This window comes from Nocardioides lianchengensis (genome assembly GCF_900101465.1).
GTDB classification, from domain to species: Bacteria; Actinomycetota; Actinomycetes; order Propionibacteriales; family Nocardioidaceae; genus Nocardioides; species Nocardioides lianchengensis.
Genome location: NZ_FMZM01000007.1, coordinates 274,261 through 327,654 on the forward strand (window position 1 = coordinate 274,261; position 53,394 = coordinate 327,654).

Annotated in this window: 61 protein-coding genes (1 of these 61 only partly in view); 17 read left to right on the forward strand and 44 right to left on the reverse strand. The window is 72.2% G+C overall.

Features of this window, described 5'->3' with window-relative positions; all coding sequences use genetic code 11:
- Window positions 1-99: 99 nt before the first annotated feature.
- Entirely contained in the window at window positions 100-1,218 is a 1,119-nt protein-coding gene (serC, locus tag BLT76_RS14535; protein ID WP_090857317.1) for a phosphoserine transaminase, read from the reverse strand.
- Between the two features lie 113 nt (window positions 1,219-1,331).
- On the opposite strand from serC, the gene BLT76_RS14540 reads away from it, so the two are divergent.
- From BLT76_RS14540 to BLT76_RS14550, 3 genes are read left to right on the forward strand one after another with little or no spacing between them, the layout of a single operon-like run.
- Window positions 1,332-1,814 (forward strand): GNAT family N-acetyltransferase, encoded by a 483-nt coding sequence (locus BLT76_RS14540; protein WP_244509414.1) that lies wholly within the window; start codon window positions 1,332-1,334, stop codon window positions 1,812-1,814.
- Window positions 1,814-2,407 (forward strand): ASCH domain-containing protein, encoded by a 594-nt coding sequence (locus BLT76_RS14545; RefSeq protein ID WP_090857319.1) that lies wholly within the window; start codon window positions 1,814-1,816, stop codon window positions 2,405-2,407. The genes BLT76_RS14540 and BLT76_RS14545 overlap by 1 nt, the downstream gene beginning before the upstream one ends.
- A 37-nt stretch (window positions 2,408-2,444) precedes the next feature.
- A complete protein-coding gene (locus tag BLT76_RS14550; RefSeq protein ID WP_139175538.1) occupies window positions 2,445-3,002 on the forward strand; it encodes a VldE C-terminal domain-containing protein in 558 nt (185 codons plus the stop codon).
- Between the two features lie 15 nt (window positions 3,003-3,017).
- Here the strand turns inward: BLT76_RS14550 and BLT76_RS14555 are convergent, their stop codons facing one another.
- Complete coding sequence (locus BLT76_RS14555; RefSeq protein WP_090857326.1) at window positions 3,018-4,121, reverse strand: citrate synthase 2; 1,104 nt, start codon at window positions 4,119-4,121, stop codon at window positions 3,018-3,020.
- A 75-nt stretch (window positions 4,122-4,196) separates the two neighbouring features.
- Here BLT76_RS14555 and pdxH point away from each other — a divergent pair, with 75 nt between their 5' ends.
- On the forward strand, window positions 4,197-4,859 hold the full coding sequence (gene pdxH / locus BLT76_RS14560) for a pyridoxamine 5'-phosphate oxidase (protein WP_090857329.1): 663 nt from the start codon (window positions 4,197-4,199) through the stop codon (window positions 4,857-4,859).
- A gap of 3 nt (window positions 4,860-4,862) precedes the next feature.
- Here pdxH and BLT76_RS14565 read toward each other — a convergent pair whose 3' ends face one another.
- A complete protein-coding gene (locus tag BLT76_RS14565; RefSeq protein WP_090857332.1) occupies window positions 4,863-6,254 on the reverse strand; it encodes an aminotransferase-like domain-containing protein in 1,392 nt (463 codons plus the stop codon).
- Here BLT76_RS14565 and BLT76_RS14570 point away from each other — a divergent pair.
- Window positions 6,253-7,188: a DMT family transporter gene (locus BLT76_RS14570; RefSeq protein ID WP_090857335.1), complete on the forward strand. Its 936-nt coding sequence runs from the start codon at window positions 6,253-6,255 to the stop codon at window positions 7,186-7,188. The genes BLT76_RS14565 and BLT76_RS14570 overlap by 2 nt on opposite strands.
- On the opposite strand, the gene BLT76_RS14575 is transcribed toward BLT76_RS14570, so the two are convergent.
- The gene (locus BLT76_RS14575; RefSeq protein ID WP_090857338.1) at window positions 7,175-7,879 is read right to left on the reverse strand and encodes a hypothetical protein; all 705 of its coding nucleotides are present in this window, start codon (window positions 7,877-7,879) and stop codon (window positions 7,175-7,177) included. The two genes, BLT76_RS14570 and BLT76_RS14575, sit on opposite strands and share 14 nt — an antisense overlap.
- A 74-nt stretch (window positions 7,880-7,953) precedes the next feature.
- Here BLT76_RS14575 and BLT76_RS14580 point away from each other — a divergent pair, with 74 nt between their 5' ends.
- From BLT76_RS14580 to BLT76_RS14590, 3 genes are read left to right on the forward strand one after another with little or no spacing between them, the layout of a single operon-like run.
- Window positions 7,954-8,565 (forward strand): TetR/AcrR family transcriptional regulator, encoded by a 612-nt coding sequence (locus BLT76_RS14580; protein WP_170867073.1) that lies wholly within the window; start codon window positions 7,954-7,956, stop codon window positions 8,563-8,565.
- A 1-nt stretch (window position 8,566) separates the two neighbouring features.
- Window positions 8,567-10,303 (forward strand): ABC transporter ATP-binding protein, encoded by a 1,737-nt coding sequence (locus BLT76_RS14585; protein ID WP_090857344.1) that lies wholly within the window; start codon window positions 8,567-8,569, stop codon window positions 10,301-10,303.
- Complete coding sequence (locus BLT76_RS14590; RefSeq protein ID WP_090857347.1) at window positions 10,300-12,234, forward strand: ABC transporter ATP-binding protein; 1,935 nt, start codon at window positions 10,300-10,302, stop codon at window positions 12,232-12,234. Before BLT76_RS14585 ends, BLT76_RS14590 begins: the two co-directional genes overlap by 4 nt.
- Window positions 12,235-12,516: 282 nt before the next feature.
- Here BLT76_RS14590 and BLT76_RS14595 read toward each other — a convergent pair whose 3' ends face one another.
- The 35 genes from BLT76_RS14595 to BLT76_RS14765 all read right to left on the reverse strand — a co-directional run bounded on the left by BLT76_RS14595 (window position 12,517) and on the right by BLT76_RS14765 (window position 40,636).
- Entirely contained in the window at window positions 12,517-13,281 is a 765-nt protein-coding gene (locus tag BLT76_RS14595; protein ID WP_090857350.1) for a class I SAM-dependent methyltransferase, read from the reverse strand.
- 10 nt (window positions 13,282-13,291) lie between these two features.
- Window positions 13,292-13,561: a hypothetical protein gene (locus BLT76_RS14600; protein ID WP_139175540.1), complete on the reverse strand. Its 270-nt coding sequence runs from the start codon at window positions 13,559-13,561 to the stop codon at window positions 13,292-13,294.
- Complete coding sequence (flhA, locus tag BLT76_RS14605) at window positions 13,558-15,624, reverse strand: flagellar biosynthesis protein FlhA (protein ID WP_090857356.1); 2,067 nt, start codon at window positions 15,622-15,624, stop codon at window positions 13,558-13,560. Before flhA ends, BLT76_RS14600 begins: the two co-directional genes overlap by 4 nt.
- Before the next feature lie 78 nt (window positions 15,625-15,702).
- Window positions 15,703-16,863 (reverse strand): EscU/YscU/HrcU family type III secretion system export apparatus switch protein, encoded by a 1,161-nt coding sequence (locus tag BLT76_RS14610; protein WP_090857359.1) that lies wholly within the window; start codon window positions 16,861-16,863, stop codon window positions 15,703-15,705.
- A 6-nt stretch (window positions 16,864-16,869) separates the two neighbouring features.
- On the reverse strand, window positions 16,870-17,637 hold the full coding sequence (locus BLT76_RS14615; RefSeq protein ID WP_090857362.1) for a flagellar biosynthetic protein FliR: 768 nt from the start codon (window positions 17,635-17,637) through the stop codon (window positions 16,870-16,872).
- A 25-nt stretch (window positions 17,638-17,662) separates the two neighbouring features.
- Complete coding sequence (gene fliQ / locus BLT76_RS14620; protein ID WP_090857364.1) at window positions 17,663-17,932, reverse strand: flagellar biosynthesis protein FliQ; 270 nt, start codon at window positions 17,930-17,932, stop codon at window positions 17,663-17,665.
- 9 nt (window positions 17,933-17,941) lie between these two features.
- Window positions 17,942-18,829, reverse strand: a complete 888-nt coding sequence (gene fliP, locus BLT76_RS14625; protein WP_244509415.1) for a flagellar type III secretion system pore protein FliP — start codon at window positions 18,827-18,829, stop codon at window positions 17,942-17,944.
- A complete protein-coding gene (locus BLT76_RS14630) occupies window positions 18,826-19,527 on the reverse strand; it encodes a flagellar biosynthetic protein FliO (RefSeq protein ID WP_170867074.1) in 702 nt (233 codons plus the stop codon). Before BLT76_RS14630 ends, fliP begins: the two co-directional genes overlap by 4 nt.
- A gap of 6 nt (window positions 19,528-19,533) precedes the next feature.
- Window positions 19,534-20,484 carry a flagellar motor switch protein FliN gene (gene fliN / locus BLT76_RS14635; protein WP_090857369.1) on the reverse strand — a complete coding sequence of 317 codons (951 nt, stop codon included), beginning with the start codon at window positions 20,482-20,484 and terminating at the stop codon, window positions 19,534-19,536.
- A 5-nt stretch (window positions 20,485-20,489) separates the two neighbouring features.
- Window positions 20,490-21,452, reverse strand: a complete 963-nt coding sequence (locus BLT76_RS14640) for a flagellar motor switch protein FliM (RefSeq protein ID WP_090857372.1) — start codon at window positions 21,450-21,452, stop codon at window positions 20,490-20,492.
- A gap of 80 nt (window positions 21,453-21,532) precedes the next feature.
- Entirely contained in the window at window positions 21,533-21,976 is a 444-nt protein-coding gene (locus BLT76_RS14645; protein WP_090857375.1) for a flagellar basal body-associated FliL family protein, read from the reverse strand.
- Window positions 21,976-22,968, reverse strand: coding sequence for a flagellar motor protein MotB (locus BLT76_RS14650; RefSeq protein ID WP_090857377.1), 993 nt, complete (start codon window positions 22,966-22,968; stop codon window positions 21,976-21,978). The genes BLT76_RS14645 and BLT76_RS14650 overlap by 1 nt, the downstream gene beginning before the upstream one ends.
- A gap of 1 nt (window position 22,969) precedes the next feature.
- The gene (locus BLT76_RS14655; RefSeq protein ID WP_090857380.1) at window positions 22,970-23,743 is read right to left on the reverse strand and encodes a motility protein A; all 774 of its coding nucleotides are present in this window, start codon (window positions 23,741-23,743) and stop codon (window positions 22,970-22,972) included.
- On the reverse strand, window positions 23,743-24,045 hold the full coding sequence (locus tag BLT76_RS14660; protein WP_090857383.1) for a flagellar FlbD family protein: 303 nt from the start codon (window positions 24,043-24,045) through the stop codon (window positions 23,743-23,745). Before BLT76_RS14660 ends, BLT76_RS14655 begins: the two co-directional genes overlap by 1 nt.
- A 146-nt stretch (window positions 24,046-24,191) precedes the next feature.
- The gene (locus BLT76_RS14665; protein WP_090857386.1) at window positions 24,192-25,046 is read right to left on the reverse strand and encodes a flagellar hook-basal body complex protein; all 855 of its coding nucleotides are present in this window, start codon (window positions 25,044-25,046) and stop codon (window positions 24,192-24,194) included.
- Window positions 25,047-25,099: 53 nt separating this feature from the next.
- Window positions 25,100-25,549: a flagellar hook capping FlgD N-terminal domain-containing protein gene (locus BLT76_RS14670; protein ID WP_090857390.1), complete on the reverse strand. Its 450-nt coding sequence runs from the start codon at window positions 25,547-25,549 to the stop codon at window positions 25,100-25,102.
- Window positions 25,550-25,601: 52 nt separating this feature from the next.
- Window positions 25,602-26,822: a flagellar hook-length control protein FliK gene (locus BLT76_RS14675; RefSeq protein ID WP_090857394.1), complete on the reverse strand. Its 1,221-nt coding sequence runs from the start codon at window positions 26,820-26,822 to the stop codon at window positions 25,602-25,604.
- Window positions 26,822-27,811 (reverse strand): transglycosylase SLT domain-containing protein, encoded by a 990-nt coding sequence (locus BLT76_RS14680; RefSeq protein ID WP_090857397.1) that lies wholly within the window; start codon window positions 27,809-27,811, stop codon window positions 26,822-26,824. The genes BLT76_RS14675 and BLT76_RS14680 overlap by 1 nt, the downstream gene beginning before the upstream one ends.
- Window positions 27,808-28,275, reverse strand: coding sequence for a flagellar FliJ family protein (locus BLT76_RS14685; RefSeq protein WP_170867075.1), 468 nt, complete (start codon window positions 28,273-28,275; stop codon window positions 27,808-27,810). Before BLT76_RS14685 ends, BLT76_RS14680 begins: the two co-directional genes overlap by 4 nt.
- Entirely contained in the window at window positions 28,272-29,609 is a 1,338-nt protein-coding gene (locus BLT76_RS14690) for a FliI/YscN family ATPase (protein ID WP_090857403.1), read from the reverse strand. The genes BLT76_RS14685 and BLT76_RS14690 overlap by 4 nt, the downstream gene beginning before the upstream one ends.
- Window positions 29,606-30,304: a FliH/SctL family protein gene (locus BLT76_RS14695; RefSeq protein ID WP_090857405.1), complete on the reverse strand. Its 699-nt coding sequence runs from the start codon at window positions 30,302-30,304 to the stop codon at window positions 29,606-29,608. Before BLT76_RS14695 ends, BLT76_RS14690 begins: the two co-directional genes overlap by 4 nt.
- A complete protein-coding gene (gene fliG / locus BLT76_RS14700) occupies window positions 30,288-31,304 on the reverse strand; it encodes a flagellar motor switch protein FliG (RefSeq protein WP_090857408.1) in 1,017 nt (338 codons plus the stop codon). Before fliG ends, BLT76_RS14695 begins: the two co-directional genes overlap by 17 nt.
- Complete coding sequence (fliF, locus tag BLT76_RS14705) at window positions 31,301-32,869, reverse strand: flagellar basal-body MS-ring/collar protein FliF (RefSeq protein WP_090857410.1); 1,569 nt, start codon at window positions 32,867-32,869, stop codon at window positions 31,301-31,303. Before fliF ends, fliG begins: the two co-directional genes overlap by 4 nt.
- Before the next feature lie 2 nt (window positions 32,870-32,871).
- Window positions 32,872-33,225 (reverse strand): flagellar hook-basal body complex protein FliE, encoded by a 354-nt coding sequence (gene fliE / locus BLT76_RS14710; protein ID WP_090857413.1) that lies wholly within the window; start codon window positions 33,223-33,225, stop codon window positions 32,872-32,874.
- On the reverse strand, window positions 33,225-33,617 hold the full coding sequence (locus tag BLT76_RS14715) for a flagellar basal body rod protein FlgC (RefSeq protein ID WP_090857416.1): 393 nt from the start codon (window positions 33,615-33,617) through the stop codon (window positions 33,225-33,227). The genes fliE and BLT76_RS14715 overlap by 1 nt, the downstream gene beginning before the upstream one ends.
- The gene (flgB, locus tag BLT76_RS14720; protein ID WP_090857419.1) at window positions 33,617-33,991 is read right to left on the reverse strand and encodes a flagellar basal body rod protein FlgB; all 375 of its coding nucleotides are present in this window, start codon (window positions 33,989-33,991) and stop codon (window positions 33,617-33,619) included. The genes BLT76_RS14715 and flgB overlap by 1 nt, the downstream gene beginning before the upstream one ends.
- Window positions 33,992-34,210: 219 nt before the next feature.
- Window positions 34,211-34,708: a hypothetical protein gene (locus tag BLT76_RS14725; protein ID WP_211752962.1), complete on the reverse strand. Its 498-nt coding sequence runs from the start codon at window positions 34,706-34,708 to the stop codon at window positions 34,211-34,213.
- Entirely contained in the window at window positions 34,705-35,073 is a 369-nt protein-coding gene (locus tag BLT76_RS14730) for a response regulator (protein ID WP_090857422.1), read from the reverse strand. The genes BLT76_RS14725 and BLT76_RS14730 overlap by 4 nt, the downstream gene beginning before the upstream one ends.
- A 24-nt stretch (window positions 35,074-35,097) precedes the next feature.
- Window positions 35,098-35,580, reverse strand: a complete 483-nt coding sequence (locus BLT76_RS14735; RefSeq protein ID WP_090857425.1) for a chemotaxis protein CheX — start codon at window positions 35,578-35,580, stop codon at window positions 35,098-35,100.
- Entirely contained in the window at window positions 35,577-35,960 is a 384-nt protein-coding gene (locus BLT76_RS14740) for a response regulator (protein WP_090857429.1), read from the reverse strand. Before BLT76_RS14740 ends, BLT76_RS14735 begins: the two co-directional genes overlap by 4 nt.
- A 205-nt stretch (window positions 35,961-36,165) precedes the next feature.
- Window positions 36,166-36,516: a hypothetical protein gene (locus BLT76_RS14745; RefSeq protein ID WP_090857432.1), complete on the reverse strand. Its 351-nt coding sequence runs from the start codon at window positions 36,514-36,516 to the stop codon at window positions 36,166-36,168.
- 1 nt (window position 36,517) lies between these two features.
- Window positions 36,518-36,904, reverse strand: coding sequence for a flagellar export chaperone FliS (gene fliS, locus BLT76_RS14750; RefSeq protein ID WP_090857589.1), 387 nt, complete (start codon window positions 36,902-36,904; stop codon window positions 36,518-36,520).
- Between the two features lie 74 nt (window positions 36,905-36,978).
- Window positions 36,979-38,331 carry a flagellar filament capping protein FliD gene (gene fliD, locus BLT76_RS14755; protein WP_090857436.1) on the reverse strand — a complete coding sequence of 451 codons (1,353 nt, stop codon included), beginning with the start codon at window positions 38,329-38,331 and terminating at the stop codon, window positions 36,979-36,981.
- A 73-nt stretch (window positions 38,332-38,404) separates the two neighbouring features.
- Window positions 38,405-39,598, reverse strand: a complete 1,194-nt coding sequence (locus BLT76_RS14760; protein ID WP_090857439.1) for a flagellin N-terminal helical domain-containing protein — start codon at window positions 39,596-39,598, stop codon at window positions 38,405-38,407.
- A 117-nt stretch (window positions 39,599-39,715) separates the two neighbouring features.
- On the reverse strand, window positions 39,716-40,636 hold the full coding sequence (locus BLT76_RS14765) for a sigma-70 family RNA polymerase sigma factor (RefSeq protein WP_090857442.1): 921 nt from the start codon (window positions 40,634-40,636) through the stop codon (window positions 39,716-39,718).
- 417 nt (window positions 40,637-41,053) lie between these two features.
- Between BLT76_RS14765 and flgN the strand changes: the two genes are divergently transcribed.
- The 7 genes from flgN (at window position 41,054) to BLT76_RS14800 (ending at window position 46,605) form a co-directional block, all read left to right on the forward strand.
- Window positions 41,054-41,530 (forward strand): flagellar export chaperone FlgN, encoded by a 477-nt coding sequence (flgN, locus tag BLT76_RS14770; protein ID WP_090857445.1) that lies wholly within the window; start codon window positions 41,054-41,056, stop codon window positions 41,528-41,530.
- Window positions 41,530-42,849, forward strand: coding sequence for a flagellar hook-associated protein FlgK (gene flgK, locus BLT76_RS14775; RefSeq protein ID WP_090857448.1), 1,320 nt, complete (start codon window positions 41,530-41,532; stop codon window positions 42,847-42,849). Before flgN ends, flgK begins: the two co-directional genes overlap by 1 nt.
- Window positions 42,849-43,742 carry a flagellar hook-associated protein FlgL gene (gene flgL / locus BLT76_RS14780; protein ID WP_090857451.1) on the forward strand — a complete coding sequence of 298 codons (894 nt, stop codon included), beginning with the start codon at window positions 42,849-42,851 and terminating at the stop codon, window positions 43,740-43,742. The genes flgK and flgL overlap by 1 nt, the downstream gene beginning before the upstream one ends.
- A gap of 20 nt (window positions 43,743-43,762) precedes the next feature.
- Window positions 43,763-44,164, forward strand: a complete 402-nt coding sequence (gene fliW / locus BLT76_RS14785; RefSeq protein ID WP_211752966.1) for a flagellar assembly protein FliW — start codon at window positions 43,763-43,765, stop codon at window positions 44,162-44,164.
- Window positions 44,165-44,174: 10 nt separating this feature from the next.
- Window positions 44,175-44,417: a carbon storage regulator CsrA gene (csrA, locus tag BLT76_RS26600; protein ID WP_090857458.1), complete on the forward strand. Its 243-nt coding sequence runs from the start codon at window positions 44,175-44,177 to the stop codon at window positions 44,415-44,417.
- 137 nt (window positions 44,418-44,554) lie between these two features.
- Entirely contained in the window at window positions 44,555-46,147 is a 1,593-nt protein-coding gene (locus tag BLT76_RS14795) for an MDR family MFS transporter (RefSeq protein WP_280139649.1), read from the forward strand.
- On the forward strand, window positions 46,144-46,605 hold the full coding sequence (locus BLT76_RS14800; protein WP_090857465.1) for a MarR family winged helix-turn-helix transcriptional regulator: 462 nt from the start codon (window positions 46,144-46,146) through the stop codon (window positions 46,603-46,605). The genes BLT76_RS14795 and BLT76_RS14800 overlap by 4 nt, the downstream gene beginning before the upstream one ends.
- Before the next feature lie 30 nt (window positions 46,606-46,635).
- On the opposite strand, the gene BLT76_RS14805 is transcribed toward BLT76_RS14800, so the two are convergent.
- The 3 genes from BLT76_RS14805 to BLT76_RS14815 are packed head-to-tail and all read right to left on the reverse strand — an operon-like array spanning window position 46,636 to window position 50,264.
- The gene (locus BLT76_RS14805) at window positions 46,636-48,213 is read right to left on the reverse strand and encodes a glycoside hydrolase family 13 protein (protein ID WP_090857468.1); all 1,578 of its coding nucleotides are present in this window, start codon (window positions 48,211-48,213) and stop codon (window positions 46,636-46,638) included.
- 24 nt (window positions 48,214-48,237) lie between these two features.
- Window positions 48,238-48,924: a hypothetical protein gene (locus BLT76_RS14810; RefSeq protein ID WP_211752968.1), complete on the reverse strand. Its 687-nt coding sequence runs from the start codon at window positions 48,922-48,924 to the stop codon at window positions 48,238-48,240.
- Entirely contained in the window at window positions 48,921-50,264 is a 1,344-nt protein-coding gene (locus tag BLT76_RS14815; protein WP_090857595.1) for a cryptochrome/photolyase family protein, read from the reverse strand. Before BLT76_RS14815 ends, BLT76_RS14810 begins: the two co-directional genes overlap by 4 nt.
- Before the next feature lie 60 nt (window positions 50,265-50,324).
- Here BLT76_RS14815 and BLT76_RS14820 point away from each other — a divergent pair, with 60 nt between their 5' ends.
- A complete protein-coding gene (locus BLT76_RS14820; RefSeq protein ID WP_090857470.1) occupies window positions 50,325-51,011 on the forward strand; it encodes an iron-dependent transcriptional repressor DtxR in 687 nt (228 codons plus the stop codon).
- A 133-nt stretch (window positions 51,012-51,144) separates the two neighbouring features.
- Here the strand turns inward: BLT76_RS14820 and BLT76_RS14825 are convergent, their stop codons facing one another.
- Together BLT76_RS14825 and BLT76_RS14830 are read right to left on the reverse strand one after the other, a co-directional pair.
- The gene (locus tag BLT76_RS14825) at window positions 51,145-51,963 is read right to left on the reverse strand and encodes an NAD-dependent protein deacetylase (protein ID WP_170867076.1); all 819 of its coding nucleotides are present in this window, start codon (window positions 51,961-51,963) and stop codon (window positions 51,145-51,147) included.
- Between the two features lie 25 nt (window positions 51,964-51,988).
- Complete coding sequence (locus BLT76_RS14830) at window positions 51,989-52,690, reverse strand: TetR/AcrR family transcriptional regulator (RefSeq protein ID WP_090857475.1); 702 nt, start codon at window positions 52,688-52,690, stop codon at window positions 51,989-51,991.
- Window positions 52,691-52,770: 80 nt separating this feature from the next.
- On the opposite strand from BLT76_RS14830, the gene BLT76_RS14835 reads away from it, so the two are divergent.
- A protein-coding gene (locus tag BLT76_RS14835; protein WP_090857478.1) for an NmrA family NAD(P)-binding protein crosses the window boundary here: on the forward strand, window positions 52,771-53,394 show its 5' portion. It continues 243 nt past the right edge of the window; the window shows 624 of its 867 coding nt (coding positions 1-624); it begins with the start codon at window positions 52,771-52,773; its stop codon lies beyond the right edge, outside the window.

Here is a 53,394-nt window from a genome sequence, read left to right on the forward strand (position 1 = left end):
GCGAGGGTGTCAGGTGGTCTCGATACGCCCACTCGTTCCTCGCGGGCTACTCGACCAGCGAGGGCGTGTGGTGGTCTCGATACGCGACCGGCGAGGGCGTCAGGAGTTCTCGACGACCCAGTCGATGCAGGCGGTGAGGGCCTCGACGTCGGCGGGGTCGACGGCGGGGTACATCGCGATCCGCAGCTGGTTGCGGCCGAGCTTGCGGTAGGGCTCGGTGTCGACGACGCCGTTGGCGCGCAGCACCTTGGCCACGGCCGCGGCGTCGACCTCGTCGGTGAAGTCGACGGTGCCGATGACCAGCGAGCGGTGGGCGGGGTTCTCGACGTACGGGAAGGTGTACGACGTCTTCTCGGCCCAGCCGTAGAGCGCGTCGGAGGAGCGGGTGGTGCGCTCGACCATGCCGGCGAGGCCGCCCTGGGCGTTCATCCAGTCCAGCTGCTCGGCCATCAGGAACAGCGTGGCGACCGACGGGGTGTTGTAGGTCTGGTTCTTGGAGGAGTTGTCGATCGCGGTCGGCAGGTCGAAGAAGGCCGGGACGTGCCGGTCGGACGCGGCGATCGAGGCGGCCCGCTCGAGGGCGGCCGGCGACATCAGCGCGATCCACAGGCCGCCGTCGGAGGCGAAGCACTTCTGCGGGGCGAAGTAGTAGGCGTCGACCTCGGCGAGGTCGACGGGCAGCCCGCCGGCGCCGGAGGTGGCGTCGACCAGGACCAGCGAGCCCTCGTCGGCGGCGGTCGGGCGGACGACCGGGGTCATCACGGCGGTGGAGGTCTCGTTGTGGGCCCAGGCGTAGACGTCGACGCCGGCCTCGGCCTCGGCGACCGGCGCGGAGCCCGGGTCGGCCTTGATGACGGTGGGGGCGTCCAGCCAGGGGGCGTCGGCCGCGGCCTTGGCGAACTTCGAGGAGAACTCGCCGAAGGAGAGGTGCTGGCTCTTCTTCTCGATCAGGCCGTACGTCGCGATGTCCCAGAACGCCGTCGCGCCGCCGTTGCCGAGCACGACCTCGTAGCCCTCGGGCAGGGAGAACAGCTGGGCGAGGCCCTCGCGGACCCGGCCGACGGTGTTCTTCACCGGCGCCTGGCGGTGGGACGTGCCCATCAGCGAGGAGCCGGTCGCGGCGAGCGCGTCGAGGTGGCTGGTCTGGATCTTCGACGGTCCGGCACCGAAGCGGCCGTCGGCGGGGAGCAGGTCGGCGGGGATCTGCAGGTCGGTCATGAGCTGCCTTCCGAAGGGCGAGGAGTGTGACTTCCCTGACCACGCTGTCAGCCCCGCCATTGTTGCAGCCGCGTTGCGGCGAGATAAATCGCCGGATCGTGGATCATGGACCCGTGCAGGTGCAGGAGCTCCGGATCGTCCCGGTCGAGTACGGCCACCCCGACGCGATGCGGCTGATCGACGAGGTGCAGGCCGAGTACGTCGTCCGCTACGGCGGCCCCGACGAGACCCCGCTGGACCCGCTGATGTTCGTCCCGCCCGCCGGCAGCTTCTTCGTGGGCTACCGGGGCGATGACGCGGTCGCGACCGCCGCGTGGCGCAGCAGCGGCATCTCCGCGCTCGGCACCGACCGGACCGCCGAGATCAAGCGCATGTACGTCGTCCCCCGCGCCCAGCGGGCCGGGCACGCGCGCCGGATGCTCGCCCACCTGGAGGCCACCGCCCGCGACGCCGGGTTCGAGGCGATGATCCTGGAGACCGGCGACAAGCAGCCCGAGGCGATCACCCTCTACACCTCCGCGGGCTACGAGCCGATCCCGTCGTTCGGGCACTACCAGGATTCCCCCGAGAACCGCTGCTTCGGCCGGCTGCTCTGATGCTGCTGCCCCCCAAGGTGGCCCACGGCGTCGCCGACGGCTCGGTGACGCTGGCCTTCCGCCGCTGGGCGAAGCCGGGGGTGAAGGTCGGCTCGCAGTTCCGCACGGTGGCGGGGGTCATCCGGGTCGACGGGGTCGAGGCGGTCGACGCCGAGGCGATCAGCGACGCGGACGCCGTCGCGGCAGGCTGGCCGGACGCCGCCCGGCTCCGTCGCCAGCTGGACAAGGTCGAGGGCGGGCTGCCGACGTACCGCGTGCTGCTGGCGTACGCCGGCCCGGACCCCCGGGTCGCCCTGCGCGAGAGCGCCGAGCTCAGCGACGACGACGTGCGCGCCATCGACGTACGGCTGGAGCGGCTGGACCGGGCCAGCAGCCACGGGCCGTGGACGATGCCGACCCTCGCCCTGATCGGTCGGCGACCGCACGTGCGCGCGCCGGACCTGGCCGCCGAGATGGGGCGCGAGCGCGATCCGTTCAAGATCGACGTGCGCAAGCTGAAGAACCTCGGGCTCACCCAGAGCTTCGACGTCGGCTACGACCTGTCGCCGCGCGGTCGCGCCTACCTGGCGCGGACCACCCGCGCCGTCGACTGACCTCAGGTCGGCCGCGGGGCGGTCGATGGTCGAACCCGTGCGCCGTACCGTCTGCCTCCTCGTCCTGCTGGCGACCCTGCTGACCGCGGCCCCGGCCGGCGCGGCGGCGCCGATCGAGGACTACGCGCCGTACCAGCCTCAGACCCGCTGCGCGCCGAAGGCCAAGCCCGGCACCGTGGTGCTCGGCCGCTGGCTCGTCCGGAGGTACGGCGGCGCGTACGGCGGGGTGTCGCGCGCCTGCACGAAGGGCTCGACGTCGGAGCACGCCGAGGGGCGGGCCTTCGACTGGACCCTCGACGTGCGGCGCGGTCGCGACCGGCGCGCGGCGCGGCGGATGATGCGCGACCTGTTCGCCACCGACCGGGCCGGCAACGCCGACGCCCGCGCCCGGCGGATGGGCGTCATGTACGTCATCTGGGACGACCGGATCTACTCCGCCTGGAACGGCTTCGCGCCCGAGCGCTACCTCAGCTCGTCCTGCCGCACCGTGCGGCGCTGCTCGACGACGCTGCGGCACCGCGACCACGTGCACCTCTCGCTCACCCGCGCCGCCGCGCGCGGCCGGACGTCGTGGTTCGAGGGGCGCCTGGACTAGCCGGTCAGGGCCGGATCAGCCGTGCCACTCCGCCTGCCAGCCGTCGACCTCGTCGGCCTTGCGGGCGGCGGGGCCGGTGTAGATGGCCGAGGGACGGATCAGCCGGCCGGTGGTCTTCTGCTCCAGGATGTGCGCGGACCAGCCGCCGGTGCGGGCACAGGTGAACATCGAGGTGAACATGTGGGCCGGGACCTCGGCGAAGTCGAGGACGATCGCGGCCCAGAACTCGACGTTGGTCTCCAGCACCCGGTCGGGGCGGCGCTCGCGCAGCTCCTTCAGGGCCGCCTGCTCGAGGGCCTCGGCGACGGCGTACCGCGGGGCGTCGAGCTCCTTCGCCGTACGGCGGAGCACGCGGGCGCGCGGGTCCTCGGCGCGGTAGACGCGGTGGCCGAAGCCCATCAGCCGCTCGCCGGAGTCGAGCAGGCCCTTGACGTAGGCGGTGGCGTCGCCGGACTTCTCGACCTCCTCGATCATGGTGAGCACGCGGGCCGGCGCACCGCCGTGCAGCGGGCCGCTCATCGCGCCGATGGCGCCGGAGAAGGCGGCCGCGACGTCGGCGCCGGTGGAGGTGATGACGCGGGCCGTGAAGGTGGAGGCGTTCATGCCGTGCTCGGCCGCGGAGGACCAGTAGGCGTCGATCGCGTGGGCGTGCTTGGGGTCGGCCTCGCCCTTCCAGCGGATCAGGAACTTCTCGGCGAGGGTCCTCCCCTCGTCGACGGCCTTCTGGGGGACCACGGGCTGGTTCAGGCCGCGGGCCGACTGGGCGGCGTACGAGAGCACCATGACCGCGAGCCGACCGATGTCCTCGCGGGCCTGCTCGTCGCTGATGTCGTAGGTCTGGCCGAAACCGAAGGCCGGCGCGAGCATCGCGACCGCGGCCTGGACGTCGACGCGCACGTCGCCGGTGTGGACCGGGAGGTTGTAGGGCTCCGCGGGGGCGAGACCGGGGGAGTACTTGCCGTCGATCAGCAGGCCCCAGACGTTCTCGAACGGGACCCGGCCGACGATGTCCTCGATGTCCACGCCGCGGTAGCGCAGCGCCGAACCCTCCTTGTCGGGCTCCGCGATCTGCGTCTCGAAGGCGACGACGCCCTCCAGCCCGTGGTGTACCTCGGTCATCGGCGCGACTCCTTCGTCTCGTGGGCGCAGGCGGCAGCGCCCCCGGCATTGTGTACCCATCCCTAGGCTGGCGGTATGGCCGACCCCACACCGGACACCGGACTGGACCTGCGGGCGCTGCGGCACGAGTACGCCGCCGCCGGGCTGGAGGAGAGCGACCTCGCGCCGGACCCGATCACCATGTTCCGCCGCTGGTTCGACGAGGCGCAGGCCGCCGGCGTGCACGAGCCGAATGCCCTCGTGGTGGCGACCGCCGACGCCGACGGCGTCCCGTCCTCGCGGATGGTGCTGCTGAAGGGGCTCTCGGACGCGGGCTTCGTCTTCTTCACCAACACCCGCTCGCGCAAGGGCTCCGAGCTGGCCGAGAACCCGCGCTGCGCGCTGCTCTTCCCGTGGCACCCGCTCGAGCGGCAGGTCCGCGTCGACGGGGTCGCGTCGCCCCTCCCGGCCGCGGACGTCGCCGACTACTTCGCCGTCCGGCCGCGCGGCTCCCAGCTCGGCGCCTGGGCGTCCCACCAGTCGCGGGTGGTGGCCGACCGCGAGGAGCTCGCGGCGTCGTACGCCGAGGTCGAGGCGCGCTACGACGGCGCCGACGTCCCCGTCCCGGAGGAGTGGGGCGGCTACCTCGTCCGCCCGGAGGCGGTCGAGTTCTGGCAGGGCCGTCCCGGCCGGATGCACGACCGGCTGGTCTACCGGCGCGCGGGTGAGGGCTGGACGACCGAGCGGCTGGCTCCCTAGGGACTACCCCACCAGCACGGTGGCCAGCCGACGGACCCCCTCGACGAGGAGGGGGACCGGCGTCTCACCGTAGGTCAGGCGCAGGTACGACGCGTCGGGCTCGGTCGGGAACCATGCCGAGCCGGCGGAGACCAGCACTCCGGCGCCGCGGGCACGGGCGGCCAGGTCGACGTCGTCGACCCCGTCGGGGAGCCGGACCCACAGGTGCATGCCGCCGCCCGGGACCGTGTCGACCGAGGCGCCGGCCAGCCGGGCGCGAACCTCGGAGAGCAAGGTGTCTCGGCGGGCGCCGAGCTCGCGAGCGACGGTACGGCGGTGCCGGCCGGCGGCCGGCGAGGACAGGAAGTCGACCGCGGCCTCCTGCAGCGGGCGGGAGACGTAGAAGTCGTCGAGGGTCTTGGCGGCGCGCAGCCGGTTGAGGGCGGGGCCGCGGGCGACCAGTGCGGCCACCCGGAGGGCGGGTGCGACCGGCTTCGACAGCGAGCGGACGTGGACGACGTGGCCGTCGACGTCCTGGGACACCAGCGTCGAGGGGGCGGGTCCATCGATGGTCAGGTCGCGGGCGTAGTCGTCCTCCAGCACGAACGCGCCGTACGAGCGGGCGAGCGCGAGCAGCTCCCGGCGACGGCCGGCGGCCAGGGTGCTGCCGGTCGGGTTGGCGTGCAGCGGCTGGACGACGACCAGCCGCGCGCCGCTGGACGCCAGCACCCGGTCCAGGACGTCGGTGCGCAGTCCGTCGGCGTCGGTCGGCACCGGGTGCACCTCGAGCGCGTGGCTGCGGGCGATGGAGATGAACCCGGCGTACGTCGGGGTCTCCAGCACCACCGCGTCGCCCGGCCGGGTGAGGGCGCGGATGGCGATCGACAGTGCGCTCTGTCCTCCGGAGGTGATCAGCACGTCGGCGGCGTCGACGCCCCCGATCTCGCGGGCGAAGAGCTGCCGCAGCGACTCGATACCCTCGACGGGCGCCCGCCCCCAGGCGCCGGTCCGGCGCACCGCGCGGGCCAGCGCGGCGCTGAGCGGCTTCTCGGGCACGAGCGTCTGGTCGAGGTAGCCGCCGGCGAGCCTGACCACCCCGGCCCCGGGTTCGGCGTGCAGGGCGAGGGTGCGGGAGGCGTCGGGCGGTGCGTGCCCGCCGAGGGCCACGTGCTGCCAGCCGAGGTCGGCCGAGCGCGTGGTCGGCGGGGCCGCCGCGACGAAGGTCCCAGCGCCCGGGCGGACGTCGACCAGGCCCTCGCCGTTCAGCTGGCGCACGGCCTGCTGCACGGTGAGCGGGGAGACCTGGAAGTGACGCTGCAGTTCGCGGACCGACGGCAGTCGCGCGCCGACCGGGCCGGCAGCGACGAGGTCGCGGAGCGCGGACAGCAGGGCGCCGCGACTGTTATCGTCATTCATGGAAGATCAGAGTAGCGTTATCAGGCTGGCCGCACGACCGGGTAACGCTCCACCGCAAGCGGCGTCCCGTGGCTGGTTCCTGGGGCTGGTCGGCGTGGTGGGCTTCAGTTTCTCGCTGCCGGCGAATGTCTGGGCCGTCGCCGGGGCCGACCCGTGGACCATCACGGTGTGGCGCTCGCTCGCCGCCGGGATCCTGGCCCTGGCGATCCTGCGCGCGGCGCGCGCACCGCGTCCGGACCGGCGGGCGCTGCCGGCGCTGGCGGTCGGCGGACTCATGGTCGGCCTGGCCTTCCAGCTGCTTTCCTCGGCCGCGGTCACCTCCATCGACCCCGGCCGGGGTGCGGTGATCCTCGGCCTGCTGCCCGCCTGCACCGCGGTCGTCGCGGCGGTGCTCGGTGACGAGCGGCTGCCCGGGTCGTTCTGGCTTGCGAGCGGCACCGGGGTCGCGGTGCTGACGGCGTACCTGCTCTCGCGGCCGGGGGCGGGCGGCGACGGGTTCGGGACCGGCGACCTGGAGATGCTGGGCGCGGTGGTCTGTGCGTCGGTCGGCTACGCGATCGGCGCCGATCAGGCTCGCACGCTCGGCGGCCCGCAGAGCATCTGCTGGAGCCTGGTCGTGCTGCTGCCGCTGACCCTCCCGCTCGGCGTGGTCTCGCTGTTCGTGAGCGAGGTGAGCTGGTCGCCCACGGTGCTCGGCGGGTTCGCCTACCTGGTGCTGGTCTCGCAGCTGCTCGGGTTCTTCGCCTGGTACGCCGGCCTCGCGCGCGGAGGCACCGCGAGGGTCAGCCAGGTCCAGCAGCTGCAGCCGCTGCTCACCATCGCCTGGTCGGCCTTGCTGTTCGCCGGCGAGATCGACGCCCGGACCGTCGCGGTCGGCGTCGCGGTGGGGCTGCTGGTCTGGCTGGCCCAGCGGGCGCGGCTCACTCGTCGCTGATGACCGGGGCCGGCTGCGTGCCCCAGACAGCGGCGTCGAGCTGGAAGTCGTAGTCGGTCCACGTGGGCGAGTCGAGGTCGAGCTGCTGGATCTCGATCGCCGCGAACCGAGGCTCGGCGAGGTCCATCGCCCGCTCGAGCTGGGCGCGGAGCGCCGCCTCGCCGGGTCCGGTGACGACCGGCGCCTCGACGTCGACGAAGACGCGGGCGTCGGTGGCACCCGGCATGGTGCGCCACTCGGTGACGGTGATCGTGGCCGTGTCGTCCATCTGGTCGGCGGGCAGGTCCTCCGCCACCGCCATCTCGCCGCGAGAGCTCTCACGGCACACCTGGAGGACGGTGCGCTCACCGGCCTCCCCGACGCCGGGACGGCAGGCCTCCCGCTTCCCGTCGGGCAGCGTGTAGACGTCGGGCGCGGGCTCGCCGCTGCGGACCCCGGTGCGTCGGGTGACAGCCACCTCGCCGTACGCGGCGACCCGCAGCGAGCCGGTCGTCCACAGTGGTCCGACGGAGTCCTCGAAGGTCCGCAGGTCGGCGAGGCGGGCGTCCCAGACCGCACGGTTGGCCCGCACCTGGTCGGCGATCTCGCGGTCCTCGCCGTCGCCGGCCCACAGCACGGCCAGCACGGTCGTTGCGACGGCGAGGGCGACTGAGGTGACGAGCGCGGTGACCAGGAGGAGGTGGCGGCGCATGCCTCGCTCCCTTCCCTGGGGGGTATCCGAGAACCCGCTTGTGAGTGAGCACTCACTCACTTAGGCTTCACGACGTGAACGAGGACCTGCGCGGACCGCGCACCGCCCGGACCCGGGCCCGGCCGCTCTCGCCGGACGAACGGCGGGAGGTGATCCTCTCGGCGACCGTGCCGCTGCTGCACGTCCACGGCCGGGCGGTGACGAGCCGGCTGATCGCCGAGGCCGCGGGGATCGCGGAGGGCACCATCTTCCGGGTCTTCGCGACCAAGGAGGAGCTGGTCGACGCCGCCATCGCGCGGGCCTTCGATCCCGGCAACGTGGTGGCCCGGATCGAGGAGATCGACGGCCAGCTACCGCTGGAGGACCGGCTCGTGCGGCTGGTCTCGATCCTCCAGCAGCGCTTCCGCGCCACCTTCGGGCTGATGCAGAAGGTCGGCCTGGTCGGCCCGCCCGACCACCTGCACGACTCCGCCCAGGCCGACGCCTGGCGGGCCCGGCTCGAAGGGCTGCTCGTCGGCGTGGTCGGGGCCGACGCGGCGCGACTCGCCGTACCCGTCGAGGAGTTCGTGCACGTGCTGCGCCTGCTCACCTTCGCCGGCAGCCACCAGAAGGTCGCCGACGGGCGACTGCTCACCCCCGACCAGATCGTCGACGTCGTGCTCCACGGCACCCTGAGGAAGGACTGACATGCTCGTCCGGCTGCTCCGCACGCGGCTCGCGCCGTACCGCACCTGGCTCACCGCCGTCGTGCTGCTCCAGCTCGTCGGCGTGCTGGCGATGCTCTACCTGCCCAGCCTCAACGCCCGGATCATCGACGAGGGGATCGTCACCGGGGACACCGCCACCATCTGGCGCCTGGGCGGGCTGATGCTCGCCGTCTCGGTGGTGCAGATCCTCTGCTCCGTCGGGGCGTCCTGGTACGGCGCCCGCACGGCGACGTCCTTCGGGCGCGACGTCCGGCGCGACCTGTTCCAGCGGGTCGGGACGTTCTCGGCCCGCGAGGTCCAGGACTTCGGGGCGCCGTCGCTGATCACCCGCACCACCAACGACGTCCAGCAGGTGCAGATGCTGGTCGTGATGACCTGCCTGATCGCGGTGTCCGCGCCGATCATGATGGTCGGCGGCGTGGTGATGGCGCTGCGCGAGGACGTCGGGCTGGGCTGGATCCTCGCGGTCGTGGTGCCGGCGCTCTTCGTGAGCGTCGGCTTCGTGATCTCGCGGATGGTGCCGAGCTTCCGGGTCATGCAGGAGCGCATCGACGAGGTCAACCGGGTGCTCCGCGAGCAGATCAGCGGCATCCGCGTGGTCCGGGCCTTCGTCCGCGAGCCGCACGAGCGGGAGCGCTTCGGCGCGGCCAACGACCGGCTCACCGACGTGGCCGTGACGGCCGGTCGCTGGATGGCCACGATGTTCCCGCTGGCCATGCTCGTCGTGAACGTGTCCAGCGTCGCCGTCATCTGGTTCGGCGGCCACCGGGTCGACAGCGGCCAGATGCAGGTCGGCGCGCTGACCGCCTTCCTCTCCTACCTGATGCAGATCCTGATGTCGGTGATGATGGGGACGTTCATGCTCATGCAGGTCCCGCGCTCGGCGGTCTGCGGAGAGCGGATCGCCGAGGTGCTCGACACCGAGACGTCCGTGCGGCCGCCGGCCCGGCCGGTCACCCCCGACCCGGCCGACCGGGGGCGGCTCGACCTCGACGAGGTCACCTTCGCCTACCCGGGCGCGGCCGACCCGGTGCTGGACGGGATCTCGCTGTCGGCCCGGCCCGGCACCACGACGGCCGTCGTCGGCTCGACCGGTGCCGGCAAGACCACGCTGGTCAACCTGGTCCCGCGGCTCTTCGACGCGACCGGGGGCGTGGTCCGGGTCGGCGGCGTCGACGTGCGCGACCTCGACCCCGACGTGCTGTGGGGGGCGGTCGGCCTGGTGCCGCAGCAGGCTTACCTCTTCTCCGGCACCGTCCGCAGCAACCTCCAGCACGGCCGACCCGACGCGACCGAGGAGGACATGTGGGCGGCGCTCGAGGTCGCGCAGGCGCGCGACTTCGTGACGGCGCTGCCCGAGGGCCTCGACGCCCCGGTCGCGCAGGGCGGCACCAACCTGTCGGGCGGCCAGCGGCAGCGCCTGGCCATCGCCCGCGCCGTCGTACGACGTCCGGCGATCTACCTGTTCGACGACTCCTTCTCGGCCCTCGACCTGGCCACCGACGCCCGGCTCCGCGCCGCGCTGCGGCCGGTGACCACCGACGCGACCGTCGTGGTCGTCGCCCAGCGGATCTCCACGATCCGCGACGCCGACCTGATCGTGGTGCTGGAGGACGGCCGGGTGGTCGGCCGCGGCACCCACGACGAGCTGCTGGCCGACTGCGGGACCTACCAGGAGATCGTCGCCTCCCAGCTCACCACCGAGGACGCCGCATGACCACCCAGAAGCAGGAGTTCAAGGCCACCGAGCGGATCGAGGCGCCCCAGGGCGGCCCCGGCCGGGGTCCGATGGGAGGCGGTCAGGTCGGCCAGAAGGCGATGACCTTCGGGCCGTCCGCGCGCCGGCTGGTCGCCGGGATGCGGCCCGACCGCTGGGCGGCCTCGCTGGTGGTCGCCCTGGTCGTGGTGTCGGTCGTGCTGATGTCGATCGGCCCGCGACTGCTCGGGCACGCCACCGACCTGGTCTTCCGCGGGTTCGTCGGCGGCCGGCTGCCCGCGGGCACGCCCGACTCCGAGCTGCCCGAGGCGGTCCAGGGGCAGGGCGTCGTCCCCGGCGAGGGCGTCGACTTCGACGCCGTCGGTCGCTGGCTGCTGATCGTGCTGGCCGTCTACGTCGTCGCGTCGCTGCTGTCCTGGCTGGCCGGCTACGTCCTCAACAGCGTCGTCCAGCGCACCGTGCGGCGGATGCGTCAGGACGTCGAGGACAAGATCCACCGGCTGCCGCTCGGCTACTTCGACCGCTCGCCCCGCGGCGAGCTGCTCTCGCGCGTCACCAACGACATCGACAACGTCAGCCAGACCCTGCAGCAGACCATGAGCCAGCTGCTCCAGTCGGTGCTGACCGTGCTCGCGGTGCTGGCCATGATGCTGTGGATCTCGCCGCTGCTGGCCCTGGTCGCGCTGGTCAGCGTGCCGGTCTCGCTGCTGGTGACCCGGGCCATCATGAAGCAGTCGCAGGGCCAGTTCGTCGCGCAGTGGCGTCGTACCGGACAGCTCAACGCGCACATCGAGGAGTCCTTCTCCGGGCACGCGCTGGTGAAGGTGTTCGGCCGCACCCGCGAGGTCGAGGAGGCCTTCGAGCAGCACAACGAGGGCCTGTACGACGTCTCCTTCAAGGCACAGTTCATCAGCGGCCTGGTGATGCCGGCGATGATGTTCGTCGGCAACCTCAACTACGTCATGGTGGCCGTCGTGGGCGCCCTCCGGGTCTCCAGCGGCGCGCTGACGCTCGGGGAGGTGCAGGCCTTCGTGCAGTACACGCGGCAGTTCACCCAGCCGCTCACGACGGTGGCGTCGATGACCAACCTGCTGCAGTCCGGCGTGGCCTCGGCCGAGCGGGTCTTCGAGCTGCTCGACGCCGACGAGGAGCCGGTCGAGTCGGCGGACTCCGGGGTCCCGGCCGCGCGTCGGGGCGAGGTGGCCTTCGAGCGCGTCTCCTTCTCGTACGACGCCGAGCGCCCGCTCATCACCGACCTCTCGCTGGTGGCCCGGCCCGGCCAGACCGTGGCCATCGTCGGCCCGACGGGCGCGGGCAAGACGACCCTGGTCAACCTGGTGATGCGCTTCTACGACGTCGACGCCGGCCGGATCACGATCGACGGCGTCGACATCGCCGCCGTACCCCGGGCGCAGCTGCGGGGCCAGGTCGGGATGGTGCTGCAGGACACCTGGCTGTTCGAGGGCTCGATCCGCGACAACATCGCCTACGGCCGCCCCGGCGCCACCGAGGAGGAGGTGCTCGAGGCCGCGCGGGCGACGTTCGTGGACCGCTTCGTGCACTCGCTGCCCGACGGCTACGACACGGTCGTCGACGAGTCGGGGTCGAACCTGTCGGCGGGGGAGCGGCAGCTGGTCACCATCGCCCGGGCCTTCCTCACCGACCCCGCGCTGCTGATCCTCGACGAGGCCACCAGCTCGGTCGACACCCGCACCGAGCTGCTGCTGCAGCACGCGATGGCCGCGCTGCGCACCGACCGGACGTCGTTCGTCATCGCCCACCGGCTCTCCACCATCCGCGACGCCGACCTGATCCTGGTGATGGAGGACGGCGCCATCGTCGAGCAGGGCACGCACGTCGACCTGCTCGCTGCCGACGGGGCCTACGCCCGGCTGCACGCGTCGCAGTTCGCCGCGGCGGAGGCGGGGTAGGGCCCAGCTGTCCCGCGGGGCCGACCCCGCCGAAAAAGGCCTTGAGCGGCCTGAGCGGTCGACCTAGCCTTTTCGTACACGGGAAAGGAGGTGGTCCGAAGAATGAGTTCTTTTAGGACGCGTGAGGTGGCTGCCCGCTAGCAGCCCCAGCAGGACGACGGGGCGGAAGCGCCCCTGACGCTGCTGGCGAATACCAAGCAGCTACCCGACCCGCAGGCGAACCGGGACCACGTCCCCCGGTGCGGTCCGGACCCCGGTCCGGCACCACGCCTGCGGGTCGCTTCATGTCCGCACCGACCGCGCCAGGTGCAGCACGAGGTCGGCGTCGAGAGTCACCTCCGCCGGCAGCACCGCGCGGATCCGTTCGAGGACCGTCGCCAGGTCCGCCGCCGGGAGCTGTCGGTAGGCGGAGATCGTCGTGAGGTGGCCGACGTAGTCGTCGGCCGAGAGGGTCAGCCGGCGCACGATCCGCAGCTGGCGGACGTCGGTGAACAGCGGCGAGGCGACCAGCTCGGTGCCCGGCCACTGCAGGGCGCTGTCCGGGGGCGTGCCGTCGGGGGCGGCGATCCCGTCGTCGGGGAGCAGCGTCCCGCGGGTCGCGCGGACGACCGCGTCGACGTCGGGGTCGGCGAGCTCGACCGGGCCGCCGCAGGACGCGAGCACGCCGCCGGGGGCGAGCAGCGCCGCGACGCGGGGCCAGCGGCCGGTGGGTCGGGTCCAGTGCAGGGCGGCCGCGGCCAGGACCAGGTCGTGGGTGCGGTCGATCGGCAGCTCCTCGAAGGAGGCGTGCACGGTCGTGACGGTGCCCGGGACGTGCCGGCGCAGCTCGGCGAGCATCGCGGCGTCCGGGTCGGTGGCGGTCACCGCGACGCCGCGGGCCGCGAGGACGCGGGTGGCCTTCCCGGTGCCGGCCCCGATCTCGAGCGCGGTACGGACGGGGCGGGCGGCGTACGCCTCGATCTCGTCGACGAGGCGGTCGGGGTAGCCCGGCCGGAAGCGCTCGTAGGCCGCCGCCACCGCCCCGAAGCTCAGCGCGCGCTCGCCCACGACGTGGAGGCTACGCCGCCTGCGGCGCCTCTCCCGGTACGGCGTCACCGATCGCGGTGACGTCGGCGTCGCCCTCCTCGTCGGTCGCGACGACCGGCTTGGGCGGCTCGCCGACCATCATCGCGACGGCGGAGATCGCGACCCAGGCGAGCACCAGGGCGACGGCGAACCGGCCGCCGGCCTCCTCGAGCGGCACGGTCCGGGTGACCAGACCCTGGTAGAGCGCGGGCGACGACGCGAGCACGGCGCCGAGCAGGACCGGAGCGGACAGCATCCTCATGCGGTGGCCTCCATCAACTGGTTATGGGCGGCGTCGGTGGACACGACGCCGGCGGAGCGGACCTGGGCGGTCCCGGTGAGCTCGGTGTAGGCGAGCACGGGCAGGCGGTCGACGGCCGTGTGCACGAGCCGTCGTACGGCGGTGCGCAGCTGGGGCGCGCACACCAGCACCGGCCGGATGCCGCGGTTCTCCGCGTCGACCATCAGCTGGGCGACGCTGCCGACCGCGGCCTGGGCGGTCAGCGGGTCGAGGACGATCATCGAGCCCTGGTCCGAGGGGCGCAGCGACTCGAGCATCCGCTGCTCGAACTGCGGCTCGAAGCTGATCACGTGCACGGTGCCGTCGGTGACGTGCGGGGCCACGATGGCCGGGCCGAGGGCGCCGCGGGCGGCCTCGACGAGCGAGTCGAGGTCCTTGGTGGCCTGGGCCCGCAGCGAGAGGGACTCGAAGATCCGGACCAGGTCGCGGATCGAGACGCCCTCGTCGAGAAGGGTCTGCAGGACCCGCTGCACCTCGCCCAGGCTGAGCATCGCCGGGGTGAGCTCCTCGACCACGTTGGGGTGGCTGCGCTTGACGACCTCGGTGAGCATCTTGACGTCCTCGCGGCCGAGCAGCCGGCCGGCGTGCGTCGAGACGACCTCGGCGAGGTGGGTGGTGATGACGGCCGCGCGGTCCACGACGGTGGCGCCGCTGAGCTCGGCCTGGCTGCGCAGCTCGCTGGGGATCCACTTGGCCTCGAGGCCGAAGACCGGCTCCCGGGTCGGCTCGCCGGGCAGCGAGCCGAGCATGTCCCCGATCGCCAGGACGCAGCCGTGCGGTGCCTCGCCACGGGCGACCTCGACGTCGAAGAGCTTGATGGCGTAGGTCCGGGCGGGCAGCTCGAGGTTGTCGCGGGTGCGCACCGGGGGGACGACGACGCCGATCTCGGCGGCGACCTTCCGGCGCAGTGCCTTGACCCGCTCCAGCAGGTCGCCGCCGCTGGTGGTGTCGACCAGGTCGATCAGGTCCGCGGAGAGCTCGAGGCCGAGCGGGTCGACCTGGATCTCGGCGGCCAGGCCCTCGGGCGAGTCGTCGGTGCGGGAGGTGACCTCGGCGACCGCGGCCTCGGCGGCGGACTTCGTCGGCTTCTCGGACTCGGCCCGTGTCGAGATCAGCAGCAGCACACCGCCGGTGAGGAGGAAGGGGATCTTGGGCAGGCCCGGGATCAGGCAGATCGTCATCGCGGCGAAGCCGGCCACCTGGAGGGGCAGCTTGCGGGCGGTCATCTGCCGGATGATGTCGGAGCCCATGTCGCCCTCGCCCGCGCTGCGGGTGACGATGAGGCCGGTGGCGACCGACATCAGCAGGGCCGGGATCTGCGAGACCAGGCCGTCGCCGACGGAGAGCAGGCTGTAGGTCGAGATCGCGTCGGCGGGGGACAGGCCCATCTGGGTCATGCCGATCGCGAAGCCGCCGAGCAGGTTGACCACCGTGATGATGATGGCCGCGATCGCGTCGCCCTTGACGAACTTGGACGCACCGTCCATCGCGCCGTAGAAGTCGGCCTCGGCGTGCACCTCGGCGCGCCGGCGGCGGGCCTCGTCCTCGTCGATCAGGCCGGAGTTCAGGTCGGCGTCGATGGCCATCTGCTTGCCGGGCATCGCGTCGAGGGTGAAGCGGGCGCCGACCTCGGCGACCCGCTCGGCGCCCTTGGTGATCACCATGAACTGGATGACCAGCAGGATCGCGAAGATGATCAGGCCGACGATGAGCGAGCCGCCGACCACGAAGTGGCCGAAGGTCTCGATCACCTTGCCGGCGTAGCCGTCGACCAGCACCAGCCGGGTGGCGCTCACGTTGAGCGCCAGGCGGAACAGGGTCATCACCAGCAGCACCGCGGGGAAGGACGCGAAGTCCAACGGCCGGACCACGAACATGGCGGTCAACAGCACCAGCAGGCCGCCGGTGATGTTGGCGGCGATCAGCAGGTCGAGCAGGACGGCCGGCAGCGGGACGACCAGCATCACCACGATCATGACGATGCCGACGGGTACGCCGAGCTGTGTGAGTCGCTTGAGGCCCATGGGGCGCGTCGTCTCCTGCGTTCGGATGCGGTCGCCGTCCCTGGCCCACGTGGTGACGCCGTCCTGGCGTCAGACGCCCTATCGGCCGCTGAGGGCCGGTGCTGAGGAGATCGCGGGAGTCGGCGTACGACGCTTGCGGTGGCCGGCCGGCGCGACCTGGGGAACCTCGACGCGGCGCGGGCTGTCGTGGCGGCCACCGGGGCGGCCGGAGTTGCGGCGGCCGATGACGAAGGCCAGCACCTGGGCGACCGCGGCGAACAGCTCGGCCGGGATCTGCTGGCCGACCTCGGTGGAGGAGTAGAGGGCACGGGCCAGTGGCACGTCCTGGACCAGCGGCACCCCGGCACCGGTAGCGGTCTCGCGGATCTTCGCGGCGATCGCGCCGGCGCCGCGGGCGACCACGATCGGGGCGTTCTTGTCCGGTTGGTAGCGCAGCGCCACGGCGACGTGGGTCGGGTTGACCAGCACCACGTCGGACTGCGGGACGTCGGCCATCATCCGGTTGCGCGCGGCGGCGAGCTGGCGGCCGCGGATGGCGCTCTTGATCAGCGGGTCGCCCTCGCTCTGCTTGTGCTCCTGCTTGATGTCGTGCTTGCTCATCCGGGTCTGCTTCCCGGTACGACGGCGCATGACGGCGTAGTCGACGGCGGCCATGACCACCCCCGCCACGGCGACGCTGCGCAGCAGCGAGACGGCGTGGTCCCCGGCGGCCTCGAACACCGTGCCGAAGGGCACCATGCCGCCGAGCAGCGGCATCATGCTGCGGACCGAGCCGTAGACCATCACGGCCACGATCGAGCACTTGACCAGCATCTTGATGCCCTCCCAGAGGGCGTGCGGGCCGAAGACGCGCTTGGCGCCCGAGAGCAGGTTGAGGTTCTTGGCCGAGGGCTTGGCCGCCTTGGTGGCGACGTAGAAGCCGCCCTGGGCGATGGTGCCGGCCACGCTGACCAGCAGCATCCCGACCGACAGGGCCATCACGGCGACGAAGACGTGCTTGCCGCCCTCGGCGAGCAGCCGCATCGCGTGCGGGATCGTGGGGTCCTCGAGGGTGCGCAGGCTGTGGGCGAGCAGCTCCTGCAGCGCCGTCAGCTCCCAGCCGACCAGCGTCGGGACGGCCAGGGAGGCGAGCAGCAGCGCCGACCAGGCACCCAGCTCCTGGGTCCGGGCGACCTGCCCCTCCTTGCGCGCCTCCTTCAGGCGCTTGGGAGTGGGCTTCTCGGTCTTCTCGTCGCTCATGGCCTGCTATCCCGTTCCGGCGAGGGCCGCCATGGCCTCGAGAGCCAGGTCGACGAGGTGGTCGGTGACGCCCGGGAGCACCGGGAAGGAGAGCCCGACGAGCAGCAGGGTCAGCCCGATCTTGGCCGGGAACATGACGTTCAGGGCGTTGAGGGCGGGCGCGACCTTGGTCATCAGGGCCAGGCCCAGGTCGGCGATGAAGAGCACCGCGATCATCGGCATCGCGATCTGCACCGCGGTCACGAAGAACACCTCGAAGGCCTTCGTGAACAGCGCGGCGCCGCCGTCGAGGTCGGGGGAGGTGCCGATCGGGAGCAGCCGGAAGGTGGTGAGCAGGCCACCGATGACCACCAGGTGGCCGCCGCTGGCGAAGAGCATCATCGTGGCGAGCATCTGGTGGAACTTGCCGAAGATGGTCGAGCTGTTCATCGACAGCGGGTCGAAGCCCTGGGCGAGGGCGAAGCCGCCGAAGACGTCGATCATGCTGCCCGCCGCCGCGATCGCCGTGAACAGCAGCATGGTCAGGAAGCCCATGGCCAGCCCGATCAGCACCTGGGTCAGCGCGGTCACGATCAGCGGGAAGGTCTCGACCGGGATCTCGGTCTGCGCCATCGCCGGGGCGACGGTGAGGGCCAGCCCGAGGCTGAGCACCACCTTGGCGCCGGCCGGGATGCCACGTGAGGCGAAGGGCGGCACCACGGCCACCCACGCGATGATGCGCAGCGACGCGAGAAGGAACGCGATCGCGGGCTCACCGGCCACCGAGACGGTCATGGGATCAGGTCTCCGGGTTCCCGGGTCAGCCGAGGAGCGAGGGGATGCGCTCGAAGAGCTGCTCGGTGAAGGTCATCAGGGTGTGCAGCATCCAGTTGCCGCTGAGCACGATGGCGCCGCCGACGGCGACCACCTTCGGGACGAAGGCGAGGGTGAACTCCTGGATCTGGGTCATCGACTGGAACAGCGAGACCAGGAAGCCGACCGCGAGGGCGGTGACCAGGATCGGGGCGGACAGCTTCAGCGCGACCATCATGGTCTGCATGGCGATGTCGATGATGTCGGTGTCGGACATGACGGATCCCTACTGGTAGCTGGCGACCAGGGACGTGATCACCAGTCCCCACCCGTTGACGAGGACGAAGAGCAGCAGCTTGAAGGGCAGGGAGACCATCACCGGCGGCATCATCATCATGCCGAGCGCCATCAGCGCCCCGCTCACGACCAGGTCGATGACCAGGAAGGGGATGAAGATGATGAAGCCGATGATGAAGGCCTGCTTCAGCTCGCTGAGGATGAAGGCCGGGACGAGCATCGTCATCGGGGTGTCGGCGCGCTCGGCCGGCAGGTCGCGCTCGGCGACGTTGGCGAGCAGTTCGATCTCCTCGTCGCCCGCCTGCTTCAGCATGAAGGTGCGCAGCGGCTCGATGCCGGAGTCCCAGGCCTGGGCGCTGGTCAGCTCGCCGTCCAGGTAGGGCTGCACGCCGACGTCGTTCATCTCGGAGAGCACCGGCGCCATGATGAACAGGCTCAGGAAGAGCGCCAGACCGGCGAGGACCTGGTTGTTCGGCGTCTGCTGGAGCCCGAGCGCGTTGCGGGTCAGGCCCAGCACCACCAGGATCTTGGTGAAGCAGGTGCAGGTCAGCAGCAGGGCCGGGGCCAGCGAGAGCAGGGTGAGGGTCAGCAGCAGGGTGATCGACGAGCTGGGCTTGTCGGTCAGCCCGTCCAGCTCGACGATGACCGAGTCGCCACCGGCGCTGTCCGGTCCGTCCGGACCGGCGGGTCCCTCCGGACCCTCCTCGACGGTGGCCAGGATCGCGCCGGCCGGCGCCGCGGCGACCGGCTGCACGACGGACTGAGCCACGGGCTGCGCGGCGGCCGCGGGCTGCGCGAGCACCCCGAGGCCCCCGATCACGAGCATGCCGAGGAGAGCGCCCAGGACGAGTCCGAGGCGCTGGAGCAGGCGGGTCACGAGGCGCGCCGGGAGACCGCACGCGCCGCGAGGCGCCAGGTGTCCGGGGAGAGCAGCGAGCCGGCGAGGGGGCTCTGGTCCTGCTCCTCCTGGAGCAGGACCTGGGCGGGGGAGAGCTGCGGAGCCGCGACGGCGGCCTTCAGCTCGGCCTCCAGCTCGGCCTCCAGGGTGGCGGCGAACGAGGCCACCTGGGCCTCCTCGACCGGCGCGAGGGCGGGCAGCGGAGCGGTGACGGCAGGAGCGACGTACACGGGGGTGGCGGTGGCCGCGGCGGCCAGGCCGCGCTTCTGGCCGCGCTTCTGGGCACCCTTGGGCTGCAGCCAGCGGGTGGGCTCGTCGACCTGGCCGGCCATCGAGCCCAGCAGGCTGTCCGGGGCCGCGAGGGCCACGGGGACGGGCGTCGCGACCGGAGCCACGGCGACCGGGGCCTCGGCGGCGGGCTCGGCCGGCGCCTCGACCTCGGCCGGATCGATCTCGGTGAGCATCTGGACCTGCTGGTCGGTGGTGCCGAGGAGCAGCATCCGGCCACCGACCGAGACCAGGGCGACGCCCGAGCTGCGGCTCAGCGACTGGCGGTGCAGGACCTGCAGGGGCGAGCCGGAGCGGCCCTTGAACCTCTTCCCGCCGAAGCGGACGCACAGCAGCAGCAGACCCACGACGACGGCCAGCGAGACGACCATCCGAACGGCGAGCTCCATCATGGGTCAGCTCGCCGCGCTCTCGTCGTTGATGATCTCGGTGACCCGCAGGCCGAAGTCCTCGTCCACGACGACGACCTCGCCGCGGGCGATCAGCCGGCCGTTGACCAGCAGGTCGGCGGGGCTGCCGGCGGCCCGGTCGAGCTCGAGGACGGCGCCGGGCGCCAGCGCGAGCAGCTCGCGGACGGGCATCCGGGTCCGGCCCAGCTCGACGGTGACCTCCATCTCGACGCCGTGCAGCATCTCGATGCCGCGGCCGCCGGCGATCGGCCGGAGCCGGGCGGTCGGGGGCAGCGCGAGGGCCGGGCGGCCGGGCGGGAGGGCGGTGGGCTCGTCGTACGCCTCGTGGTCCGCGGTGTCGTAGAGGGCGGCGTCGCCGAGGTCGGCCACCGGGCCGGCGGCGGCCGGCGCCTCGGAGGTGGCGGTGGTCGTGGCGACGGCCTCGGGGCTGTCCGAGGTCTCCGCCTCGACCGCGTCCACGACGTCGAGGACCTCGGACTCGGGCAGCTCGACACCCGCCGCGGCGGCCAGCACCGAGGTCGGGACCAGCAGCGCGCCGGAGATGGTCATCCCGATGAGCGGCACCGCCCACAGGTCGTCGCCGAGCTCGGCGTCGACGGTGTCGAGGGTGACCTGGCGGGCCTTGTTGACGCTGCAGCCGAGGACCTCGGCGGCGGCGTCGAGCGCCGGCTGGGCGGCGGCGGCCAGGTCGAGGGAGCCGAGCGGGGTGTCCTTCAGCGCGTCGACCAGGTCGCGGCCGACGAGGACGCCGATCATGCCGCGCAGCGGGCCGGTGAGCCCGGCGACCGCGGCGCCGGCGAACAGGTCGGTGATGTGCTCGGTGGCCGGCTGCGGATCACCCGGCGCCAGCTCGTCGGCGGCCGGCAGCAGCGGCGCGACGGCGTCCGCCGCAGCTGCGAGCAGGCTCGACAGGCGAGGGTCGAGGTCGGGGGTCATGGCAGTCACTTGCTCTCCTCAGGGGTCGCGACGATGAGGGCGGCGAGCCGGGGTCCCTGAGCCCCGGCCGTCGCGTGTGCGAAGACGGTGTCGTCGACGGTGACGTCGAGTGGTGCCGAGGCCGGGTGGGCCAGGCGCAGCACGTCGCCGAGCTGCAGCGTCGAGAGCGTGGCGGAGTCCAGCCCGGTGCTGCGGAAGCGGACGGAGACGTCCACCGGCACGGTCTGGAACTTGCCCTGGAGCATCCCGGCGGCGCGCTCGCGCTCGGCGCGCTCGCGGTTGGAGACGGGAGCGGGAGCGGCGGCGGCGGTGAGGTGCGGCAGCAGGCCGTTGAACGGCAGGCACACGGTCATCCGGTGGGCCCGGTCGGCGATGCGGAGCTCCAGGCGGACCACGACGACGATGTCGGCGGGGCCGGCGACCTGGGCGAACTGGGGGCTGTACTCGACGCCGGTGATCTCGGGCTCGACGGAGACGATGTCGGCCAGCGAGTAGCGCATCTCGCCGAGCAGCCGGGCGACGACGCCCTTGATGACGCCGCTCTCGATGTCGGTCAGCGGGCGCTCGGGCTGGCGGCCGGAGCCGGGGCCGCCGAGCATATGGTCGATGCAGGACATCACCGCGTTGAGCGGGATCTCCAGGACGCCGGAGCCGGGCATCGGCTCGTTGGTGAACAGCGTCATGTAGGTCATGCCGCCCAGCGAGTCGACGTACTCGTGGTAGGTCGACTGCTCGACCTTGGTGACCTCGACGTGGCAGACGCTGCGCAGCGCCGAGGTGAACACGGTCATCGCCTGGCGGGCGAAGGTGTCGAACCCCAGCTGCAGGATGCGCTGGTGCTCACGGGACAGCTGGACGGGTCGCTTGAAGTCGTAGGGGACAGGCTCGCTGGTCCGGGCACGACGTCGCGACCGGCTGGCCGGGCGCCCGGGGGAGCTGCCGGAGAACGTGGGGTTCGTCTGGCTCACGCTCGCTGCATCGGCGCAGCGTCAGGTGACCTGAGTGGATCCGAGGGGAAGACTTTTCCCGGCTCCCCGGCGGGCTCCGGTCACTGCGTGACGAACTCCGTGTAGTACACGTCCATGACGTCGCCGTGGTAGGCGTGCTCGATCTCCTTCAGCAGCTCCTCCTTGAGCAGGGCGAGGTTCTCCTTGTTGGCCAGCGCGCCGACCTTCTGGCCGGTGAAGGTCTCGATCGCCAGGTCGAGCGCCTTGCTCCCCTCGACCTCGTGGGCGACGGTGGTCGTCGCCTGCAGGGCGAGGCTCAGCCGCAGGTAGTGGCCCTCGGCCAGGTTGACCTGCACCGGCTCGAGGGCGACCACGTCGCCGGGCTCGGGTGCCGGCTCGGGACCCTTCGGCTTCAGGAAGAACCAGTACGCCGCGCCGGCGATCACCAGGACCAGCACGACCGCGATGATCAGCTTCTTCTTGCTCTTCTTCTCGGGGGCGGCTGCCCCGCCCTCCGTGCTCGGGGGCATCGTCGCGACGCTCATCAGTGCGCTCCTTCCGCGGTCGTCTCGTGGTCAGTGGTGGTGTCGTGCTCGTCGGGGGTGTCGGTCGTGTCGGTGGTGGGCTCGGTCTCGGCGGCCTCGGAGGCCTTCGCCGCCGCGGCCAGCTGCTGCTTCTCCTTCGCGACCTCGGCGAGCAGGGCTCGCGTCGAGGCCGACTCGCCGGAGACGAGCACGATGTCGACGCGCTTGTTGATCTCCTGCGAGCCGGGCTTGCGGGGATCGATCAGCGGACGCTCGTGCCCGTACGACGCCGCCGTCAGCCGCTCGCCGGGGATCCGCTGCTCCTCGCTGAGCCGCCGCAGCACGGTGATGGCGCGCGCCGAGGCGAGGTCCCAGTCGCTGGGGTAGTAGCGGGGCTTCCCCGACGCCTGGTTGGTGTGGCCGTCGATCTGCAGCGGGTCGGGGATCTCGCGCAGCACCGGGGCCAGGGTGTCGACGATCTCGCGGCCCCGCTCGGTGAGCGTCGCCAGGTCGGCGGCGAACACCACGTGCCGCGAGACCAGGCTGACGACCAGGCCGCGGTCGTCGTACGTCGCCTGGACGTCGTCCTGCAGGCCGTGCTTCTTCAGCGCCGCCTGCAGCCGCGAGTAGACGCCGTTGAGCCGGTCGACCTCCGCCTCGGCGTCGGCCCGGGCCCGCCCGGCGGCCATCGTGTTCTGGGTCCGCAGCGCGGCCTGGACCGCCTGGCTCTCCCGGTCGTTGAGCTCCTGGGTGGCCAGCTCCGGGGTGATCCCGCCCATCGGGGCGTTGGCCTCGGAGAGGACCGAGTCGTGGCCGGACAGGATCGACTTCTGGCCGAAGCCCTCGGCCAGGCCGCTCTTCAGGGCGTCGAACTTCGCTTGGTCGACCGTGCTCATCGCGTACATGACGATGAAGAGCGCCATGAGCACGGTGACCATGTCGGCGTACGAGACGAGCCAGCGCTCGTGGTTCTCGTGCTCCTCGTGCTCCTCGTGCTTCTTCCGCTTGCTCATCTCACGCCGCCTCCTCGGCGGGCTGCTGCCCGGCGGGGAGCAGGGAGGTCAGCTTCTGCGCGATGATCCGCGGGTTGGCGCCGGCCTGGATGGCCGCGACGCCCTCGATGATGACCTCCATCTGGGTCGCCTCGAGCTCGCTGATCCGCTTGAGCTTGCTCGAGATCGGCAGCCACATGACGTTGGCGGACAGCACGCCCCACAGGGTCGCGAGGAACGCGGCGGCGATCATGTGGCCGAGCTCGTCGGGCTTGTCGAGGTTGCCCAGCACGTGCACGAGGCTCATCACGGTGCCGACGATGCCGATCGTCGGCGCGTAGGCGCCGGCGTCGGCGAAGAACTTCGCGGACTGCTTGTCCGCCTTCTTCCGCGCGTGCACCTCGGCCTCGAGGATCTCGCGGACCTCCTCGGGGTCGGTGCCGTCGATGGCCATCGTGACGCCCTTGGCCAGGAACGGGTCGTCGAGCTCCTTGACCTGGTCCTCCAGCGCGAGCAGGCCCTCGCGGCGGGCCTTCTCCGCCAGGGAGACGATCGAGGGGACGACCTCGGCGGCCGACTTCGGGCCGCCGACGAAGGCGGACTTCGCGGAGACCACGGCCGCCTTGGCGTCGCCCAGGGTGCCGCTGGCGAGGGTGGCGAAGATGGTGCCGCCGAAGACCAGCAGCATGGGCGGGAGCAGGATCAGGTGGGACGGCGTACCGCCCTCGAGGATGTTGGAGAGGACGATGATGACCAGGGCGCCGACGATGCCGATCACGGTGGCGAAGTCCTTCATCAGCGGTTCACCTCCGAGCGGTGCTCATCGGGGGTGACGACGCTCAGGCTGGGGCGCTCGCGGGCCGGGGGCGGCGGCGGGGCGTGCACGGCCTCGGCGGCGATCTGCACGGCCTCGCTGAGGGCGATCACCTCGGCGCGGTGGCGGCGTACGGCGTCGACGACGTCGCGCATGTCCTCCGAGACGACGTACTTGGAGCCGTCGACCAACGTCACGATGGTGTCCGGAGCGCTGTCGATGCGCTCGATGAGGTCCGAGTTCAGAACGAACGGCGAACCCGAGAGACGGGTCAGCAAGATCATGGGGCACCATCCTTAGTGCGTGGGGGGCACGGCCATCCATGGCCGTACGAGGTTCATCGGCCGGGCCGCGCCCGACCTGAGACGTCCCCCGAGGTCCGAGATATCCGAGAGCCGGCCGCCCCCCGAGGGGCGGCCGGCGACCGCTATCAGCGCTTGATGTTGACGAGGTCCTCGAGCACGGAGTCCGAGGTCGTGATGACGCGCGAGCTGGCCTGGAAGCCGCGCTGCGCGAGGATCAGGTTGGTGAACTCGGCCGCGAGGTCGACGTTCGACATCTCCAGGGCGCCGGCGACGATCTTGCCGTTGCCGTTCTCGCCGGGTACGCCCAGCTGCGGGTCGCCGGAGTTGGCGGAGACGCGGAACGACGTCTCGCCGACCTTCTCCAGACCCATCGGGTTCGTGAAGTCGGCGACCGCGATGCGGGCCATGTCGCGCTGCACGCCGTCCGAGAAGACACCGCGCAGGATGCCGTCCGCGCCGATGCCGTACGACGTCAGCTCGACGCCGGCCGGCACGGCCGGGGTCAGGCTGGCGGTGTCCTGCGTGACGTCGACCAGGCCGCCGGTGGGCTCGCCGGCCGCGTCGAGGGCGTAGCCCTGGACCCGGTTGCCCGAGGGGGTGACCAGCGCGCCGCTCTCGTCGAAGTTGAAGGCGCCGGCGCGGGTGTAGAGGGTCTCCGCGCCCTGGCGGACGACGAAGAAGCCGTCGCCCTGCAGCATCAGGTCGGTGCCGCGGCCGGTGAGCTGGCTGGAGCCCTGGCCGAAGTTGGTGGCGATGCCGCCGACCTGGACGCCGAGCCCGACCTGCATCGGGTTGGTGCCACCGCGGGCGTCGCCGGCGGCGGAGGCGTTGGTCAGCATCTGGCTCAGGGTGTCCTGGAAGACGGTGGTGCTGGCCTTGTAGCCGGTGGTGTTGGCGTTGGCGATGTTGTTGCCGGTGACGTCGAGCATGGTCTGGTTCACGCGGAGGCCGCTGATGCCGGCGAAGAGCGAACGGAGCACAGGTCAGTCCTTAGGTGAGGTGGAGCGAGGGTGGGGTGCGGGAGAGTGGAGGATCAGGTGGCGGAGGTCGGGGTGGTCGACGCGGCGCCGCCCTTGACGGAGAGCACGTTCACGAGCGGCACCTGCTTGCCGTCGACGTCGAGCATCGGGCCGCTGACGTCGAAGGTGACGCCCTGGACCGTGCCGGTGACGTCCTTGCCGGCCGCGTCGGTGTAGCCGACCTGCTTGCCGACCAGGCTGCTGGCGCCGAAGGCCATCTGGGCGCCGAGGACGAGCGAGGTCTGGTCGGCGACCGCCTGCATCTTCTCGAGGGCCGTGAACTGCGCGTTCTGGGCGAGGAACTCGCCCGAGTCGGCGGGGTTCATCGGGTCCTGGTAGCGCAGCTGCGCGACCATGAGCTGCAGGAACATGTCCTTGTCGGTCGACGAGCTCGCGGCCGACTGGTTGGTGATCAGGTTGCTGAGGCCGGCGCTCGCGGCGGCCTGGGTGCTGTCGACGGGCATCGACGATTTCCCTTCTCGGGGTGGTGCGGGACGGGTGGTGGTCAGCAGGGCGTCAGAGGGCCAGGTCGAGTCCGGAGCGGGGCCGGGCCTCGCGGATCCGCTCGGACACCGCGAGCCGCTCGGCGTCGGCCCGGGCGCGGGACGACTCCCGCTCGCGGCCGTCGTACGACGCGGGCCGCTCGCCGTCGGCGTCCGTGCCGGCTCCCCGGTCGCCGCCGTACGGGCGGTCGCCGGAGGTGTCGGTGGTGGTGCCGGTGGTGAGGTCGGCCACGGCCACCCGGGCGTCGACGCTGCCGGACTGCTCGAGCAGGCGGCGCAGGTCGGGGGCCGCCTGGGCCAGCACCTCGCGGGCGTCGTGCTGGGCGGCGAGCCGGACCTGCACCTCGCCGTCGCGGACGGTCAGGGTGACCCGGACCTCGCCGAGGGTGCCGGGGTCGAGCCGCAGCGTGACCCGGTGGGTGCCGGGGCCGGACTGCGAGAGCCGGACGACCTCGGGGAAGACCTGGCCGGGCACCGCGTCGGCGGGCCGGGCCTCGCCGCGGGTGAGCGTGGGTGCGGGAGCCGTGGTGCCGGCCGTGGGAGCGAGGGCGACCGCGGCGGTCGCGTCCGCGGCCGGCGCACTCGGCGTCGGCGTCGGGCTCGCAGCGGTGCCGGTGGTCGCGGCCGCCGGGGCAGCGGGCTGCGGGGCGGAGCGGTCCGGGTCCGGGTCGCTGCTGCCGGCGTCGGCCGAGGTCGAGTGACCGGGCTCGACGACCGCCTCGCCCGGCAGGGCGACGTCGCCCGCCGGGGTGGCCCCCTCGACCCCTTCGACCGGGACGTCGGCGGTGGCGCCCGCCACGACGGGGACCGGCGTCGCGGACGCGGGCGCCAGCAGCGGCAGGGCCGCCAGCTGGGCCTGCGCGAGCAGGGCCGCGTCCACGACCGCCCCCGGGTCGGTGGCCGGCTCCGCCTCGTCCGCCGGTACGACGGCGCCGGGGTCTCCGGTGCGGGACCCGGCGGTGTCGTCTCCGGCGGCCCCCACGACCACCTGGGCGGAGTCGGTGGCCCCCACGACCACGTCCTCCTGGGAGACGATCACCTCGGGTCCCGCGCCGCAGACGCCGGCGGGCGTCGACGAGGCGAGGGCGAGGCCGGCAGGGCTGCCGGGGACCAGCGCGGCGAGCAGGTCGCCGAAGCCGGTGGCGTCGCCGGCGGTCGCGCCGCCGGCGGTCGGGCCGGTGGTCGCGCCCGCGGTGCGGGCGCCTCCGGCCGGGGTGGTGGTCATGGTGGACATCAGCTGCCTCCCACGTTCGCCAGGATCGAGCGCACGTAGTTCTGGGTCTCGGGGTACGGCGGGATGCCGTCGTAGCGGAGCACCGCGCCGGGACCGGCGTTGTAGCCAGCCAGGGCCAGGTCGGTGCGGCCGAAGCGGTCGAGCAGGTCGCTCAGCAGCCGGGCGGCGCCGTCGACGGCCTGCGCGGGGTCGAACGAGTCGGTGATGCCGAGCCCCTTGGCGGTGGCGGGCATCAGCTGCATCAGGCCCTGCGCGCCGGCCGGGGAGACGGCCTTGGGGTTGAAGCCCGACTCCTGCTTGGCCACGGCGGCGAGCAGGTCCGCCTGGACGCCGTACTTCTGCGCGGCGGCGGTGAACAGGTTCGCGTAGGGGACGTCGGGGGAGATCGCGCCGGCGCCGGTGGCGGCGGTGCGGGTCACGCCGGTGGCGCCGCCCTCGGGCAGCACCCGGCGGATCACGTCGGGGGTCGAGGGGACGTCGATGATCCGGACGTCGAGGCCGGTGCGGGGCGCCTCGATCATCTTGCCGTCGCCGATGTAGATGGCGATGTGGTCGACGCCGTTGTTGCGGCTGGAGTTGTCCCAGGCGATCAGGTCGCCGGGCTGCGCCTCGGCCATGCTGGCGACCGGACGGCCGGCCTCGGCCTGCTGGTAGGAGACGCGGGGCAGGTCGATGCCGAACTTCTCGTAGACCAGCTTGACCAGGCCCGAGCAGTCCATGCCGTCGGGGCTGGTGCCGCCCCAGACGTAGGGGACGCCGAGGTACTTCTTGGCCTCCGCGACGATGTCCTCACCGGTGGTGTCGGCGGTGCCGGCGGTGGTCGACGTGCCGGCGGTCGGCAGGGTGCTGCCGGTCGCCGAGGTGGCGGCGGTGGCGGTGGCCAGGGACCGCGAGAAGGCGGTGGCGCTCGTCGAGGACGTGCGCGGAGCCAGCAGCGCGAGCTGCGACTGGATCTGGGAGATGCGCGAGGTGATCTCGGTGACGCTCATGAGGCGGCCTCCTTCCGGGCGTTCTGGGTGTGCTGGGTCTTCGCGCGCAGCCACAGGCGGCCGGCGACGTCGTCGAGCTCGTGGGACTCCTTCTTCTCCACCTCGGCGCGGCGCTCGTCGGCGCGGCGCTCGAGGAGTCCCTCGACGGCGGAGAGTCGGGTCTTGTCGTGGTGCCAGTGCGAGCGGGCGCTGGCGCTGATCACGGCCGCCGCGTCGGCGGCCTCGCGGGCCTCCTTGGCCGCGCCGCGCAGCGCCTCCAGCGACTGCTGCAGGGCGACGAACTGGCGCATGTCGCCGGAGATGAAGGCCCCGTGGGTGCGCATCGCCTCCTCCAGGACGTCGAGGCGCGACTGCAGCGAGGCCTCCTCGCGCAGCGCCTGCTGGAGGCCGATCCGGCTGTCGCGCTCGCGGACGTCGCGCACCCGCGAGACGGCCCGCAGGCCCCGGTCGTGGCGGGCGCTCACGACGCCACCAGCCCGGCGAGGCGCGACCAGGTGTCCTCGGTCGACGTGGAGTCGTCCATGTCCTGGCGCAGGAAGTCGTCGATGTCGGTGCGCCGGGCGATGGCCGCGTCGGCGTCCGGGTCGCTGCCGGCGACGTACGCGCCGATCTCGACGAGCTCGCGGACGTTGCGGTGCGCGGCGAGCATCCGCCGCAGCAGGCCGGCGTCGCCGCGCTGCTGCGGAGTCGTCACCGCGGAGTTCACCCGCGAGATGGACTCCAGGACGTCGATGCTGGGGAAGTGGCCCGAGGTGGCCAGCCGCCGCGACAGCACGACGTGGCCGTCGAGGATGGAGCGGGCGGTGTCACCGATCGGGTCCTGCATGTCGTCGCCCTCGACGAGGACGGTGTAGAGCCCGGTGATCGAGCCGGTCGGTGAGGTGCCGGCCCGCTCGAGCAGGCGGGGGAGCAGAGCGAAGACGCTGGGCGGGTAGCCGCGGGTCGCGGGGGGCTCGCCGGCGGACAGGCCGATCTCGCGCTGCGCCATGGCGACGCGGGTGAGGCTGTCCATCATCAGCACGACGTGCTTGCCGGCGTCGCGGAAAGACTCGGCGATCCGGGTCGCGACGAACGCCGCGCGCAGCCGCTCCACGGGAGGCGCGTCGGAGGTGGCGACGACCACGACCGAGCGGGCCAGGCCCTCGGGGCCGAGGTCGTTCTCGAGGAACTCGCGCACCTCACGGCCGCGCTCGCCGACCAGGGCGAGGACGCAGACCTCGGCCTCGGTGCCGCGGGCGATCATGGAGAGCAGGCTGGACTTGCCGACGCCGGAGCCCGCCATGATGCCGATCCGCTGGCCGGTGCCGCAGGGCACCAGCGAGTCCAGGGCCCGGACGCCGAGGCCGAGCTGCTGGGTGATCCGGGGCCGGGTGAAGGCGTCGGGCGCGGAGTTCTCGACGACGACGTCGACCATCCCGGGCAGCGACTCGAGCGGGGCGCCGCCGTCGACCGGTCGGCCCAGGCCGTCCAGGACCCGGCCCTGCAGGGCGTCGCCGACCTTGATGCTCAGCGGACCGCCGGTGCTGCGGACCGGGGCGCCGACGAGGACGCCGTCGGTGCGCCCGAGCGGCAGGCAGGTGAGGCTGTCGGTGCTGCTGGCCACGACCTCGGCGAGCAGCGGCGTCGGGCCGTGGATCTCCAGGAGGTCACCGACCGCGGCGCGCACGCCGACGACCTTCAGGTTCAGGCCGAGCAGCTGGGACACGCGGCCCAGGCGCTGCGGCACGGCGGCCGCCAGAGCGGCGTCGCGGGACCCGGCCACGGGGGCGAGCACCGACTCGAGGAGCTGGGCGGTCACGACAGGACCTCCAGCACGCGGGTCAGGGCCGCGGCCACGCCGCGGTCGACGTACGACGTGTCGGTCTCGACCACGGCGTCGTGGACGTCGAGGTCGGCGTCGGCGACGACGGTGACGCCGCGGGCGGTGAGCGCCTCCGAGGCGGCCGCGCTGCGGACGTCGGGGTGCACGCGCACCGTCACCGGCACGCCGCCGTCAGGCAGCACGTCCAGCGCTCGGCGTACGGCGTCGCCCGCCGGGTCGGTGGCCAGGGCGAGCTCGCGACCGAGCAGCACCGTGGTGAGCTCGCGGGCCAGGTGGAGCGCCTGCTCCTCGAGCCGGCCGGCGACCTCGGCGACCGAGTCGGCGAACGCGGCGGCGGCCTGCTCGAGGGCGCTGAGCGTCAGGGCGTGTGCGGTGTCGCGCCGCTCCTCGGACTCGGCGTTGCGCGCGGCGGTCTCGGCGGCCTCGGTGGCGGCCTGGGCCGCCGCCTCGCGGCGACCCTGGGCCCAGCCCACGGCGTACCCCTGGGAGCGGGCGGCCTCGACGGTACTCTGGGCGAGCCGGGTCAGCGCGCGCTCGGTGATCTGGTCGCCCAGCACGGCACGGTCGCCGAGCCGGGTCCAGGTGCCCTCGCGGAGCTCCGGGGTGTCCAGGACGCCGGTGACGTCGGCGTCCGTGGCCCACAGGCCGGGGGTGTCAGTCGACGAACTCATCGTCGCCTCCTCGGCGGACCATGATCTGGCCCTGCTCCTCCAGCTGGCGGATGGTGCGGATGATGCCCTGCTGGGCCTCCTCCACCTGGGTCAGGCGGACCGCGCCCATGAGCTCGATCTCCTCGACCAGGCTCTCGCCGGCACGCGACGACAGGTTGCTGGTGATCTTGTCGCGCACCTTGTCCGGGACGCCCTTGAGGGCGAGGGCCAGGGTGGCGGTGTCGACCTGGCGCAGGATCTGCTGGATCGAGCGGTCGTCGAGCTGCACGACGTCCTCGAACATGAACATCCGGCTCTTGACCTCGTCGGCCAGCGCCTGGTCGAGCGCCTCGAGGCCCTCGACGATCTGGCGCTCGGTGGAGCGGTCGGACCGGTTGATGATGTTGACCAGCGGGTCCAGGCCACCGACCTTGGAGTGCTCCATCGGCTGGAGCATCGAGGACAGCTTGCGCTCGAGGGTGGCCTCGACGGCGCGGACGATGTCGGGGGAGGTGCGGTCCATGACGGCGATCCGGTGCGCGACCTGCGCCTGCTGGTCGGACGGGAGGCCCGAGAGCAGGAGCGAGGCCTTGTCGGCCGTCATGTGGGCGAGCACCAGCGCGATGACCTGCGGGTGCTCGTCGACGATGAACGACCGCAGCTGCGCCGGGTCGGCCTGGTGCAGGAACTGGAAGGGCATCTGCACGGCGGCGGCGTGCAGCCGCTCCATGATCTCGGCCGCGCGCTCCTTGCCGAGCGACTGCTCCAGCAGCTGCTGGGCGTAGTGCAGGCCGCCGCGGCTGATCGCGCTGCGGGCCGTGATGAGGTCGGCGGCCTCCTTGACGACCTGCTGGGTCTCGGCGAAGCTCACGGTCTCGAGCCGGGCGACCTCGCCCATGATGGCCTCGACCTCGGTCTCGCTGAGGTGGCTGAGGATCTCGCCGGACTTCTCCTTGCCCAGCCGCATCAGCAGGATGGCGGCCTTGCGGGTGCCGAGGGAGGCGAGGGCGGCGGCGCTCATCGCGGCTCCACCAGCCAGCCGCGCAGCAGGGCCGCGACGTCCTCGGGCTGACGCTCGACGAGCGCGTCCAGCTCCTTCTGCATGGCGTCCTCCTCGGTCTCCTCGGCCTGCTCCAGCGCCATCGCGGCGGGAGCCTGCTCCAGGGCCGCGGCCCGGGCCTGCTCGGCCTTCAGCTGCTCGACGACGTACGACGTTGCCTGGTCGCGGGCCTTGGCCCGGCGACGTGCCCGGAACCAGGCGAGCAGCAGCATCAGCAGCACGCCGCCGGCGATGCCGGCCTTGCGGATCAGGTCGGCGCGGGCGCCGGCCGCCTCCGCGGCCTCGGCGGCCTCCAGCTCGGCGGCCGCGGCGTCCTCGGCGCTGCGGTCGAAGGGCATCGAGGAGACCTCGATCTTGCCGGTGCCGCCGGTGATCGCGGCGACCTGCGCCTGGATCATCGCCGGGTCGATGTTGCCGGTGGTGTCCGAGTCGAGCATGACGCCGACGTTGTAGGCGGTCACGGCACCGGGCGCGCTCTGGCGCTGGGTGACGGTCTTGCCGACGCCGTTGTCGCTGGTCGACCCCTTCTTGCTGTACGACGAGTCCGCGCCGGTGCCGGCCCCGGTGCCGGTGTCCATCTGACCGTCCACGCCGACCACGCCGCCGGCGGCGCCGCTGGCGGCCGGACCGGTGTAGGTCTCCTCGGTGGTGGTCTGGGAGAGCGGGATGGGGTCGCCCTCCTTGTCGTACGCGGTGGTCTCGGTGACGGTCTGGTCGAAGTCGAGGTCGGCGGTCACCTGGACGGTGGAGTTGCCGTTCCCCACGACCCGGTCGAGCATCGTCTGGAGGCGCTTCTGCATGTCGCCCTGCACGGCCGCGGTCTGCTCGGTGCGGGCCGACGAGGCACCGCCCTGGCCGTCGGGCGTGGTGAGCACCTTGCCGGTCGAGTCGGCCACGGTGACGTTGGCGGGGTCCATGCCGTCGATGCTGGAGGCGACCAGGTGGACGACGGCCTGGACCTGCTCGCTGGTGAGCGTGGAGCCCGGGCGGGTCTTGACGAGGACGGAGGCGGTCGACGGCTCCTGCTCCTCGGAGAAGACCTGCTTCTCGGGCAGCGCGAGGTGGACGACGGCGGAGTCGACGTCGTCGATGCCCTTGATGGTCGAGGCGAGCTCGCCCTCCATCGCGCGCTTGAAGCTGGTGTCCCACTGGTCCTGCGAGGTCGACAGGCCGGTGTCGTCGAGGATCGAGTAGCCGCTGTCGGAGCTGGAGGGCAGGCCCTCGCCGCTCAGGTCGATGCGGGTCTCGTAGACCAGGTCGCGCGGCACCATCACGGTGCTGCCGTCGCCGGCGAGCTCGTAGGGCACGCCGGAGGTGTCGAGCTGCTCGACGACCGCGGACGCGTCCTCGGGGGAGAGGTTCGAGAACAGCGGCGAGTACGTCGGCGCCGACGCCCAGCGGAAGATCATGAAGCCGCCGAGCAGCAGGGCGAGGGTGCCCAGCACGGCGACGACCTTCTGGCCGGCGGTGAAGTCGACGAACGTCCGGCGGTACCGGTCGAGCGTGCGGGTGATGGTGTCCTTCATCCTCAGACCTGCATCCGCATGATCTCGGTGAACGCCTCGACCGCCTTGTTGCGGAGCGCGACGGTCATCTGGGTGGTGACCTGGGCCTGGGTGGCCGCGATCGTGTAGTCGTGGAGGTTCTCGAGCTTGCCGGTGGCGGCCTGGACCGCGAGGGAGTCCGCGTTGCGCTGGACGCCGTCGAGCTTGTCGAGGCCCTCCATCACGAGGTTGCCGAAGTCCGGGCCGGACGCGGCGGCGGCCGAGCCGGTGCCGGCGGTGACCGACGAGGACGGGACGCTGGGCGCGACGTACGGCGTGAAGCCGGAGCCGGAGACGTTGCCGAGGCCCTCCAGGGCCTCGATGCCGGGGACGCTCATCAGCGGGCCCCGATCTGGATCGCGCTGGAGTAGGTGTCCTGGGCGTACTTGGTCACCTGGGCGGAGGCCTGGAAGCCGCGCTGCGCCATGACCAGCTCGGTCATCTGCTTGGACATGTCCATCGCCGGGGCGCGGACGTAGCCCTCCGCATCGGCGAGCGGGTGCTCCGGGTTGTAGACGAGGGTGCCCTCGGGGTCGGTGACCGCGACGCCGGCGACGTCGACGCCGCCGTTCGGGTCGGACTCCGCGACGACCATCTGGGCCTGGAAGGCCGTCTCGTCGGTGGAGCGGATCGTGTTCGCGTTGGCGATGTTGCGGCCGAGCGCGTCGAGCCAGGTCTGGTGCATGCCCAGGCCGGAGCTGGCGATGTTCAGCAGGTCGAAGGCGCCCATCAGACAGCACCCGCCACGGACTTGACCAGGTCGAACCGGTCGGTCACGGCCCGGGTCACCATCTGGTACTGGAACTGCGACTGCATCGCGGCGAGGGTCTCCTTGCGGAGGTCCACGTTGTTGCCGTTGGCCCCGACGGGCGTGTCCACCGCGAGGCTCGTGATGCCGTCGCCGCCGCGGAGCGCGGCGGTGTCGCCCGAGCCGATCGCCGAGCTCAACGCGCTCTCGAAGTCGATCGTCGAGGCGCGGAAGTCGGGGGTGTCGATGTTGGCGATGTTGTCGGCGATCGTGCGCTGACGGAGCGAGAGCCCGTCGAGCGCGAAGCCGAGAGCCGCCGAGACGGCGTCGGACGCCGCGTAGGCAGGAACGGACACGGTCAGACCTCCTGGGCTCGTGGTCGAGCCCCGTGGGTGTGGGTGCCGGTCCGTCGGCAGCTGTTGAGCGTTCCTTGCTCACGTGGTCCTTCGGTCCGTCCCCGGGGGACCTGAGCGAAGTTCCGAAGTTGTCTAGAGGGGAGGCGTGACCTGCCTCTCAAGCACCCGCGCCCCCTGGCCAGGGAGCCGGGGGGCGGGGGAGCGGAGGGTGGGTTCGCCTCAGGTGAGGACGACCGCCAGACGTCCGGTGCCGTAGCCGGCCACGTCGACCCAGAGGTCGATGCGCCGCCCGAGCACCTGGCTGCGGGCACGCACGTCGGGCGGCGTCGCGCCGACGGCGTGCATCCCGTACAGCTTCATGTGCGGTGCGCCCTCGACGTTGAAGAGCGCGGCCGCGATGTTGAGCACCTCGTGCAGGGGCTCGGTGAGCTGGTCGGAGAGCTGGCGCTCCTCGACCGCGAGCTCGGCCGCGGCCGGCGGCACCAGGGCCAGGGCGGCACCGGCGTACGCCGACAGGGCCAGGTCGAAGCAGATGACCGCGCGCACGACGATCGAGTCGTCGACGTACACGGCGACGCTCGCGGGGTTGCGGTCGGTGATCGCGAACGGCGGTCCGGGCCGGACCTCGACCTCCTTGTCGAGCAGGTCGCCGAGCAGGTCCCGGATCTCCTTGTTGGCCGGCAGGTAGGTCATCGCCGGCATGGTCGCGGTGCTCATGCCGGGACGCCGACCGAGGTCAGGGCCTCCTCGAACGCCTCCGGCGTGAACGGCTTGGCGATGAGGAAGGCGGCGCCCGACTGGGTGGCCCGGGTCCGCATCTCCTCGGAGCCCTCCGAGGTCACGAAGCCGAACTTGACCTGGTTGCCGGCCGCGCGCAGGGCGCACAGCATGTCGATGCCGGTCATCTCGGGCATGTTCCAGTCCGAGAGGACCAGGTCGGGGTTCTGGGCCTGGACGACGTCCAGGCCCTCCTTGCCGTTCTCGGCCTCGACGATGTCGTGGCCGCCGTAGCCGGCCTGGCGCATGGTGCGGATGACGATCTGCCGCATCACACGGCTGTCGTCGACGACGACGATCTTCACGATCTCTCCTTCGGGGGACAGCGATCAGACGGAGGCGTCGGACGACGCGACCGAGATGGACAGCCGGACGGGCTCGTCGAGCCAGCGGACGTCGAGGCTGGTGGCCTCGACGAGCTCGGTGCGTCCGGGCAGGGAGGTGGAGACGGTGCCCTGGGCGACGAGCGGCAGCGACAGCTGGCTCGGGCCGGGCATCAGGCTCTTGACGTTGCCGCCGATGACGTTCACGAGCTCGCCGAGGGCGTCGTTGAGGTCCTCGAGCACGGGCTCCTCGTCGGCGCCCATGCCCAGCATCTGCTGGGCGACGGCCTTCGCGGCGGTGTCGCTGAACTGCATGAGGACGAGCGCCTGCCAGCCGCCGGAGACGGTGATCGCCGCGCTCCAGGCGTACGCCGAGCGGTCGCTCGGCGCGACCGGCTCGAGCGGCTCGACGTTGCTCAGGAACGTCGACCAGCAGTCGTTGACGATCGACTCGAGGTCGGCCAGGGCGGGCTCGTGGGTGATGGTCATACCGGGACCTCGCTGACGGTCAGGCCGAGCAGCTCGAGCTTGTCGACGATCGCGTCGGCGGTGAAGGGCTTGATGACGTACTCGTGCGCGCCGGCGGCGAGGGCCTTGACGATCTGGCCGTGCTCGCTCTCCGTGGTCACCATCATCAAGGTGACGTCGCGCCAGCGCGGGTCGGCGCGGACCCGGGTGACGAAGGTGTAGCCGTCCATCAGCGGCATGTTCCAGTCGATGAGGCAGATGGACGGGACGAGCCCGGCCTCGAGGGCGTCAAGGGCCTCCTGGCCGTTGCCGGCCTCGGTGGTCTCGAAGCCGAGCTCGGTCACGATGCGGCGCAGGATGGAACGCATCGTGCGCGAGTCGTCGATGATCAGCGCGTGCATGGATAGGGGCTCCTGTCCCAGGGTCGGGTGGTCTGGAGAACTCATCGGTCCCGGAGGGCCGATCCTGAGGTGTCCAGGGGCGTTTTCGCCGGGTCTGTCAAGCGGGATGGATCGAAATCACCTCGACCCCCTGCCGACGGGCAGGGGGTCGCGGTGGTGGGGGGATGCCGGACCCGGGTCCGGCCGAGGCGGCCAGCGCGAGGCGCTAGGCCGACACGTCGAGGTAGACGGGCACGTTGGACAGGCTGGAGCTGAGTCCGACCCGGTCCAGGAGGCCCTGGTGGCGCAGCGTGATGCCGAGCTGCTCGGCGATCCGCTCCATCACGCTGTGCTGACGGGCGAGGATGCCCTCGGCCCGCTCGCGCAGCTCGGCGGGGATAGTGCCGTGGTTGCCGGGCAGGTCCCAGGCGTCGGTGCGCAGCTCGGAGCCGTTCTCCAGGGCGCGCTCGGCGCGGATGACGTCCAGCTCGATGCGGTCGAGGTCGACCTGCCAGGCGTCGTGGTGCGGATCGCTGGAGACCAGCTCGAGGCCGCCGCGGTCGACGAAGACGGTCATCTCAGGCCACCGACGGGACGGACGCGGCCTGCAGGGCCGCCTCGCGCCAGGTGTCGCACAGGTCCGTCACGAGCCGGAGGCAGCCCTCGGTCCGTGCGAGGTCCTTCGAGATGTTGGCCCGGATGAGCTCGGAGTGCAGGAAGTCGTAGATGGAGGCCAGCTGCGGCCCGCCGTCCCAGGCGTCGACCTGCAGGCTCATCCGCAGCTCCAGCACGATCTCCTGGGCGTGGACGAGCTGCCGGTGGGCCTCGGCGTGGTCGCCGTCGGCCTGCGCGTTGCGGCCGCGGGTCACGTCGAGGACCAGGCGCTCGCACAGCATCGTCAGCAGCCGGGCGGGGCTGGCCGTCGAGACCGAGGCGCCCATGTAGGCGGCGCGGGGGTTGCTCATCATGAGGGTGCCTTCCTTGGCTTCCGAGATTCCTGGGTACGGCGGGGGCCGCGGTCGTTCAGGTCCGGCGGTGCTCAGTCGGACTTGGTGAGCGCAGCCAGCTGCGTGGTGAGCCAGTTCGACTGGTTCGACATCGTCGACATGGCGGTCTCGAGGGCGGTGTACTGCCGCTCGAGGGTGGTCCGGCGCAGCTCCAGGCGCAGGTCCCAGGCCTCGATGCTGCCCTCGAGACGCTTGACCTCCTGCTTGCGGCCGGTGATCGCCTGCGTCACGGTGCCGTTGGCGCTGCTGCTCGCGGCCTTGGCCGCCTTCTCGAGCCGCGCGGCGAAGCCGCCGCCCTCGGTCGTGAACTTCTCGGCGACCGCGGTCGGGTTGGCGGCGTAGGCCTCCTTGAACTTCGTCGCGTCGAAGGTGAGCTTGCCCTCGCGGGTGGTCTGGATGCCGAGCGAGGCCAGCGACGTGCCGTCGGTCGGGTAGACCGAGTTCAGCAGCGAGTTGCGCAGGCTGCGGATGCCGGCGTCGCCGAGCAGCTTGCCGGCGGTGTTGGTCTCGGCGTTGTACGCCGTCTGCGTGCCGATCTCGTCGAGCGCGGCGTTGAGCGCGTCGACGAGCGCGCTGACCTGGCTCGACAGCGAGTTCGAGTCGCGGGCGACCGTGACCGTCGCCGTGGTGGCGTTGGTGGCGGCCGCGCCGAGGGTGATGTCGACGCCGTCGACGACGTCCTCGAAGGTGTTCGTCGCGGAGGTCAGCGTGATGCCGGTGCCGAGGGTGACCTTGGCGTCGCTGCCGGCCCGGACGGTGTAGCCGCCGAGGAGCGCGGAGCCGTCGGCGGCCGTCAGCTCGAAGTCCTGGGCGACCCCGGTCTCCTTGGACTCCACGAACAGCTGGTACTGCGCGTCGCCGTTGACGTCCTTGCCGACCCGGATCGCGCTGGCTCGCAGGCCGGTGTCGTTCGTGGTGCTGTTGATGGCGTCGACGACGCCCTTGAGGGTGCCGTCGGTGGTCAGCGTGACGGGGGAGCCGTCGAAGCGGTCCAGCTTGATCGAGGTCGAGGCGCCGGTGACGTCATCGGTCAGCTTGGCCGGCGTCGCGTACCCGAGCTGGTGGGTCTTCGCGGTGTCGATGACGGTGACGTTCAGGGTCGACTGGGCAGCGCCCGTGTCGGCCTTGACGGTGACGGCCGCGTTCGACGACGTGGCGGTGACGGGGGCCCAGGCGGTCGACTTGGCGAGCGCCTCGGCCTTGCTCCCCAGCACCGAGACCTTCGTGTTGAGGGTCTGCAGGGCGGTGATGACCGACTGCTCGGTCGTGACGCGGGTCTTGAGCTTGGACTGCGGCACCGCCTCCAGCTTCATGAGCTGGTCGATGATGTCCGCGGTGTTCAGGCCGCTCGCGAGGCCGCCGATGCTGCTGGTGCTGCTGGCCACGGCTTCTCCTCAGATGGTCGGGGTCGGTGACGGGGGCGAGGGAGCAACTGCTCCCTCGCCCCCGTCATCTGGATCACTGCAGCAGCTGCAGCACGCTCTGCGGGGCCGACTTGGCCTGCGCGAGCATGGCCGTACCGGCCTGCGAGAGGATGTTCGACCGGGTGTAGCTCAGCATCTCCTGGGCCATGTCGGTGTCGCGGATGCGGCTCTCGGAGGCCGAGAGGTTCTCACCGGTGACGTTCAGGTTGTTGATGGTGTGCTCGAACCGGTTCTGAACAGCACCGAGCTGCGAACGGACCGACGAGACGTCCTTGATCGCCGCGTCGAGCAGGTCGATGCCCGCCGACGCACCCGAGGCCTGCTTGAAGCTGGCCTCGGCCTTCGCGACCTCGGCAGCGGTGCCGGTCACGGAGGCGGTGGTGATCTCGATGCCCGCGCCGCCGGAGGCGTCGGCGGTGGCGGCGCCCGCGCCGAACGCCTCGTCCAGCTTCGCCTGGAGGGCGGCCTGGGCGGTGGCGGCGTCGGTGGCGGTGTCGTACTTGACCGAGGACAGGTCGAGGCTCTTGTTGCCGATGGTGATCGTGCCGTTGAGCTTCTTGTACTCGGCGACGGCGGTGGTGTCGTCCGAGTAGTCCGTGGCCGCACCGACGGTGAGGACACCGGCGGTGCCCGACTCGGCGTCGGTGGTGTTGGTGCCCGTCGTCGCGTTGGCGGCGACGGCGGTGACGTCCAGGCCCGACAGACCCAGGCCGGCGGTGGAGAGGCCACCGGTGCGGATCAGGTCCACGGAGATCTTGTCCTGCGCGGTGTTGTTCGCGCCGACCTGGAACGTGCCCTTGTAGGAGCCGTCCAGCAGCTTGGTGCCGTTGAACTCGGTGGTGTCGGCGATGCGGGTCAGCTCGGTCTTGAGCTGGTCCACCTCGTCCTGGATGTTCTTCTTGGCGTCGTCGTTCAGACCACCGTCGTTGGAGGCCTGGACCGACAGGTCGCGCATCCGCTGCAGGATGGAGTGGGTCTCGGTCAGCGCACCCTCAGCGGTCTGCACGACGGAGACGCCGTCCTGGGCGTTGCGGACGGCGACCTTGATGCCGGAGACCTGCGAGCGCAGGCCCTCGGAGATCGCGAGGCCGGCGGCGTCGTCGGCAGCGCGGTTGATCCGGAAGCCGCTGGAGAGCTTCTCGAGCGACTTCGACATCTGACCCTGCGTGGTGGAGAGGTTCCGGTACGCGTTCTGGGCGTCGATGTTCTGGTTGATGCGGAGACTCATGATGATTCCCTTCCTGGGGTGTGAGTTCTTGGAGCCCGTCCGTGGGCTCCGACACCCTGCTCATCGGTCCCGGGTGGGACCACCTGAGGCAATGGGTGAAGTTTCTTGGATGGTTTTTCAGCCTGCAGCTTCGAAGCTGACGGACAGGCTGCGACGGCCGGACGCGTGGCGGGCGGCGACGGCACGGAAGTAGGCGTCGCGACGCTGCGCGGCGCAGCCGTCGGGACGCGGGTGCTCGGCGACGAGCTCCGGGTCGAGCGCCGAGTTCATCGCGTCGCGCAGCAGCACCAGGGCCTCGGCGCGCATCTGCGAGATACGCGACTCCGACACCCCGAGCTCGTCGGCGATGTCGGCCATCGGGCGCTCCTCGAGGAAGTAGCCCTGGACGACCGCCTGCAGCCGCTCGGGCAGCTCGGCGATCGCGGCGACGAGGTACTCGAGGCGCTCGCGGTGCTCGATCAGGTCTTCGGGACTCGGGTCGGCGCTGGGGAGGATCTCCGCGAAGGAGTTCTCCGTGGTCGACCCCTGCAGCGAGAGCACGTTGGCGCGGGCCACGTCCTCGTCGTTGCCGGCGACCTCGGCGACGCTGATGCCGAGCTCGGCGGCGACCTCCGCGTTGTCGGGGCTGCGGCCGAGGCTGGTGGCCAGACGGGTGCGGGCCTGGTCGAGCTCGCGGCCGCGGCGGCGCACCGAGCGGGAGGCCCAGTCGATGCTGCGCAGCTCGTCGAGGATCGCGCCGCGGATCCGGCTGGCGGCGTACCGCACGAACGGGACGCCGCGGTCGCCCTGGAAGGAGCGGCCGGCCTTGACCAGCGCGGTGAGGCCGGCGGAGTGCAGATCGTCGCGGTTGACGTGGGACGGCACCCGGCTCATCGTCTCCCGCACGATGTGGCCCACCAGGCCCATGTGCTGGACGACCAGGTCGTCACGCTCCTGCTGGGTCCGGGGCTGTCCCTCGGTCGAGCCCACGGTCGAGCCCTCGGTGGAGATGGTGTCCTCATGGGCGTCGTGCTCGGGCACGTCGTCTTCGTAGTTCATCGTCCCTCGGTCTTCTCTTCGCGGAACGCTCCCCCCTGGACCGTCCCGGCCCGGTCGAGATCGCCAGGCCTTGCCCCACCAGGATGAACATCGTTTTCTCGTTTCACCTAGGCGATCACCGGCTTTCGCCCGCTCGGACTAGACCGATCGGTGTCGTTGAATCAAGAACGAATCAAGAAGTGCGACGAAGTGTTTAGGTCGCCGTCCTGCTGCACGAAGGTTCGTTGCTGGACCAGCGTGCGGCACCCCTCGCGGAGCCCCTGGTCCACCCGGTCGGGATGCCTCCGCGGCGGTCGTCGTACGACGGCCGGGGCCCGTGTGAAGGTCGCCTCACGAACCGCTCAGGTCGGGGTGGGGGCGGGCGATGTGTCGAGTGCACATCACACCCATCCAGACCACTGGGCTAGGAGGCTTTTCGTGGAGAAGCTGTCCCTCATCCTCTGGCGCGAGCGCGAGCTCCTCGAGACGCTGCTCTACCGACTCGAGGTGGAGCAGCTCGTCCTCGCCGGAGGACGTTCCCGTTGGCTGATGCGATCGGCGAAGGACGTCGAGAGCATCCTCCAGCAGCTGCGCGAGACCGAGCTGCTGCGCGCCGTCGCCGCCGACGAGGCCGCGGCCTCCGTCGGGCTGTCGACGAACCCGTCGCTGCGCGCGCTCGCCGACTCCGTCGACGAGCCGTGGCGCTCGATCCTGGTCGACCACCGCGACGCCTTCGTCGCCGTGACCGAGCAGGTCTCCGCCCTCGCGGACGCCAACCGTCACCTGATCACCAGCGGCTACCGCTCCGCGCGGGAGGCCCTGCTCTCCCTGGGCGGGCCGGTGGACAGCTACAGCCACGACGGATCCGCCGTCGTCGGCAACCCGGGGCAGCGGCTCCTGGATCGGAGCCTGTGATGTCCGGATCGCTCTCCTCGCTCAACACAGCCCTGACGGCGCTGCAGTACCAGCGCAGCGCCATGGACGTCGCGGCGTCGAACGTCGCGAACGCGACCACCGACGGCTACACCCGTCGTCGGGTCAACGGCGAGACGCTCGGCCCCTCGTCCACCCCGGCCCTGTGGTCGCGGCAGAGCCAGACCGGCTCGGGCGTGAAGGCCAGCAACATCGAGCGGATGACCGACGTCATCCTCGACGCCCGCGCCCGGCGCGAGCACGCCTCGCAGTCCTACCTCGACATGCGCGCCACCTCGCTGGCCCGGGTCGAGGCCGGGATCGGCGAGCCCAGCGACACCGGCGTCGCCGCCGCGATGTCCGCCTTCCGGACCAGCTGGTCGGACGTCAAGAACAACCCGAGCAGCGAGGCCGCCCGCACCCAGGTGATCGCCAAGGCCCAGACGCTGATCGGCGCGATCTCGGCGCAGGTCGCGAACGTCAACGGCGAGATGGCCGACCAGCAGACCCGCCTCGAGAGCACGGTCACGGAGATCAACAACGTCTCCGAGCAGCTGGCCGCGACCAACAAGAACGTGGTCTCCGCGACCCTCAACGGCGTCGACACCACCGCGCTGCTCGACCAGCGCGACCAGCTGGCCATGAAGCTCGCCGAGCTGTCCGGCGGCACGGTCACCATCCACCAGAACGGCGTCGCCGACGTCAGCGTGGGCGGGCACGACCTGGTCACCCTCGACGCGAGCAACCCGCTCGACCCGGCCGACCTGCCCACCGGGCTCGGCGGCCAGCTCGGGGCGGTCCAGGAGCTGCTGACCACGACGCTGCCGGCGTACAAGTCCGGTCTCGACGACGTCGTCACCAAGCTGGCCGACCAGGTCAACACCCTGCACGGCACCGGCTTCGACCTCGACGGCACCGCCGGCCAGCCGTTCTTCTCGTACGACGCCGCCGACCCGGCCGGCTCGCTGGCGGTGGCGATCACCGACCCGCGCAAGCTGGCGGTCTCGTCGACCGGCACCGGCAACCTGGACGGCTCGATCGCCACCCAGCTCGCCGCGGCCAACGACGGCGGCACGGCCTACCAGAGCCTGGTCAACAACTTCGGCTCGCAGGTCAACTCGGCCAAGGGTCTCGCCGGGACCCAGCGGCTGCTCACCAGCCAGGTCGACGGCGCCCGTGACCAGGTCTCGGGCGTCAGCCTCGACGAGGAGATGGTCGGGATGCTCGCGTCCCAGCGTGCCTACGAGGCCGCCTCGCGGGTCATGACCGTCGTCGACTCGGTGCTCGACACCCTCATCAACCGGACAGGACTGCTGCGCTGATGACTTCCGTACGCGTGACCCAGAGCATGCTCAGCCAGCGTTCGCTGCTGGGTGTGCAGACCGGCCTGGCGCGGCTCGCCGCGACCCAGGAGCACCTGACCACCGGTCGGGTGCTCAACCGGCCCTCCGACTCGCCGACCGACAGCACCATCGCGATGCGGCTGCGCGAGCAGATGGCCGACCAGAAGCAGTACGCCCGCAACGCGCAGGACGGCCTGGCCTGGCTCGGCAGCATCGACACGACGCTCTCGAGCATGACCACCGACGTACGGCGGGCGCGGGACCTGGCCCTCCAGGGCGCCAACACCGGCAGCATGTCGGCGACGTCCCGCGAGGCGCTGGCGACCGAGATCGACCAGATCCGAGACGGGCTGATCGCGCGCGGCAACGCGTCGTACCTCGGGCGTCCGCTGTTCGGCGGGGTGACCTCCGACGGCCAGGCCTTCGACCCGGACACCGGGGCCTACTCCGGCGACGCGGGCACCGTGAGCCGGACCATCGCCACCGGGGTCGAGATCCGGGTCGACGTGACCGGGACCGACGTGGTCGGCCCGAACGGCAACTCGCTCTTCGACCACCTGGCCGCGCTCTCGACCGCGCTGCGGTCCGGCGACGAGGCCGGGGTGGACACCGCGATCACGCAGCTGTCCGGCCGGCTCGAGACGATCAGCAACGTGCAGGCCGACGTCGGCACGCGCTACCTGCGGGTCGAGGGGGCCGTCGACGCCGGTGCCGACGCGCTGCTGACCCTGACCTCGCAGCTCTCCGAGATCGAGAACGCCGACCTGCCCTCGACGATCGTCGACCTGCAGCTCCAGGAGGTCGCCTACCAGGCGGCCCTGGCTGCGACGTCGCGCGTCATGCAGCCGAGCCTGGTGGACTTCCTGCGATGACCCTGATGATGGAGCCCGTGATGAGCACGACCGACAGCGCCGACCTCCCGGTCATCGAGCTGGTGCACCCCATGCCGGGGTTCCCCGACCGCAGCCGGTTCGCGCTGGTGTCGCTGGACGAGGACGGCGTCCTCTGCGCCCTGCGCTCGCTGGAGGAGCCCGACCTGCGCTTCCTGGTGGTCCCCCCGGGACCGTTCTTCCCGGACTACGCGCCGGAGGTCGACGACTCGGTCGTGTCGGACCTCGGGATCGACTCCGCGGACGACGCCCTGGTCCTCCTGGTGCTGCGGGCCGGTACGTCGCTCGCCGAGACGACGGCCAACCTGCTGGCCCCCGTCGTGGTCAACCGGCGGACCCGGCGTGCGGCCCAGGTGATCCTCGATGACCCCAGTCTTTCGGTGAGTGCGCCGCTCGTCGCGTAGCGTTGACCCCATGTTGGTCCTCAGTCGCCGTGTCGGCGAGAGCGTCGTGATCGGCGACGACGTCACGATCACGGTGCTGGAGGTCCGTGGCGACGTCGTCCGCATCGGCATCGACGCGCCCCGGTCCGTCGCCGTCAACCGGGCCGAGCTCCTCCAGGAGCTCGAGGAGAGCAACCGCACCGCGGCCTCGCCCAGCGAGGAGACGGTGGCCTCGCTCACGCAGGCTCTGAAGGACCGCTCCAGCGAGGACTGAGCCCGTCGTACCTCCGGTCGTCCCCGGTCGTCGGCATCTGCCGCGGCCGGGGACGACCCATTTGTTGACGGAGGCAACCGCTGAGGAATAAAGTTGAGATCGTCAACCTTTTACTCAGCGTGAATCGAGCTTCCTCCGTGCCCCACCCGGTCGACCCCGTCGTCCCCCCGCATGTCTCCGTGCCGGGGCAGATGAGCCACCGCGAGATCATGGAGGCCCTCAGCGGCCTGCTGCTCGCGATGTTCGTCGCGATGCTGTCCAGCACCGTCGTCACCAACGCGCTGCCGAAGATCGTGACCGACCTGGACGGCAGCCAGACCGGCTACACCTGGGTGGTCGTCGCCACCCTGCTCTCGATGACCGCGACCACGCCCATCTGGGGCAAGCTCGCCGACCTGTTCAGCAAGAAGCTGCTGGTCCAGTCGGCGCTGGTGATCTACTCCGCCGGCTCGCTGGTCGCCGCGCTCGCGCCGAGCATGTCGGTGCTGATCGGCGCCCGGGTCATCCAGGGCCTCGGCGTCGGCGGCCTGACCGCGCTGGTCCAGGTGGTCATCGCCTCGATGGTGAGCCCGCGCGAGCGCGGCCGCTACTCCGGCTACATCGGCGCGGTCTTCGCGGTGGCGACCGTCAGCGGCCCGCTCATCGGCGGTCTGATCGTGGACAGCCCGCTGGGCTGGCGCGGCTGCTTCTTCGTCGGCCTGCCGTTCGCCCTGGGCGCCTTCGTCCTGCTGCAGAAGACGCTGCACCTGCCGGTCGTGAAGCGCCCGGTCAGCATCGACTACCTCGGCGCGAGCCTGATCATCAGCGGCGTCTCGCTGCTGCTCGTCTGGGTCTCGCTCGCCGGCAACGAGTACGCCTGGACCTCCGGCACCAGCATCCTGCTGGTCGTCCTCGGTCTGGCCATCCTCGCCGCCGCCGTGTACGTCGAGCTCCGCGTCGCGACCGAGCCGATCATCCCGATGCGTCTGTTCGCCGACCGCACGATCAGCCTGGCCACCCTCGCGTCGGTGTTCATCGGCGTCGCGATGTTCGGCTCGACGGTCTACCTCAGCCAGTACTTCCAGCTCGCCCGCGGCATGTCGCCCACCAAGGCCGGCCTGATGACCATCGCGATGGTCGGCGGCCTGCTGGTCTCGAGCATCGTCAGCGGGCGCGTCATCAGCGCCACCGGCCTGTGGAAGCGGTGGCTGGTCGGCGGCATGTTCCTGGTCGTCGTGGGCCTCGGCCTGCTGGGCACCGTCGACGAGACGACCCACCTCGCCCTGGTCGGCCTGTTCATGGCCGTGCTCGGCATCGGCCTCGGCGCCACCATGCAGAACCTGGTGCTGTCGGTCCAGAACAACGTGGCGGCCAGCGACCTCGGCGCGGCCAGCTCGGTGGTGGCGTTCTTCCGCTCGATGGGCGGCTCGATCGGCGTCTCCGCGCTCGGCGCGCTGCTCAGCGTGCAGGTCGCCGACAAGGTGACCAGCGGCCTCACCGGCCTCGGCATCGCCTCGGACGGGCACTCGAGCCACGACATCCCCGACCTGAGCACGCTGCCCGCTCCGGTCCGCGGCGTCTTCGAGCACGCCTTCGGCGCCTCGATCGGCGAGCTGTTCCTGATCGCGATGCCCTGCGCCCTCGTGGCCCTGGTGTGCATCATGTTCATCAAGGAGGTCCCGCTGCGGACCTCGGTCTCCCTGGCCGACGAGGTCGCCCCCGAGGCGACGGAGGAGCTGCAGACCCGATGACCGTCTCCACCGAGCAGGACACCCGGCGAGCCGAGCACCTGCGCACCCTCGAGGAGGAGGTCGGCGTCCTCATCCGCCGGGTGCGCCGGGTGATCGGCGAGCGCTCCCAGGCCGTGCACCCCCAGCTGCAGCCCGCGTCGTACCTGATGCTCGGCTACCTCGCCTCCCAGGGGCCGATGCGCTCCTCGGCGATGGCCGAGGCGTTCGACATCGACAAGGGCGCGATCAGCCGTCAGGTCGGCCATCTCGAAGAGCTCGGGCTGGTCGACCGGACGCCCGACCCGGCCGACGGCCGGGCCTCGCTGGTCTCGGCCAGCGAGGACGCCGTACGCCGGCTCGAGGCGGTCTCGGCCGACCGGCGCCGCTGGCTCGACGAGAAGCTGGGCGACTGGTCCGAGGACGAGCTGGAGCAGTTCGCCCTGGTGCTGGGGCGCTACAACGCGACCCTCAACGCCTAGTGTCCTGAGTTCCGATTCGGGACACGTGCGCTACTGCAGCCACACCGCGGTGTCGGGCGGCAGCCCGCCCTCGAGCGGGCCGCTGGCGACCAGCACCTCGCCCTCCGGCAGCGGCACGGTCTCGGCCCCGCAGTTGAGGACGGCCGTCACCGGCCCCCGTCGTACGACGAGCAGGTCGTCGCCGGCGTCGAGCAGCTCGACGTCGTCGCCCGCCGTCGTCGCGAAGGTACGGCGGGCCGCCAGCGCCGCCCGGTAGAACTCGAGCGTCGAGCCCGGGTCGCCGGTCTGGGCGGCCACGGTCAGCGGACCCCAGTCGTCGGGCTGCGGGATCCACGGCTGCCCGCTCGGCCCGAACCCGTACGGCGACGCGTCGCCCGACCACGGGATCGGCACCCGGCAGCCGTCGCGGCCGACCTCGCCGGTGCGGAACCAGCTGGGGTCCGATCGGTTCTCCTCTGCCACGTCGACCTGCTCCAGGCCGAGCTCCTCGCCCTGGTAGAGGTACGACGACCCGGGCAGCGCCAGCATGGTCAGCGTCGCGGCGCGGGCCCGGGCCAGCCCGACGGCGCCGCCGCCGTAGCGGGTGGGGTGACGGACGACGTCGTGGTTGGACAGCACCCAGGTCGGCGAGGCGCCGACCGGCGCGACGGCCTCGAGCGTCCCGGTGATCACGTCGGCGAACGACGTCGCCGACCAGGGCGCGAGCAGCCAGGAGAAGTTGAAGGCCTGGTGCATCTCGTCGGGCCGCACGAACCGGGCCATCGACTCGGGCGTCTGGGTCCAGGCCTCGGCGACGAGCATCCGGTCCCCGTCGTACTCCTCGAGGACGCGGCGCCAGCGCCGGTAGACGTCGTGCACCTCGGGCTGGTCCCACATCGGCTCGTCGCGCAGCGTGCGCTCGACCATCGACTCGCCGGTGGGGGCGCCGCTGCCGAGCGCCTCGCCCTCGGGGACGACCTGGTCGCGCAGGGACTCCTCCTTGACCAGCCCGTGCGCGACGTCGATGCGGAAGCCGTCGACCCCGCGGTCGAGCCAGAAGCGGAGGACGTCCTCGAACATGTCCCCGACCTCCGGGTGACGCCAGTCGAGATCGGGCTGGGTGGAGTCGAAGAGGTGGAGATACCACTGCCCGTCGGCGACCCGGGTCCAGGCCGGACCGCCGAAGACCGACTGCCAGTTGTTCGGCGGCTCGACGCCCTCGGTGCCGCGGCCGTCCCGGAAGAGGTAGCGCGCCCGCTCGGGGCTCCCCGCCCCGGCCTCGAGCGCCTGCTGGAACCAGGTGTGGGCCGAGGAGGTGTGGTTCGGGACCAGGTCGACGATCACCTTCAGGCCGAGCTCGTGCGCCCGGGTCGTCAGTGCGTCGGCGTCCGCCAGGGTCCCGAACAGCGGGTCGACGTCGGTGTAGTCGGCGACGTCGTACCCGTGGTCCTTCTGGGGCGAGGTGTAGAACGGCGTGATCCACAGGGCGTCGACGCCGAGGTCGCGCAGGTGGGGGAGCCGGTCGGTGATGCCCTCGAGGTCGCCGATGCCGTCTCCGGTGTGGTCGGCGAAGCTGCGGACGTAGACCTGGTAGGTGACGGCGTGGCGCCACCACTCGGGGGAAGTCATGGTCCCCAGGTAACCAGGCGCCCCTCAGTTGAAGGCGTCGGGGTCGACCAGGAACCAGGTCGCCTCCGTCGTCCCGACGAGCTCCCCGTTCGAGGAGTACGCCGAGGTCGCGGTGAACACCTTGCGGCCCTCGGTGGCCCGGTGCTCCCCGAGCACCACGTGCTCCTCGTCCGCGACGGGAAGCCGGTCGACCCGGGCGGTGAACTCGCCGAGCACCATGGCGCGCTCGGCCATGCCCGCCGCCCACGCGCCCGCGCAGTCGAGGGCGGCCCAGGTGACCGGCCGGTCCACGTCGTGGTCCGGGGTCCAGGTCGCGGCCACGCGATCGGGGCCGACCGGCCCGGGGAAGATCCGGAGCCCGTCACCCGCCCCGCGCTCGGTGCCGCAGGAGAAGCAGCCCGGGAACGGGTGGCTGCTCAGCCCCGGGAACGACGCCTCCGCGGCCCGGGCGGTGCTCGGGTCCACGGGCCTGACGGGGGTGAGCGCGCCCCCGGGCCGGGCCTGGAGGACGAGGTCGGCCCCGGCGGTGGCGACCGTCCACCCGTCCTGCTCGCCGACCGTCAACGGGCTGTCCAGCGGCGGCGGCCGCCGGAGGCGGACCGTCACGACCGGCGCGTCGACGTACGACGCCAGCGCGCCCGCCGACCAGCCCCCGTTGCCGGAGCGGGCGGGTCCGCGGAAGCGGGCCGGGATCACCAGGTCGCCCCTCACCGGATCCGCTCCCAGCGCTCCAGCGCCTCCTTGCGCTCGTCGCCGTGGTCGACGATCGGGTGCGGGTAGCCGACCCGGTCGCGGTCGTCGGCGGACGGGTCGTGCGGGTCGGCGACGTCGGCGAGCTCGGGCACGAACCGGCGGACGTAGGCGCCGTCGGGGTCGAACTTGCGGCCCTGGGAGGTCGGGTTGAAGACCCGGAAGAACGGCGAGGCGTCGGTGCCGCTGCCGGCGGTCCACTGCCAGCCGTGGTTGTTGGAGGCCAGGTCGCCGTCGACCAGCCAGTGCAGGAAGTGCCGGGCGCCGTGCTGCCACTCGACGTGCAGGTCCTTGACCAGGAAGCTGGCGACGATCATCCGCAGCCGGTTGTGCATCCAGCCCGTCTCGCGCAGCTGGCGCATCCCCGCGTCGACGATGGGGAAGCCGGTGCGGCCCTCCTGCCAGTCGACCAGCTGGTCGGCGGGCTCGTCGTAGGTCATCCGGGCGAACTCGGGCTTGTAGTAGACGCGGGCCGAGTCGGGGCGCCGGAAGAGCACGTCGGCGTAGAACTCCCGCCAGGCGATCTCGCTGCGGTAGACCTGCGCGCCCCGGCTGCGCAGGCCGGCGAGGTCCTTCAGGATCGTGCGTGGGTGGATCTCGCCGTACTTCAGGTGGTGCGACATCCGCGACGTCCCCTCGACCCCGGGGCGGTCGCGGTCCTCGGCGTACGTCTCGACCGGTCCGTCGAGGAAGTCGGACCAGGCGCGCCGCGCCGCTGCCTCGCCGGCCTCGGGCAGGGTGAGCCCCGACGGCAGCGCCGGGTCGGGGATGTCGGTCGTGTCCTGGTCGAGCGCGAGCCACGAGACCCCGGTCGGGGCGTCGACCGGGTCGCGCCAGCCGTGCTCGGCCCAGGCTCGCGAGAACGGCGTGAAGACCTTGTAGGGCTCGCCGCTGCCGTTGGTGACCCGCGCCGGCGCCACGGCGTACGGCGAGCCGGTGCGGACCAGCTCGATCCCGGCCTCGGCCAGCGCCTCCTCGACCCGCGCGTCGCGCTCGCGTCCGTAGGGGCCGTAGTCGGCCGCGACGTGCACGCGGCTCGCGCCGACCGCCTTCGCGGCGAGGAGGACGCGGCGCACCGGGTCGCCCCGGACCACCGACAGCCCGGCCTGCCGCTGCCGCAGCGAGGCGTCGAGCGAGCGGAGCGAAGCACCGAGGTAGGCCCGCCGGCTGGGCCCGGCCGGATCCCAGAGCGTGGGGTCGAGCACGAACAGGGGGAGCACCTCTTTGGCCTCGGCCGCGTCGAGCAGCGCGGGGTTGTCGGCGAGTCTCAGGTCACGGCGGAACCACATCACGGAAGGCATCGCCGTCCAGGTTCCCATCGGACTGGGAGTGCTCACCTGTCATGGGACACAATGACCAGCGTGAGCGACCTGATCGACACCACCGAGATGTACCTGCGGACGATCTACGAGCTCGTCGAGGAGGGCATCGTCCCGCTGCGGGCCCGGATCGCCGAGCGCCTGCACCAGAGCGGACCGACGGTGTCGCAGACCGTGGCCCGGATGGAGCGCGACGGCCTGCTCACCATCGAGGGCGACCGCCACCTCGAGCTCACCGACGAGGGCCGCCGGCTCGCGATGCGCGTGATGCGCAAGCACCGCCTGGCCGAGCGGCTGCTCACCGACGTCATCGGCCTCGAGTGGGAGCTGGTCCACGAGGAGGCCTGCCGCTGGGAGCACGTGATGTCCGAGACCGTCGAGCGGCGGCTGCTGGAGCTGCTCGACCACCCGACGGAGTCGCCGTACGGCAACCCGATCCCGGGGCTGGCCGAGCTGGGCCAGAGCGAGATCGGCGAGGAGTTCATGGCCGACGTCGAGCCGCTGTCGAAGGCGGCCGGGTCGATGGAGGGACGGGTCCTGGTCCGCCGGATCTCCGAGGAGATGCAGAAGGACGAGGTGCTGATGAGCGCCATGCGCCGGGTCGGCGCGCTGCCCGACAAGACCGTCACCGTGGTCTCCACGGCGGCCGGCGTGCTGGTGGGCTCCGGCGGCGAGACCGCCGAGATCGTGCCCGAGGCCGCCGACCACATCTTCGTGAAGCGGGTCTAGACCTCTCCGCCGCCCCGGATGACCTCCGGGGCGGGCCGTCGTTGAGACGGCATGCACCTGGTCGAGAACGCTCCCGCCGCCCGCCCGCTCGAGGTCGACGACGTCGTCGAGCTGCTCCGCGAGCTCGCCGCGGTCATGGCGCCAACGCGCTGAGGAACTCGCTGCACCCCACGTCGAGGCGGTACGTCGCCAGCTCGTCGCCGCGGGTCTCGCCGCGGTTGACGATCACCACCGGCGTCCCCGCCTTGGCCGCGCGGCGGACGAACCGGAACCCGCTCATCACCGTCAGGCTCGATCCCGCCACCAGCAGCGCGCCGCCCGCGTCGACCAGCGCGTCGACCGCCGCGTAGCAGCGCTCGACCCGCGGGGCGGGCACGTTCTCGCCGAAGAACACCACGTCCGGCTTCAGCACCCCGCCGCACACCTCGCAGGCCGGCACCACGAAGCCCGCGGTCTCCTCCAGGTCGACGTCGCCGTCGGGCCGCACCTCGGCCGCCGCGTGCTCGGCCAGCCAGCCCGGGTTGGCCGCGTCGAGGCGCCCCTGCAGCTCGGCCCGCCCCGAGGTCGTGCGGCAGTCCAGGCACACGACGTCGGCGATCCGCCCGTGCAGGGCGACCAGCCGCCGACTGCCGGCGCGCTCGTGCAGCCCGTCGACGTTCTGGGTGATCAGCAGGGTCGGATCGAGCGCGGCCAGCGCGAGGTGGCCGGCGTTCGGACCGGCGGCCCGCATCCGGCTCCAGCCGAGGTGGCTGCGGGCCCAGTACCGCTGCCGCGCGGCCTCGCCCGAGACGAACTCGCCGTACGTCATCGGCGTCCGGGCGGGCGAGCCCGGTCCCCGGTAGTCGGGGATCCCGGAGTCGGTCGACAGCCCGGCCCCGGTCAGCACGACCAGCGGACGGTCGCGCAGCAGGGCGAGCGCATCGGTGGTGGTCGACCCGGCGGACGTCTGCACGTCGTCGAGGGTACGTCGCACCGCGTCAGCCGGTCGCCCGCGCGAGCCACTCCGCCATCAGCGCGCGCTCGGCGGCGGAGAGGCCGGGCAGGTCGTCCAGCACCGTCCCGAAGGTGACCGCGACGGCGGTGGGCGAGGTGTCCGGTGCGGCGGGTCCGGAGCTCAGCACCCGGTCGAGCACGGCGTCGAGCAGACCGTCCGCCAGGCCGGGGTCGCGCTCGTCGGGAGGCGTGCCGATCAACGTCAGCACCGCGCCGCTCCCGGCGGCGTGGATCATCAGCACCGCCCGCTCCTCGGGGACCCGGAGCCGTCCGGCGGCGGCCACGCGTCGTACCCGGGAGCGGAGCACCGCGATCCCGGCCTCGGTCGCCGGGGAGTCCCGGCGGCGGCCCGGGGCCAGCAGCAGCGTGTAGAGGTCGGGATTGGCGAGCCCGAAGTCCAGGTGCTGGCGCCAGGCCGTGCGCAGGTCGGCGACCGGGTCGTCGCCCTCGGCGGCGGACTGCTCGGTCTTCGTCGCGACGTAGGTGGCCATCGCGTGCTCGGCGACCGCCTCCAGCAGGCCGTCCTTGTCGCCGAACAGCCGATAGATGGTCGGCGCCTGGACCCCGGCCTCCTGGGCCACGCCGCGGGTGGTGACCGCGCCCGCGCCCTGCTCGCGGAGCAGTCGGGCGGCCGCCTCGACGATGCGGGCCCGGGGGCTGTCCTGGAGGTCGGCTCCGCTGGTCATGGATCAACGATAACGCGTGGTTGCTAGCACTGGTGCTATCGTCGATAACACAAAGGCTGAATCAACGATAGGAGCGCATCATGTACGTCGTCACCGGTGCCACCGGTCAACTGGGGTCGCGGATCGTCCGACGCCTGCTCGAGCGCGTCCCCGCCGACCAGGTCGGGGTGAGCGTCCAGGACGTCCGCGCGGCCGCATCCCTCACCGCGCGCGGTGTCCGGGTCCGGGCCGGCGACTTCACCGAGCCGGCCACCCTCGCGCACGCCTTCGAGGGCGCCAGCCGGGTGCTCGTGGTGTCGGCGGCCATCCGGGGCGCCGCCGCGGCGGACGCGGGTCGGGCGGCGGTGACCGCGGCCCGCGACGCCGGCGCCGACCGGGTCCTCTACACCAGCCACCAGGCGGCGTCGTACGACTCGCTGTTCCTGCCGCAGCTGACGCACGCCGGGACCGAGGCCCGGCTCGCCGAGCTCGGGGTGCCGTACACCGCGTTGCGCAACGGGTTCTACGCCGCCACGCTCGGCCACTACGTGGGCGACGCGGTGGCGAGCGGGGTGCTGGCGCTCCCGGAGGACGGGCCCTTCTCGTGGACGGCGCACGACGATCTCGCCGAGGTCGCGGTGGCCGCCCTCGTGGGGGACGCGACGCTCGACGGGATCACGGCGCCGCTGACCGCCCCCGAGGCACTCGACTTCGAGGCCGTCGCC

Excerpts from the sequence above, each read along its gene's own strand:
- serC (WP_090857317.1), bottom strand. The coding sequence starts at position 1,218 with ATGACCGACCTGCAGATCCCCGCCGACCTGCTCCCCGCCGACGGCCGC.
- BLT76_RS14545 (WP_090857319.1), top strand. The coding sequence starts at position 1,814 with ATGCTGCTGCCCCCCAAGGTGGCCCACGGCGTCGCCGACGGCTCGGTG.
- BLT76_RS14555 (WP_090857326.1), bottom strand. The coding sequence starts at position 4,121 with ATGACCGAGGTACACCACGGGCTGGAGGGCGTCGTCGCCTTCGAGACG.
- pdxH (WP_090857329.1), top strand. The coding sequence starts at position 4,197 with ATGGCCGACCCCACACCGGACACCGGACTGGACCTGCGGGCGCTGCGG.
- BLT76_RS14570 (WP_090857335.1), top strand. The coding sequence starts at position 6,253 with ATGGAAGATCAGAGTAGCGTTATCAGGCTGGCCGCACGACCGGGTAAC.
- BLT76_RS14565 (WP_090857332.1), bottom strand. The coding sequence starts at position 6,254 with ATGAATGACGATAACAGTCGCGGCGCCCTGCTGTCCGCGCTCCGCGAC.
- BLT76_RS14575 (WP_090857338.1), bottom strand. The coding sequence starts at position 7,879 with ATGCGCCGCCACCTCCTCCTGGTCACCGCGCTCGTCACCTCAGTCGCC.
- BLT76_RS14585 (WP_090857344.1), top strand. The coding sequence starts at position 8,567 with ATGCTCGTCCGGCTGCTCCGCACGCGGCTCGCGCCGTACCGCACCTGG.
- BLT76_RS14590 (WP_090857347.1), top strand. The coding sequence starts at position 10,300 with ATGACCACCCAGAAGCAGGAGTTCAAGGCCACCGAGCGGATCGAGGCG.
- BLT76_RS14600 (WP_139175540.1), bottom strand. The coding sequence starts at position 13,561 with ATGAGGATGCTGTCCGCTCCGGTCCTGCTCGGCGCCGTGCTCGCGTCG.
- flhA (WP_090857356.1), bottom strand. The coding sequence starts at position 15,624 with ATGGGCCTCAAGCGACTCACACAGCTCGGCGTACCCGTCGGCATCGTC.
- BLT76_RS14610 (WP_090857359.1), bottom strand. The coding sequence starts at position 16,863 with ATGAGCGACGAGAAGACCGAGAAGCCCACTCCCAAGCGCCTGAAGGAG.
- BLT76_RS14615 (WP_090857362.1), bottom strand. The coding sequence starts at position 17,637 with ATGACCGTCTCGGTGGCCGGTGAGCCCGCGATCGCGTTCCTTCTCGCG.
- fliQ (WP_090857364.1), bottom strand. The coding sequence starts at position 17,932 with ATGTCCGACACCGACATCATCGACATCGCCATGCAGACCATGATGGTC.
- BLT76_RS14630 (WP_170867074.1), bottom strand. The coding sequence starts at position 19,527 with ATGGAGCTCGCCGTTCGGATGGTCGTCTCGCTGGCCGTCGTCGTGGGT.
- fliN (WP_090857369.1), bottom strand. The coding sequence starts at position 20,484 with ATGACCCCCGACCTCGACCCTCGCCTGTCGAGCCTGCTCGCAGCTGCG.
- BLT76_RS14645 (WP_090857375.1), bottom strand. The coding sequence starts at position 21,976 with ATGAGCGTCGCGACGATGCCCCCGAGCACGGAGGGCGGGGCAGCCGCC.
- BLT76_RS14650 (WP_090857377.1), bottom strand. The coding sequence starts at position 22,968 with ATGAGCAAGCGGAAGAAGCACGAGGAGCACGAGGAGCACGAGAACCAC.
- BLT76_RS14655 (WP_090857380.1), bottom strand. The coding sequence starts at position 23,743 with ATGAAGGACTTCGCCACCGTGATCGGCATCGTCGGCGCCCTGGTCATC.
- BLT76_RS14660 (WP_090857383.1), bottom strand. The coding sequence starts at position 24,045 with ATGATCTTGCTGACCCGTCTCTCGGGTTCGCCGTTCGTTCTGAACTCG.
- BLT76_RS14670 (WP_090857390.1), bottom strand. The coding sequence starts at position 25,549 with ATGCCCGTCGACAGCACCCAGGCCGCCGCGAGCGCCGGCCTCAGCAAC.
- BLT76_RS14675 (WP_090857394.1), bottom strand. The coding sequence starts at position 26,822 with ATGTCCACCATGACCACCACCCCGGCCGGAGGCGCCCGCACCGCGGGC.
- BLT76_RS14680 (WP_090857397.1), bottom strand. The coding sequence starts at position 27,811 with ATGAGCGTCACCGAGATCACCTCGCGCATCTCCCAGATCCAGTCGCAG.
- BLT76_RS14695 (WP_090857405.1), bottom strand. The coding sequence starts at position 30,304 with ATGAGTTCGTCGACTGACACCCCCGGCCTGTGGGCCACGGACGCCGAC.
- fliG (WP_090857408.1), bottom strand. The coding sequence starts at position 31,304 with ATGAGCGCCGCCGCCCTCGCCTCCCTCGGCACCCGCAAGGCCGCCATC.
- fliF (WP_090857410.1), bottom strand. The coding sequence starts at position 32,869 with ATGAAGGACACCATCACCCGCACGCTCGACCGGTACCGCCGGACGTTC.
- fliE (WP_090857413.1), bottom strand. The coding sequence starts at position 33,225 with ATGAGCGTCCCCGGCATCGAGGCCCTGGAGGGCCTCGGCAACGTCTCC.
- BLT76_RS14715 (WP_090857416.1), bottom strand. The coding sequence starts at position 33,617 with ATGGGCGCCTTCGACCTGCTGAACATCGCCAGCTCCGGCCTGGGCATG.
- BLT76_RS14725 (WP_211752962.1), bottom strand. The coding sequence starts at position 34,708 with ATGAGCACCGCGACCATGCCGGCGATGACCTACCTGCCGGCCAACAAG.
- BLT76_RS14735 (WP_090857425.1), bottom strand. The coding sequence starts at position 35,580 with ATGACCATCACCCACGAGCCCGCCCTGGCCGACCTCGAGTCGATCGTC.
- BLT76_RS14740 (WP_090857429.1), bottom strand. The coding sequence starts at position 35,960 with ATGCACGCGCTGATCATCGACGACTCGCGCACGATGCGTTCCATCCTG.
- BLT76_RS14745 (WP_090857432.1), bottom strand. The coding sequence starts at position 36,516 with ATGACCGTCTTCGTCGACCGCGGCGGCCTCGAGCTGGTCTCCAGCGAT.
- fliS (WP_090857589.1), bottom strand. The coding sequence starts at position 36,904 with ATGAGCAACCCCCGCGCCGCCTACATGGGCGCCTCGGTCTCGACGGCC.
- BLT76_RS14760 (WP_090857439.1), bottom strand. The coding sequence starts at position 39,598 with ATGAGTCTCCGCATCAACCAGAACATCGACGCCCAGAACGCGTACCGG.
- BLT76_RS14765 (WP_090857442.1), bottom strand. The coding sequence starts at position 40,636 with ATGAACTACGAAGACGACGTGCCCGAGCACGACGCCCATGAGGACACC.
- flgK (WP_090857448.1), top strand. The coding sequence starts at position 41,530 with ATGTCCGGATCGCTCTCCTCGCTCAACACAGCCCTGACGGCGCTGCAG.
- flgL (WP_090857451.1), top strand. The coding sequence starts at position 42,849 with ATGACTTCCGTACGCGTGACCCAGAGCATGCTCAGCCAGCGTTCGCTG.
- fliW (WP_211752966.1), top strand. The coding sequence starts at position 43,763 with ATGAGCACGACCGACAGCGCCGACCTCCCGGTCATCGAGCTGGTGCAC.
- csrA (WP_090857458.1), top strand. The coding sequence starts at position 44,175 with ATGTTGGTCCTCAGTCGCCGTGTCGGCGAGAGCGTCGTGATCGGCGAC.
- BLT76_RS14800 (WP_090857465.1), top strand. The coding sequence starts at position 46,144 with ATGACCGTCTCCACCGAGCAGGACACCCGGCGAGCCGAGCACCTGCGC.
- BLT76_RS14805 (WP_090857468.1), bottom strand. The coding sequence starts at position 48,213 with ATGACTTCCCCCGAGTGGTGGCGCCACGCCGTCACCTACCAGGTCTAC.
- BLT76_RS14815 (WP_090857595.1), bottom strand. The coding sequence starts at position 50,264 with ATGCCTTCCGTGATGTGGTTCCGCCGTGACCTGAGACTCGCCGACAAC.
- BLT76_RS14830 (WP_090857475.1), bottom strand. The coding sequence starts at position 52,690 with ATGACCAGCGGAGCCGACCTCCAGGACAGCCCCCGGGCCCGCATCGTC.